The sequence below is a fragment of the Parapedobacter sp. SGR-10 genome, assembly GCF_011030405.1.
Classification (GTDB): Bacteria; Bacteroidota; Bacteroidia; order Sphingobacteriales; family Sphingobacteriaceae; genus Sphingobacterium.
In genome coordinates this window covers 1-57,671 of sequence record NZ_JAAJTJ010000014.1, presented here as the reverse complement: position 1 = coordinate 57,671, position 57,671 = coordinate 1, and the positions used below count along the sequence as shown (strand labels likewise).

The window sequence follows — 57,671 nt, the reverse complement described above, 5'->3', positions numbered from 1 at the left end:
ACTGAAAACCAGTCAGCAGGCGCAATTTCACCCACTGGTACAGGAACTGTTCCGTCCCGCACTACGCCACATCAACACCTTGCGCTCTTTAAGAGCTGTCGCTTATAGTTTATTAGGACTGATGTATTATGCAACATCGTATCCAAAGGACGAAGAAGTGCAGGAGATCATCGAGCAGATGGCACACTATATGCTGGATGAATATCAAAAAGCCTCCTCTCCTAACTGGCCCTGGTATGAAAAAATAGTATCTTATGATAATGCTATACTTCCGCTTAGCATACTACGAGCCGCATGTACCCTTCAAGACAACACATTGCTTGATGTGGGTAGGCAAAGTGCTTATTTTCTAGATTCACTGTACTTCGAACGCGAGCATCTCTCGGTAATAGGCAATGAAAGCTGGTTTATACAGGGCAGCACACGAAGTAGATTTGGCCAGCAACCTATCGAACTCCCGTCGACTATTCTACTATACAAACAACTCTATGAAATCACAGGTGAGGAGAAGTATCTGGATAAGATGTTAACCTCCTTCCGTTGGTTCTTTGGCGCAAATGAACTCGGCCTTAGCTTATACGACCCACAATCGAAAGGGTGTTGCGATGGACTGGATAGCCACGGTATAAACCGGAACCAGGGAGCGGAAAGCACAATCAGCTTTTGGTTATCTTATCTGTACAGTTGCTACGGGTTTTGCTAGTCCGCACCACCTTCCATCAATGCTGCCAACAATTCATTCATATTGACCGTAGCATACGTAGAAGCATAGTCCGACATAGCGTACGGTATAATCAAATGTTCATTGTGTACCATCTGCCCACAGGAATATACTACATTAGGTACATACCCTTCACGCTCTTCTCTATTTGGAGATAGCAAAGGCTCCCTAAGTTTACCGATCACTTTGGTGGGATCATCTATATCCAGTAGGATCGCACCTATCGTATACTCACGCATCGCACCTACACCATGTGTCAGGACCAACCACCCCTTGTCGGTTTCGATTGGCGATCCACAGTTACCCAACTGTACAAACTCCCAGGGATACTCGGGTTCTTTTAATAATGTAATATCCTGTTGCCAATTATTGATATCCTCAGAAAAGGCTATATAGTTGTTTTCACCGTCAACCCGGCACAACATCGCATACTTTCCATTTATCTTTCGAGGAAAAAGAGCCGCACCCTTATTGGCAATCTTACCATTGATGGGCTGTATTTTGAAATGTACAAAATCTCTCGTTGACAATAATTTCGGCAGAATGGTAAAACCATCATAAGCTGTATACGTCGCATAATAGATCACCTTATCTTTTTCTGTTGTAAAACGCACAAAACGCGCATCTTCGATTCCATTTTTCTCCGTATCTACAATTGGGAATATAACCCTTTCGGAAATAGCCGTATCTAACGAATAGGTAATATCATAATGCGAAGAGGCCAACCACATGATCTGCGTCATCAAGGTCAAGCTATCTGGATTCAATACATTTTCTTGGATGATCTCATTGACATAACGGCGAAGTTCTTCATACGTAAAGGTATCTGTCAGTTTGGCCTGAATGATACCCATCATTTCCTTGTCCATTTCATGCAGTTGAGCCAATTTTTCGATAAAATCACTCTTCCGGTATCGATAGCTTTTGAACACCCTGGGTTTTTCCAAATGGTGACCTACCTCCTCAACATGCATATCCAGGTTGCTATCCAAGACTGCTGAACGGAAAACAATAGAGGACACATGCCCTTCACCGATAGCCCTAAAGCTCAACACTACTCTTTTTTCGTCATCTTTCAACTGCGTTTGATCAGGCGATTCGACGATAGAAGGATTAAAAAAAGCAGCTGCCTCGATAGAGTATTCCATGGTAAAATGTGCACCGATCAGTAGCTTGTCCTTATGTGAAATATCACCCTCCTTCGCATCGGTCATCTGCAGAATATGGGCGATTCGCTTGTGGTTTCGTTCCCAAATACCGATCACACTGCGATGACGCTTAGAAAAGTTGCGCAAAAGTTTATTAAGGGTATCTATTTTCTGCTGTTTGTCCATACCCAGGATACGATTTACAATCTTGATAGCACGTTGTTCGCTCACGCTAAAAAAACGTGCCAGCACCCTTTTGGAGTCGGGCATGAAATAGATATTTTTTCTTACTACATGCAAAGTCATAAAAAACTGTTTCCCTTATAACTGTGCAGATGCTTTTTTGTTTCCGATAAATCAAATTTTTGGATCAATCATATAAGTAAGTGTTCCAAAATAGTTTATAACAAATTTCTCACTAAAGATGAAACCACATAGAAATTTTATGCGCTTGCACTTTAAAAGCGGAAGTTTATATAGGAAAACAAGTTTTCAAACATAGCCTATCCGCCAGTAGGCGGACAAGTTATGACACTATCACAATGCCCTTGGGCGTCTATGCCATGTTTTAGACGATTTAAAGACTATGTTCCTATGTGGTTTTATAAAAAATATCGGAGACTAAAATAATATCAATTAATTACGAACAGATACTTAACTATACGTTGGGCAAGACATCCGGTAAAATAGGTCATAAACAATACATTAATTCATATTTTATGAATATAACATAAGAAATTTGTATTTCTTTACCTATATTTATAAGATTAAGGTATCGGCATGAAAAAGTCTTTATTCAAACTTCTGAACACGATCAATAAGATTGTACTACCCAAATACAGTCGAAAAGACCCTGCCACGCTCAGCAAGCTCCAACAGGGAATTGTCGCTTATCGTTACTATGTATTGATCCATTCGCTAGGATAGGGTACCCTAATCTTCATGGGGCAGCACCTTGATGCTCGCTTGTGGGAACACAACATTTTTTCCATCCAATTTTTCTTGGATGCGTTCAGCAATTTCATACTTTGTGGCCCAAAAATTCTCTCGAGCAGCCCAAGCTCTGACGGTCATGACGACACCGCCATCTTTAAGATCCCCTACATGAACTGTTGCCTTGGGGGTATCCAATATCCGTTTGTCATCAGACAGTATGGATAGAATAGTCTCCCTAGCTAGTTTCATATTGACATCATAGGATACCAAAAATGAGAATTGCATACGTCGGGAGGATATCTTGGTAAAATTTTTGATCACCGAATTGGCCAACGTGCCATTAGGGCTAAAGATACGGATACCATCGTCATTGATCATTGTGGTGTATAGGATGTCTATACGTTCTACCGCACCCGTCGAACCATTGGCACTCTCCACATAATCCCCGACTTCAAATGGCCGGAACAATAAGATCAATACACCTCCGGCAAAATTGGACAGACTTCCCTGCAAGGCCATTCCAACGGCTAAGCCAAAGGCAGACATAGCAGCTATAAAAGAGGTGGTCTGTATCCCCATCGTGTTGGCCGCCGTAAGGAGCAGCAGGGCATACAGCGCAAATCTGATCAGACTGGAGACAAACGAACGAACGGAAGGGTCTATATGCCTTCTGTCAAAGCGACGCTCTACCAGTTTCAATGCAAAACGGACAAGGTAACGACCGACAAAGATAATAAGAAGTCCCACGGCAATGCTCGGCACCTTCATCATGAACAAGTCGATCCATTTTTCAATACTCTGCTCAAGTTTTTCCATAAGTACTAACCTTAAGACACAAATGTATAATATTATTGCTGTAATCGTCTTTCCATTAACCCAATTTTTTAAATAACTTTATCCTATGATTTACTTGGACAATAATGCAACTACCCGATTGAGCGAAGAGGTACTGGAAACTATGCTCCCCTATCTAAGGGACGAGTACGGCAATGCCTCTAGTATACAGCACAAATTGGGCAGGAATGCCAAGCAAGCCATCGAAAAGGCCCGTTATCAAGTGGCACAGCTGTTGCAAGTACAAGACAACGAAATCATCTTCACAAGTGGATCTACGGAAGCCATCAATATGGTCATCAAAGGTATCTATGAGCGATACCGGATCAAAGGCAAACACATCATTACCTGCCAGACCGAACACAAAGCCGTATTGAATACCTGCGAATACCTGGAACGTCAAGGAGCAGACATCACCTACCTTCCCGTAGGTGACAATGGGCAAATAAACCCGAATGAGCTGTCTCTAGCTATCCGACCGGACACCATATTGGTCACATTGATGGCCGCAAACAACGAAACGGGCGTATTATTCCCGATCGAGCAAATCGCTCATATCTGTCAGGAAAAAGACGTCCTTTTCTTTTGCGATGCTACACAATATGTAGGCAAAGCCTCCCTGGACCTCTCCCTTTGCCCGATCGACATCCTCTGTCTGAGCGCCCACAAATTTCACGGTCCCAAAGGAATAGGCGCGCTCTATGTCCGCCGAAAAAGCAAACCCATACAGATCAGTCCACTATTGCACGGCGGAAAACAGGAGCATGGGCTGCGTGGCGGAACCTATCCTGTCGCCAATATAGTCGGATTGGGCAAAGCCGCAGCCTCTGCTTCAGGTGAAAATGAGAGAATACGATCGTTGAGAGATTTCTTTGAGCAGTCTATCCTTCGGGATATCGAAGAGGTACATATCCATGCAACCACCTCTCCACGCTTGTACAACACAAGCAATGTATTGTTCAGACATGTCCGCTCCGCAGAGCTGATGACCAAACTGTCCCATGTTGCTATATCTTCAGGTTCGGCCTGCGTGTCTGGTGACCGCGATCCTTCACACGTACTGAAAGCCATGGGCCTATCGGACGAAGATGCCTTTTGTAGCCTACGTTTTAGCTTTTCAAAATACAATACCCAAGAAGAAATAGAGCAGGTCATAAATGACGTAAAGGAAACGGTACTCAAGATCAGATCGCAATCTCCCATCTGGCAAATGTACAAAGCAGGGTTACTAGAGTAAAGCCTTTTTAGGTATTGCAGAATCGGGATGTCATATGTTTTTCATATGTAAATAATTTGTTCTTTAAAGGCCATATGGAATGTCCAGATTATTTTCATTCGTGTTTGTGTTTTGCAATCATGGACATTTCATAACAAGTATTCGGTACCAAAGGTTATGCGAAAACAAAATTTAGTACAGATCATGTTTCTCATCTCGTACAAAGTCAAAAGATTTATTACATACGGCTTACACTACTTTCAAAGTATTATTCCGAAATTTGTATAATAATTGTTAAGGTATAAAGTATGGTAACCATCACAGATAAAGCAAAGGAACGTATCCTACAGATCATGCAAAATGAGCAATATGACAATACTTACTTCGTAAGGGTTGCCGTAGAAAGCGGTGGTTGCTCCGGTCTGTCCTATAGGTTGCAGTTCGACAACGAAGAAAAGAAAGGAGATCAGTTCTCTGAGGACAAGGGTATCAAGATATGTCTTGACATCAAATCATACTTGTATCTGGCCGGTACAGAGCTGGACTATTCGGACGGACTGAACGGTAAAGGTTTTGAATTCCACAATCCCAATGCCTCCCGTACCTGTGCCTGTGGGGAGAGTTTTTCGGTATAAAAATACCTCGCCTGATAGCGGGTAGATTTATGAAATCTGCATGCTATCAGGCCATTCCATTTTATTTTTCAAATATCCCGTCAATAATTCGTTTTCATTGTCATTTTGACTACATTTGCAGAAATATTTTACAAATTTTACAGCAGCGCCAATCAATAAAGTATATAAGCTTAATTTGAGGAAATTACATGGGACGCAACTTATTGAAACGAGAACAAGCCATTACGTTTGTTAAGGACACTTTTTCGACTAAACTGAAACAAGCCCTCAACCTGATACCTGTATCCTCTCCACTCGTCGTATTGGACGGAACGGGAATAAACGATGATCTAAACGGAATAGAACGTCCTGTAGCTTTCCCTATCAAGTCATTGGACGAACAGCGAGCCGTGGTCGTACATTCATTGGCTAAATGGAAACGTGTACGGCTCAAAGAATTGGAACTCGAAGAAGGAGAAGGTATCGTGACCGATATGAGGGCATTGAGACCTGATGAAGATTACTCTCCCATTCACTCCATCTACGTTGATCAGTGGGATTGGGAAAAAGTCATCGCCCCTGCACAAAGATCATTAAGCTATCTGAAAGAAACAGTAAACCATATATATAATGTATTGGTCGAAACTGAGAAAGAAGTAGAACAGCAGTATCCGGATAGAAAAGCCGTATTGCCATCTCAGATTACTTTTATTTCTTCGGAAGAATTGTTGCAGAGATACCCTAACAGCACACCCAAGGAACGTGAAAATGCCATAGCCAAAGCGTATGGTGCTGTATTCCTGTACGGCATTGGAGGTGAGCTTTCCAATGGTTTTATCCATGATGGTCGTGCAGCAGACTACGACGATTGGAGCACAGAAAACGAAGCTGGATACAAGGGGCTTAATGGAGATATATTGGTCTGGAATCCGGTATTGAATGCTGCCTTTGAACTGTCCTCTATGGGGATACGCGTCGACAAGGAAGCTCTCCTAAGACAATTGGACATCCGCCATTGCCCTGAACGCACTCAGTTGGCTTTTCATCAGATGTTGCTAAGCAATGAACTCCCACAATCTATTGGGGGCGGCATCGGACAATCCCGCGTATGTATGTTTATGTTGAAATTGGCCCATATAGGTGAGGTACAGGTCAGCATTTGGGACGAAAGCAAAAAGACCAACCTACAAAAAGAGAATATTTATTTGTTGTAAGGGCAAAAGATTTTTTGCCCTTACAATAGATAACCTACGCTTCTCCTGTTGGCCCACCAAAATTCAATGGAAAGGGAATATCCTTGGAGGTCACGATAGACCCGTGCTGATTTTCAAACCGGCTGATATTGTCCTGCAAAGCACCTAATAAGCGCTTGGCATGTTCAGGTGTCAAGACAATCCTAGATTTAACCTTTGCTTTTGGAACGCCTGGCATAATACGGATAAAATCCAGGACAAACTCCGTATTGGAGTGGGTGATGATAGCCAAGTTGGAATAAATACCTTCGGCGATATCTTCACTCAACTCTATGCTCAATTCTTGATTTTCGGGGTTATTTTGATTATTGTTCATTGTTTTTTAGTTATCAGTGATAAGTGGTCAGAAATTTTAAACATCTTCAAATTCCTACATCCTCACATTTTCAAATTATCCTATTTACTAAACGTCCTAAAGTCCTGCCCATCCTGTATAGATAATATCATCTCATAAATCAATCGGATGACATTGTCTACATCCTCTTTGTGGATCATCTCCACAGTGGTATGCATATAGCGTAACGGTAGAGAGATCAATGCCGATGGTACACCTCCATTGGAATACGCAAAAGCATCCGTATCTGTCCCCGTAAAGCGCGAACAGGCCTGCCGTTGTATCGGAATATTGTTTTTCTCAGCAACCGCTATCAGTTGTCTATTGAGGTTAATCTGTACGGCAGGTGCATAAGAGACAACCGGGCCTTTGCCACAGGCTAGGTCACCTTGCGTTACTTTGTTGATCATCGGAGTTTGCGTATCGTGCGTTACATCGGTCACAATAGCCACATTAGGTTTGATGTGATTGGCAATCATTTCCGCACCACGCAGACCGATCTCTTCCTGCACCGAATTGACGATGTAAAGCCCAAAAGGTATTTTTTTCTTATTCTCCTTCAACAGTCGAGCCACCTCAGCGATCATAAACCCTCCTGCCCTGTTGTCCAATGCACGACCCACATAATAACGATCGTTCAATACCATAAACTCGTCCTCATACGTCACCACCGATCCGACGTGTATACCCAATTCCTCTACTTCTTCCTTTGAAGTGCAACCACAATCCAGAAATATGTTTTTTAAGGTAGGAACCTCTTCCTTTTCGCCCGATCGGGTGTGGATAGCAGGCCATCCGAACACAGCCTTGACAATTCCTTTGTCCGTATGGATATTCACACGCTTGGAAGGTGCAATCTGATGATCCGAACCTCCATTGCGTACGACATAGATCAAGCCATCTTTGGTAATGTAATTGACAAACCAAGAGATCTCGTCTGCATGTGCTTCGATCACGACCTTGTACGCTGCCTTGGGGTTGACGATTCCGACAGCTGTACCATACGTATCGATGTAGGTATCGTCTACATAAGGTTGCAGATAGTCCAGCCATAGACGCTGCCCTTGCCACTCAAAACCTGTAGGTGAAGGATTGTTGATATATTTTTCAAAAAAAGTTAATGATTTTGCGGTCACTACCGGTTTAATTATTTTTTCCTTACTGCTCTTTTTTGCCATATTCTTGTACTTTTTGACAAATTAAAAATAATTGTTCTATTCCAAAAATTATTCTGCTATCGTGAGAGATTTTTGGTCCACAGGCGGACATGGCATGGCGCACGAGCCGAGCGGAGCGAGCTCATCATAGATAATCCTTTCGTGTGCCCAAAAAGTCACAAGCGGACGCTTGCGCCAGCCTAAGATTTACATTTTTTAATTTTTACTTTTTAATTATAACCTTATATTTCCTCTATAAAACAAGCTTTCAAAGGCAGAGGAGAGATCGATAACTTCTTTTTATATACAACGTAATTATATTGCATATAAAAAGGAATTTATCTAAGTTTACACCTCAAAACAAATTCTATGGATTTTATACTTCAAGCAATTCATTGGGACGGTAAGGAAGAGCTTTTTTCCATCGGTTCCTTTGCTGTAAGATATTACTCACTCTGTTGGCTCATCGCCTTTGCCGTATCGTATTATTTGATGCTGAAAGTATTCATACGGGAAGGCAAGACACAAGAAGACCTTGACAAATTCAGCATCTATATGTTTCTGGGGACATTGATCGGTGCACGTTTGGGACATTGTCTTTTTTATGAGTTTGATTATTACATCAAACATCCCTTAGAAATGATCTTGCCTTTTCGACAGGTCAACGGTGAATGGAAATTAACCGGATTTATGGGATTGGCCTCTCATGGCGCAGCAATAGGTCTGCTAGTCGGCCTCTATTTGTATTCCAAAAAGACGAAAACAAACTTTTTATGGATCACGGACAGGCTGATCCTGGTCGTTCCCCTTGCCGGAGCCTTTGTGCGCCTAGGGAACTTTTTCAATTCGGAAATTATCGGAAAAGTAGCGGATCCCAATCTACCTTGGGCAGTCGTCTTTACAAAAGAAGATCAGCTTCCTCGTCACCCAGGCCAGCTTTACGAAGCTGTGGGATATGTGATCTTGTTTGTTATCCTGTGGATACTGTACCGCAAAAATCAAAACCCAAAACCGGGCCTGTTGTTCGGCATCTTCCTAATAGGTTTGTTCGGTATCCGTTTTATCGTTGAGTTTTTCAAAGAAAACCAAGAAGCTTTCGAAGACAACATGCTCATCAATATGGGGCAGCTGCTAAGTGTACCCTTTATTTTAGCCGGTATCTATTTGGTGTTTCGAAAACCGAAAAATACAGCAACCGCTCCAGTCAAAAAATAAGGTAGAGACGTTGCATGCAACGTCTCTACTTTTTTATATATCTTCCATGAAAGCCAACAAAAACATTACATTGCTGATTCTAGGGTTACTTTCCGCTATAGGACCTTTTTCTATAGATATGTACCTCCCCGCATTCGATACCATCGCGACAGATTTCAATACTTCGGTCGACAAGGTACAATTGTCGCTCACGAGTTATTTTGTAGGTATTGCTATTGGCCAGATGATCTACGGGCCTCTATTGGACAAATTCGGGCGCAAGAAGCCTTTGATGATCGGCCTGATCATTTATGCATTGGCCTCTATCCTATGCGTATTTGCCCATCATGTGGATCACTTGATTTACCTTCGCTTTCTGCAAGCCTTGGGTAGTTGCGCAGGTATGGTAGCGGCGCGGGCAATGGTGCAGGATTATTACGAGAGCCGTGAAGCAGCCAGGGTATTCAGTCTGCTGATGCTTGTCATTGCCATTTCGCCTATTCTTGCCCCTAGTGCGGGAGCTTTCCTATTAAGACATGCCGATTGGCACTACATTTTTATCATATTATTTGCCATATCCGTCGTGATATTACTGTGTACCAAGTTTTTTCTACCTGAATCCTATGCCGGAGACCGATCCTTATCCCTCGCTCCCAAACAAGTTGTAAACAAGTTCAGGGAAGTATTGACCAACAAAATATTTATATCCTACTGCCTGGTTGGTTCGATCGCTTCCGCAGGATTATATGCTTATCTGGCCGGTTCTTCCTTCGTCATGCAGCAGTATTATGGATTGAGCCAAAGTGAATATGGTCTGGCATTTGCTTTTGTCGCGTCGGCCATGATTGTCGCTACCCAAATCAACCGTTGGCTGCTCAAAAGATGGAACAGTGTACAAATCAGCCGAATCGCTAATATAGGGCAATCTTTTATCGGTCTCCTCATGATCGTATCTCTGGTCACGAATACCTTATCTTTTACAGTATTGTTGACTTTAATATTCTTTTATCTGATGGCGCATGGATTTATCTTTCCCAATACATCAGCCTTAGCTTTATCACCATTTAAAGCTCTGGCCGGAAGTGCCTCTGCCTTGCTAGGCTGTATACAGATGGGAATGGGAGCTTTGACATCGGCATTGGTCAGCTATCTGCACAACAATACAGCCATGCCTATGGCTGCTGTCATGGCAGGCTGTGCTGTGGTCGCATTGGTATTGCACATCTTTGTAGCTTTCACAGTGAAGGTATCGAACTAGCTTTTATTTATTGCTAAGCCAACAAACCCTCTATCCCTAATCGATAACCATCCAAACCAAACCCAAGGATCACACCCTTACAGTTTTTGGACAGGTACGAATGATGCCTAAAATTCTCCCGCTGATGTACATTGGAAATATGCACTTCCACTACAGGTGTTTTGATCGCGGCTATGGCATCTGCAATAGCGATAGACGTATGTGTGTAAGCACCTGCATTCAAAACGATCCCATCGTAGTCAAAGCCCACTTCATGCAACTTGTCTATGATAGCTCCCTCACTATTGCTTTGGAAATAGTATAATTCTACAATGGCATATCTCGCTTTGAGATCTTCAAAATATTGTTCGAAAGATTGATCTCCGTAGATACTCTTCTCTCTCACACCCAAGAGATTGAGATTCGGCCCGTTTAATATTAATATTTTTTTCATCCTAAAAAAACGCAAGATAACCTTTTCTCCGCTAATCTTAAAAATCCCCGTAAAAATTTCTAAAAGTAGACCGCAACCCGAAAGTAATCAGTCCTGATTTTTGGGCAGGTTGTTCCTCTATACGCTGATAACGTTGGGTATAGCCGAGTTCAAGCCGCAGATTATACTGGGGGTTAAGCACATAAGCCGCCCGGGCATCCGCATAGTACATCGTATTTCTGATGCCCTGCCCTATTTTGTTACCGTACGTTTCGGGGGCTGTGCGATAGGACTTAAAAATATTTCCTCCCATATTCATATCCACTCCTACTGGATCAGTTCCGAATCTGCTCAATGTCCCTTGTATAGAAAAGTCGAACCGATTCCAGGAGTAGTTAGCGATACCCAGCATTTCTCTGAAATTAGCTCCTAGGGGATGCGCCAATGGTTCGCCATAGTTGCTGTAGTTTGAAATAGAGGTAAAATGTTGGTAGGTATAAGGCCGCACCAAGTTGTACTCGCCCAAGAAGTTTAGGTTCTTGACCCCAAAGGCGTCATAACCTTTCAGCCCCAGCTGTGCCCCCCATTTGTTGTGCACATACCCTCTGTTGGCAAAAAATTCCTTTGCTGTAAATTCACCCAGCAAAAACTGTCCATAAGCCGTTACATTGCGCAGGGCCTTATATTTTGCATTCAAACCTAAAAACATCTTGTCGGGAGAAGACGAATTGTTAGACTCCACCGGACGCAAAAATATAGCCGGATTACTGTAATTGAAATCAAAGTTCCGGTAGCCCGCTTGGTTCTTATTTGCCCATATTACGGCTTGAAAAAAGCCTATGGACAATCTGTTCGTCGCATTGTAGTCCAGGTATTGAAAAGCTCCCCATTTGATCCCGTCGCCGTATCGCCCGCTCTCCAGATTCTCGTCCACCCTAGGATTCTTCTGATCCAGCATATATGCCCATATCGAAGTGTACTGCACATTACCGATATTGCCCGTGATTTTCAGATGCGTATAATTGGATGATAGATCCGACAACAGAACCGAGCGATAACCATCCCCGATATGGTTTTTGTCATAGGCCAAGGTGGCTTGAAAATAATCACTAAAACTATACGTTAGACTTGCCGTAGCATACATCCAGTCTTTTTTTCCTCCTGCCAGATTCTCTACCGTACCTTGCCCCGGCACGACCTTATTCTCTGTGATGTATGCATCAAGATAACGCGGAAAAACAGCCTGATTTTCAAAAAAATTGGTGTAAAATGTAAATTTATCCTTGATGGTCAGACCTGCCTGTACACCTCTGGTATTGAGCCATGTACTCTTTCTTTCCGAATCGATCAGATCAGCACCAATAACAAAGTCGGGCAAAAAATCCAGATAAAACGTATGATCCTCTTTTTCCACCTCTACCAAATGCTCATTGAAGATCTTGCGCATAAACCAATTTCGGGAGTCTACCGCATTTGTCGTATGCAAGGAATCAAAGCGCGACAAAAGTTCTCCTTTGAATAAAAATGGTTTTGAAGAAGTATGAAAGCGGGTATCCGGGCTATATAGCAGATCGTTGTATTTCTGGTAATGCTGATAAGAATACGTCTGATTCTTTATCTGTCCAAACAGGGGAATGCCCACAGATAGTGTAATAATAAGGCTAAAAGTTGCTTTGTGAAGCATAAGCTATAAGGAAATATGTTGCAATGTAATTATTTTCACAAACTTCTACACTTTTTGTGCCAAAGATAAAAACATCCATAAAAAAGACCTGGCAGGCATTAATGCCTGTCAGGTCTGTGAATAGCAATTTTGAAATTATTTCGCTTCCTCCGGAAGAAGAATAAATTTAAACAATCGATCCGATTTCAGATATTTGTTGGCCACTTCCTTGACCGAATCTACGGTCAATTTTCCCAGCTCATCCACGTAACGCAGGATATAGGTCGGATCTTCGTCGTTTTGATACGCCCCAGCTATCTGTCCCATCCAAAAACCATTCTCTCTTATCTGTACTTCCAGTTGACGTTTCTGCTCAATGATAAATTTGTCCAGATCCAACTGTTCAGGTCCGTTTTTCTTTATCTTTTCGACCTCTTCCAATGCAGATTGTATCAAGGACTGGTATTTTTCGGGACTTGTACCAAAGCCGATCATAAAGCTATACCGTCCTTTGGGAAATTTGCTCGAACTTCCTCTGGCCCCTACACCATACACACCACTTTCCTCTTCACGCAATCTTTCCAAAAGCTTAAGACTCAATACACTTTCCAAGGCATCAAATTTTAGATTTTCCGCTTCCGAATAATCGTAATCTCCATAATATCGGAGTTGTACAGTAACCTTAGCTTCTTTGCCTTTGTGCACGACTTTCTCAAATCCCTTTGCAGGCTCGACAATACCCAGATCCTTTGCCTGATCTTTTCGGTTCAATGTCGGCAAGGCTGCCAGGTACTCTTCCAGATAAGGTTTGATTTCTTCCTCGGTAAACGATCCGACAATGGTAAATGTAAAATCAGAAGCATCCGCAAACCGCTCCTTGTAAATCTCCAATGCACGGTCCCTGTCAATGCTTTTGACCGCATCCACCGTCGCCGGCACACGTCTGATGTTATCCTTATATAGACTACGTGCGACCTGATCACCAAAAACAAACTGTGGATCATTGTCCCGGTTTTCCATAGAGGACACGACACGAGAGATTGTATTCTTGAAGATATCTTCGTCCAATCTCGGCTCCGTAAAATACCCATAAATCATTTCAAAGGCTGTTTTCAACCCATCTTTGTCACTACTTCCGGACAGTCCCTCCGAACGTTCGGAAATATAGGGTGATATATTGACTTGTTTACCCGTCAAATATTTACGTATCTCGACGGCATTAAGCTGTCCTAATCCGCTACTATTGACCAATGAAGCTGCGTTCGAAGCCGACATATAATCCGCATCTGGATACAAGGATGTTCCTCCGGGACTACTTGCACTGATCAAGACCTGATCATTCTTGAATGTCGTAGGCTTGAGCAATACCTTTACTCCGTTGCTCAACATGAGTTCTTTGGTATCGATACCATTTATTTCCTTACTTGATTTTATACTGCCTTTTTGGGGTTGACCAGCCAATAGCGGTAATTCGGAAACTTTGTCTTCGTAAGCCGAAAGCTGTTCGTTATCTACTTCTTGCAGCCATGCGTTTACCTTAGCCTCTGTCGGTAAGGTATCCTTATCTTTTTCCGGCCCCAATATGATGATATCCCGGTTGTTGTCCACATAATATCTGCGAATGATTGCATTGACTTCGCTTAGGGTCAATGTGGGCAAAAGCTGCTTTACCAACCTATAACGATCCTCATTGCCCAATACAGGTGCCTCCTCGAGGAAATTGTTCAAGTAAGTTTGTACATAGCTATCCGACTTTCGCTTGTCACGTTCTATATAAGAAGTTTCGTTTCTTTTTTGTAACGTAGCAATAGCACGATCAAACTCCGTCTGGGTCACACCAAATTTTTGGATTCGATCCAACTCTCGGAAAAGAGCTTTAAAACCTTCTTCAACCTGTCCCGGCTTAGCGGCAAAGTAAGCTGTCAGATTATCCAACCCACCAAACAGCGAGCTAAAACCGACGGAAGATTGCAGAAAAGGAGCTTCTGGTGTTTGGGCGAGCTCACTGAGTCGCCCATTGATGATTTGTGTAAACACGCTCTTTAGCTGGCTATGTCTATAGTCCTTTACAGTTTTGATATTCTCTTCGGGATACTTGATGATAATCTGCCCTACGGTCGATGGCATTTCGGGATCTGTCACGACCAAATATTGGTTCTTGTTGGTCAGATTCACCTTAAACTCTTCTCTTTTGACCGGATTAGCAGGTACATTCATGTCGGAAAACAAACGCACTACTTCTTTTTCCATTTCTTGCGGATCAATATCCCCTACGATAATGAGAGATTGCAGATCTGGTCTATACCATTTTTCGTGAAATTTGCGGATCACATCCGGATGGAAATTCGTAATATTCTCCTCTGTTCCGATCGGCAGTCTCTTAGCGTACAAGGACTGATTGAGAAGCACAGGCAAAAATTTGTCCTGCATACGTTGCCTTGCTCCTCTTCCCCCACGCATTTCCTCCAGGATCACGCCTCTTTCTTTGTCGATCTCTTCAGTGGTCAAGAGTGCATCCTGCGCCCAATCCCGCATGACCTGTAATCCATTTCTCAACAATTCAGGGTCGTCGGATGGAATGGGCAATTGATACACGGTCTGGTCAAACCCCGTATAAGCATTGAGGTCGGATCCAAATCGCACACCGGCCTTTTGTAGATAGTTGATCAGTTCATTCTTGGGAAAATGTTTCAATCCGTTGAAGTTCATGTGCTCCATAAAATGGGCCAGACCGACTTCTTCTTCTGTCTCCAGGATCGAACCCACTTTCATGCCCAAATACATGGTCACCCTTTTCTCCGGCTCATTGTTTTTACGAATATAATACCTAAACCCGTTTTTCAGTTCTCCTACGACAACATCTTGGTCAAAAGGTAACGGTACATCCCATTTTAATGTATCTTGCATTAAAATTTCTCGGACTTGCGGCAATATAGTAGCTTTGTTTAGATTTTTTGCATCGGATGGTGCAAAGGTCGCCGGCAATAGAAAGGCGGCCATCAAAGGTTTCAATACATTCATATCAAACTGATAATAGTTATTTGGACAAAGTAATATATTAATATTCGATTTTTCTGTATAATGATAAAAAAATTACAATTCATACACTAAAAACCGCATGTGGCCTAATTTTATTCTATATTTCAAGCGATATTTAGAATTGGAGAGAAACCTATCCCCCAACTCTGTCCAAGCTTATCTCAACGATGTACGCAAGTTGCAAACCTATAGTGAAGAACGTAATCTGACCATCGAAGAACTGACTTCGGAACATATCCGGGACTTTTTGATGTGGATGAATGGCTTTGGCATCTCCCCTTTTACGCAGGCCAGATTGCTGTCCGGCATTAAGGTATTTTTCAGTTTCATGCAACTGGAACATGGTCTCTCTCACAACCCAGCCGAACTCATCGAGGCTCCGCGGCTCCCCCGCAACCTTCCTGATGTGCTCAGTGTCCATGAGATCGACAGCCTGATACAGTCCATAGATCTGTCCTCTCCGGAAGGGATGCGCAACAAAGCTATGCTGGAGGTATTGTACGGGTGCGGCCTGCGGGTATCCGAACTGACCAACTTAAAACTTTCCAATCTTTTTCTTGAAATAGATTTCATCAAGGTCGAAGGCAAAGGAAGCAAAGAACGGCTGATCCCCATAGGTGGCGAAGCCGCCAAATACCTCAAAATATACATACATGAAGTCCGCATACATCAGACAATCAAGCCTGGCCAGGAGGATTTTGTGTTTCTCAATAGACGGGGTTCCTCCCTCTCCCGCGTGATGGTCTTCATCATCATCAAGGATCTGGCCAAAAAAATCAACCTCAACAAAAGCGTAAGTCCCCATACTTTTAGACATAGCTTCGCCTCCCATCTGGTCGAAGGCGGAGCAGATCTGCGCGCCGTACAGGAAATGCTCGGCCACGAAAGCATTACGACTACCGAAATATACACACACATTGACAATGACTACCTTCAATCAGTGATTACGCAGTATCATCCGAGGTCGTAGAATAAGGAGATTGTCTCCCAAACCGTCGCCTCAAAATGCAACAAAGTTCAGTTTTATTTGCTACTCTGTTGCATTTATAATAACTTTGCAGGAATGAAAGCTGTACAGTGTCATTTGGTTCGACTGCTCGCTATCCTGTATCTATGGACGAGTGGTGCTGTGCTATGGCATACGCACGATCATGCAGCAGATGACAGCTGTACCATACATATCCACGATTCGCACCACGATGAGGAACATTGTTCGATTTGTTTCTTCCTACAAAACGGCATAGCTGACATACCATTTGCGCAGACTCATATCAACGTATTCGAAAAACCTTTTTTCATCCCTTGGAATGAAAAAATAGATTTACAATACGATTACCTATATATACATTTCCCTTCCAACAAAGATCCTCCCCACATGGTTTGATATCAGATCCAACACATGTCACATATATTGATATTTTATGAAGAAACCCGGAGCGATCCTACTCTTTCTTCTGTTGTCAATCTGGTCATGGGGACAAAGTCGCTCTTGCAATATTGCGTTTTCCTGTCATATTGTCGATGAGGAAAAGGGTATTCGATTGGAAAATGCCCGTATTGAGATCGGTTCTTCGACCTGGTTTTCGAACCATCGGGGCATCGTGACGATCTCCAATCTTTGCAGGGGCACGTATCGCATCCTCGTGACACACAGCGGATACAGCACAATGGAAACGGAAGTCAACCTAATTCAAGATACCACAATCACCCTCAAGGTGCTACCTGTCCTACGTCATATCGACAGCGTGGAGGTGGTGGGCAACAGCCAGTTGCGACATAGCAGCAGTACACATCTGTTGACTGCACAGCAACGCCTCGAAAGTCAAGGCAAAAACCTGGCAGAAGTACTGACGGACATTGCCGGTGTCAGCATACTAAAGACAGGTAGCAACATCGCCAAACCTGTACTGAATGGGCTTTACGGCACCCGTGTGCTATTAGTCAATCATCAGATAAGGCATGAAAGTCAACAATGGGGATTGGACCACGCGCCCGAAATAGATCCTTTCTCGGGAGACGAAATCACAGTCATCAAAAATGCAGATGCCGTACGCTATGGCCCCGATGCACTGGCTGGGGTAGTATCGATCAACCCATCTTCTATCAACTCCGAAAAATTGTTGAGCGGAAACATCAATATGGTGGGGCAATCCAATGGCAAATCGCTGTTGGTCAACACACGGTTGGAAGGCGGGATAGGTAAATTTGCTTATCGCTTGGGTGCGACAAAAAAACAGGGTGGCAATACAAAATCAGCTTTGTACTATCTAGGGAATACAGGTGTAGAAGAACTGAACTTCAACACCTTGTTACAATACCAAAGCGGCAAAAACCAATGGGAAATGTATCTCAGCCATTTTGGTACAGAGCTCGGCGTATTTGCAGGTTCACATATCGGTTCGAAGGAAGATATCCTGGCCCGTATCGCACATGGGAGGCCATTCGAAGAATATGATTTTTCATATCGTATCGAATCACCCAGACAGAAAACTACCCATGACCTGGCCAAAATCAGTTGGAAACAAACATGGAAGCCGGGAGTTGACATAGAAGCAACATATAGCCTGCAACAAAACCATCGTAAGGAGTATGACTTGCGGCGTGTACAAAGTGACGATGTACCTATGGCAGATATGGTATTGACCACGCAAGCACTAGAAGTTCTGTGGAATACGCAACAAACTACAGTCGGGTTAGCAGGTTCTCTACAGGTCAATAACAACACCCCAGGAACCGGCACAACACCTATTATCCCTAATTTTGATAATCATACGATTGCGCTTTTTGGTTTGCAGAAATATTTCTTTGCAACAAAAGTCCTGGAAGTGGGGTTAAGGTACGACTACAAATATTTTGATGTGGCAGGGTATCGTTATGACTATGCACATCCGAATGCTGATGGATCCGTGCAACAATATCTATTGGAAGGTCAAAAACATTTTCACAATCTCTCCGGAATCGCTGGTCTGACAGTTCCATTCAGTACAAATTGGTATTGGAAGAGCAATTTCGGACTAGCCTGGCGTGCCCCCTCAGCAAACGAGCTGTACAGCGATGGTCTGCATCACGGCACAGCCACTTACGAAGTCGGTGATCCTAATCTCAAAAGCGAAAAGGGATTGAAATGGATCAATACACTCAACTTTGGCAACACATGGCTCAAAGCAAATGCGGATATCTATGTACAACCGATCCGGGACTACATCTATGCACAACCCAACCCGGACTCTGTAAGACAAACCATCAGAGGCACATTCCCGCTCTTCCAATACAAACAGGCAGACGCATTCCTATCCGGCGCAGATCTACAGGTGAGTATGTCGTGGAACAAAAATTGGGGGTACCAAGTCAATTATTCTACCGTACGAGGCGTTCATAGTACCGATCGCACCTATCTGCCTTATATGCCTTCAGATCGTGTTCAACAGTCCTTACAATACCGTTTCAACGGGAAAGCTTATGTAAAAGTCAACCATCTGTTTGTTGCTAAGCAGGATCGATACGAAGAGGGATCGGACTATGTCTCTCCACCCCCATCCTATCACCTGCTCGGCGTACTAGGTTCTTATGGTTTCACGCTACAACGACATGGGTTGATATGTCAGCTTGGTGTGGAGAACCTCCTAAATACACCTTACAAGGACTACATGGATCGGTTCAGATATTATGCACATGCACCCGGAAGAAACATTTCATTCAAAATCAACTACAGTTTTTAAAAAAATATACAATTTATTCTCATGAAAAATACATTTTATTTTACCATAGCCTTATTATTCGTCTTCAACATCACTTCATGTACAAAAGATGATCCGACCCCAGAACTGGACCAAGAGGAAGTAGGCGGCGCAAAGATCACCTTTACCGAAGTGGAGCGTGAAGCGCACGATGATCATTACCATTACAAAGATATAGACGATCCCGAAACGGAAACCATCGAATTTTCGGGCACACAAATGCTTCCCCCTGTAGGAGCCCATGTTCACCTCGATAAGGGGAAAACATATCGTTTTCAGCTTGTCGCAACCGACTTTGCCGCTCGTGAGACACAACAAACTTTTGTAGAAAAAGCAGATAATCACTTTGTTTTTATACTAGGTATTCCCGAAGGCGCGGCAGAAATCGTGTATAAGGATAAAAAAGAAGACGGCACCAATGTATCTGTAGGCGTAACGGGATATCTCACCGTCACAAAGGAGACGGAATCGTTTACCTTAAGGTATATCATGCGCCATCTCAACAATGGTGTCAAGGCTAACATCGACCCTGCAACAGATTGGTCCAATACCGACTTCACCAAGTTTACAGGATCTAATGATCTGGACTTGAAGTTCGAAGCACATTTTGTCGATGGAGATCACGGGCATTAAGAAAAAAAGTAGTTTGAGTTTCGCGTAAAAGTTATATTTTTGCGGAACTGTTCCCGTAGTTCAATGGATAGAATTTCAGATTCCGGTTCTGACGATGTGGGTTCGACCCCCGCCGGGAACACAAGGAAAGCCGCTATTAACATAATAGCGGCTTTTCTACTTTAGGAATAACACCAATTACCGCAAGCCAATCTCCTCCGGTCAAAAACTTGCCGCAAATCAGAAAATAACCAAATAAATCCTTAAATTCGCCCTTGTATGGAAACAGTTGTTAGTGGTATCAGAAGTACCGGAAAATTACATTTAGGAAATTATTATGGAGCGTTAAGCAATTTTGTAAAGATGCAAAATGAATACAACTGCTTCTTTTTTATAGCAGACCTGCATTCGTTGACCACACACCCCACACCACAAGATCTACAATCCACAGTACGTAATGTCGTGGTCGAATACCTCGCGGCAGGCATAGACCCCGAAAAGTCAACGATCTATATCCAATCGGATGTTCCCGAAGTCGCTGAACTATACCTGTACATGAACATGAACGCTTATCTCGGTGAATTGGAGAGGTCTACGTCGTTCAAAGACAAAATACGAGCCAATCCCAATAATGTCAATGCAGGATTGCTGACCTACCCCGTGCTGATGGCCTGTGATATCTTGATCCATCACGGTACCAAAGTCCCCGTAGGCAAAGACCAGGAGCAGCACCTCGAAATGACCCGTACCTTCGGCAATCGCTTCAACCATTTGTACCAGGTAGATTATTTCAAAGAAGCCTTTGCCTTCACCTATTCGGACAAGCTAGTCAAAGTGCCGGGACTCTCCGGACAAGGAAAGATGGGAAAATCGAATGGAGAGGCCGACTGTATTTACCTCTCGGACACACCGGAAGTGATCCGCAAGAAGATCATGCGTGCCGTATCCGATTCTGGACCTACAGAACGCAATCAGACTAAGCCCGAAGCGATCCAAAACCTGTTTGATCTCATGAAAGTCGTTTCTACGGCAGATACATTAGCACATTTTGAAGATCTGTACAACAGGTGTGAGATACGGTATGGTGATTTTAAAAAACAATTGGCCGAAGATATGGTACTCGCTACAGATCCGGTACGTTCACGTATCGAAGATATCTCGAAAGATGATGCCTATATCCAAAAAGTAGTCCGCATGGGGGCAGAAAAAGCACAGGCCAGTGCACAAAAAACCATTCGTGAAGTAAGAGAGATCATCGGACTGAAAAAATTGTATTAAGCAATGGACAATTGACAATGGAGAGTGGACAGAGGACAATGAACTGAACACTGACGACTGATAACTGATAACTTTTAAATTTAGGAAATGCATATAGCTATAGTAGGAAATATCGGAGCCGGCAAAACGACCTTGACACAACTATTGGCACAACATCTAGGTTACGAACCTCAATTTGAAGCTGTAGAAAACAATCCGTATCTGGAGGATTTCTACAGTGATATGAAACGATGGGCTTTCAATCTGCAAATCTTCTTTTTGAACAGTCGTTTCAAGCATATCATAGAACTGCAAAACAAAGAGATCAACATGATTCAGGACAGGACGATATACGAGGACGCCTACATCTTTGCGGAAAACCTGTACGACATGGGATTGATGAGTGCACGGGATTTTGAAAATTACAGCGGTATCTTTCAAAGCATTATCCACTATATCAAACCACCGGATCTCTTGATATACCTCCGTGCTTCTGTCCCTACATTGGTCCATAATATACAAGTACGGGGCAGGGATTATGAGGCCGCCATTCGTTTGGACTACCTGTCCAAACTGAACGAAAAATACGAAAAGTGGATCAGCAATTACAAAGATGGTAAATTGTTGGTATTGGACAAGGACAACCTAGATTTTGCCAATAATCCCGAAGATCTGGGAACTATTATCCAGAAAATAGAGTCGGAAATGTTTGGATTGTTTTAAATTGTTAAAAAACGTTAAAAATTCCTTACAAATATACTATCTCCGGATAGGCGGCGTTTTAAAGGTAATAATTTCATAATTATAGGTTAATAATTGGTTTGGTTAAAAAGTCCTGAGACTCCCCGTTTCAGGACTTTTTTCGTACCTTATCTCCTAATCTTACGATTTCCCCTGTTTTTACTGCTGTATCACAAGCCAAAGCAATCTCCAAGCTATTCAACGCATCCTGCATTGATTTTGCCAAATCCAAATCTTGACGGATTGCTTGCAGAAAAAACTCCTGCTCTCTCTTACAAAGCTCGTTGTGGTCCGGTTCATCCTGCAGATCGATCCACTCGTCGGATTGGATAAACTGATTGTCCCCATCGATGTCCGCATGGTGTATACGTATGGCTTCCGTCTTCGTATGTGCTTCCACATCATCCGAATTTCCGATCCTTGAAGCTTCTTTTGCCACAATAGAAACCGCTCCCTTCGGTCCAAATACATCTTTTATGAAAAAGGCTGTCTCACTCACCATAGGTCCCCATCCGGCTTCGTACCATCCTACACTCCCATCGGCAAAGCGTATCTGCAATTGCCCATAATTATAATTGTTCGAAGGAATAGCATCTGTCAATCGGGCCCCAATGGCCGATACACTAACGGGCTTGGCATCCGTCATCTGACACATGACATCGATATAATGCACACCACAGTCCACTATAGGACTACAACTCTCCATCAAACTACGATGTACCTCCCACATCCTTCCCCGGCTCTGTTGGTTTAAGTTCATTCTGAATACCAGAGGTGTACCCATTTTTCTACCCTCTTCGATAAATCGGATCCAAGATGGATGATGGCGAAGGATATAACCTACCACAAGTTTCTTGTTTGCCCGCATGGCCGCATCCACGACACGCTGCGCTCCCGATACCGTATCGGCCAAAGGTTTTTCGATAAAAACATGTGCCCCATGTTCAAATGCCGCAATGGCGTAGTCCTCGTGTGTATCCGGATAGGTCGAAATACAAACCGCATCCGGTCGGGTCTGTAGCAGTGCTTCATGATAATCACCAAACAAGGGATAAGCCGCTCCCAACTTCTGTTGGAGAGCCTCCTTGCTCGATCCGCGGGAAACCAATCCCACGATTTCGAAATCTTCCAGATGGTGATAGGCATAAGCATGGGATGCCCCCATATTGCCACAACCCACAACCAGAATCTTGATTTTAGACATATTTGTTTTAAAAGTTATGTGAGTTATGGAAGTGAAGAAGGTTATGAAAGTGATATTTGTTCATAGCTTCATCACCATCATAACCTACATAACTATTATCACTCTATTTTATACAAAACTCTTCAATCCCGGTCTCACAATCGGCAAAGTATCCGGCTCCATTTCCCAATGGTAGCTATCCGAATCTGGCCCCAACTCTTCTTCGGACGCCATGACCTGTTCCAGCGTAAGCCGCTGTCCCGAATAGGCCGACAATTTTGCCCATATTGCCAGTAAAGTAGAATTGACCATAAAATCACCATCATTGATAACCTGCCCTTGCCGGATAGCGGCAAACAATTCATCGTGCTGGGTTTGGTACATGTTATTGATGGGATCGCTATAGGTATAAGGTTTTGCCCCTTCAATAGTATAATTTCGCATGATATTGACCTCCGAGTAACCGGATGTCCCTATGACCTCTACCGAGTTCCGCGGTTCGGTTCCACTCTGTTGACGGCAAAAATGGACACCTTTCAGACCATTACCATAATCAAACTCAACAGCAAAATGATCATAAGCATTGCCCAGACGATCCCAAGGCCTACTTTGCCGACCACCGGTGGCACTGACAGAAACGGGTAGCTTATTGCCCAATATCCAATTCATATAGTCTATAGAGTGTATGGACTGTTCGACGATCATGTCCGAAGCATACCGCTGATAATAATACCAGTTTCGCAGCTGATACTCCAACTCTGACCAGTTGGCCTGTCTTTCCTTATGGGTAGGTTCACCACCATAGCGAAAAGTGGTAATAGATTTAACCTCGCCTATGTCCCCCTGATGGATACGAGAAACAATCTCTCGGTTCGGCTTGGAATAACGAAAGCAAAAACCCGACACCACGTTAATGGACTTTGTCTTGGACAAGGCGATACTCTCCATAATTTTCTTTAATCCGGGAATATCCACTGCGACAGGTTTTTCACAAAAAACATGTTTGCCAGCACGTACAGCATAGTCCAGATGTTCGGGTCTAAAATTTGGCGGGGCACACAGCAAGACCACATCTACACCCGAATCGATCACTTTCCTGTACGAGTCAAAACCTACAAACTGTCGATTTTCCGGGACATCTACCCTATTAGCATCTTTTCTGCTCAACAAACTTAGGCCTTGCTGTAACTTATCTTCAAAAATGTCTCCTAAAGCTGTGATCTTGACATGAGGATCCGCTGTCAATGCCTGCACCGCTGCTCCATTGCCCCGGCCACCGCAACCGACCAGACCTACACGTATAGTCTTGTCCTCGAAAATACCGCGTTCAAACGACAGTAAAGGGAGACTGCCCAACAACACACTACTTGATTTTATAAAATCCCGTCTAGAATGATTCATAAGTATAAAAATGCAATATTCTTGCGTATTTTTCAATACGGGAAGTATAATTAACTATATTTTTACACAGAGTGTGTCCGAAAAGTCAGATAAAGCCGCCAAATTTTTCCCGAATGCGTTCGGGCCAGATTGTCGGAAGGACCAAAAGGATAATACCATACTTTCTTTCCGAGACACCCGATGTCCTTTCATTTTTAAGGTACAAATTTTGCTGTATCAGGGTATGATCAGATTTCGTACCGAAGGTATCTACTGCGAAGCAGGCAACTTCTACATCGACCCGTGGAAACCGGTGGATATGGCACTAATTACCCATGGGCATGCAGATCATGCCCGTTGGGGAATGAAGAGATACCTATGCCATGAATACACCGTCCCTATTCTCCAAAGCCGTATTTCGCCAGACATCAAGGTACAGGGGCTCACCTACAATAATCCCATTACGATCAACGGTGTCAAAGTATCCTTTCATCCGGCAGGACATATCATTGGGTCGGCGCAGATACGCTTGGAGTACAAAGGAAAGGTCGTGGTCATCTCGGGAGATTACAAAGTACAGGACGACGGCCTGTCCACCTCATTTGAGCCTATCCGTTGCCACGAATTTGTATCCGAAAGTACGTTTGGCCTACCGATCTACAACTGGTTGTCCGTGGAGGAGTACAACCGACAATTGCAAGACTGGGTATTGAAAAATCAATCGATAGGCAAGACTTCGGTATTCATCGGATACTCTCTAGGCAAAGCACAACGCATTATGAAGGCTTTGGAAGGAGTGGATAAACTGCATGTACACTATGCCATAGGAAAACTGAACCAAGCCTATGAAAGTGTCGGTATAAAATTACCGGAATATCACACGATAGACCTGAGGGAAGATGTCAAATATCTTGATAAGGGCATCGTCATCCTTCCCCCTTCGCTGGCTGACACAAACGTCATTAACAAGATACCTAACCGTGCGACAGCCATTTGTTCAGGTTGGATGCAGGTACGTGGGGCCCGTCGATGGCGAAGCGCCGATGCCGGCTTTGCTATCAGCGACCATGCAGATTGGAACGGTCTCCTGCAAGCCGTCAGAGCTACACAGGCCGAACAAGTCTACATTACGCATGGTCAGACCGCTGTTTTTACCAAATATCTCAATGAAAATGGCATAGCCGCACAGGAGGTAGAAACAGCATTTGGTACGGAAGACGAAGAAGAGGATACAAACAACAAACTAAGTACAGAAGAATAATATACCTACATACCATATGATGCATTATAGAATAAATTGACATCATTTTTTCAATAAATCTCCGTATCTTCTGTATGCTTTAGAAAAATACCAAAGCAATGAAAACATTCGCCCGATTAGTCAATGCACTGGACAGCACCAACAAAACCAATCAAAAATTGGAAGCTATAGACCGTTTTCTAACCGAGGCCAACGCAAAGGACAAGCTATGGTTGTTGGCATTGTTTACCGGCAAACGTCCCAAACGCAATATCAACTCAACGTTGATGAAACAATGGGCTATGGAAGTATCGGGCATTCCCGAATGGCTGTTTTTGGAATGTTATTCATCCGTCGGCGATCTGAGCGAAACCATCGCCTTGATCTTGCCAGTACCCACACATACCATCGAACGCCCCTTATACGAATGGATGGACTTGATCATAGCTCTACACGATAAAAGCGAGACAGAAAAGAAAGATTTTGTATTGCGCGCCTGGTCTGGATTGTCCATCACCGAACGTTTTATATTTAATAAATTGCTGGGCGGCAGCTTCCGTCTCGGTATTTCCTCCAAATCCCTTATCAATGCCTTGGCCAAACATTATGACCTCGATGCCAATAGTGTCACGCACAGCGTCATGGGAGACTGGAAAATGGAAGAAGTCACTTTTGAAGGATTGGTACGCGGAAATTATACAGACACACAGCTTTCCAAGCCCTACCCCTTCTGCCTGGCCTATGCTTTGGAAAAAGAAGCAGAAGAGTTAGGTGTTCTCGAAGATTGGCAGGTCGAATATAAATGGGATGGCATTCGCGGGCAATTTATCAAAAGAAACGGCGAAATTTTCATTTGGTCAAGAGGAGAAGAACTGATTACCGATCAATTTCCCGAAATCAGGGATACTTTGGTGCAATGGGCGGGCGACTTTGTGATAGACGGAGAGATACTTGTGGTAAAAGACAACACAGTGCTTAACTTTTCAGAATTACAAAAACGTTTGAATCGAAAAACAGTCTCCAAGAAAATGATGGAAGAATTGCCTATAGGTGTTTTTGTCTATGATTTGATCGAATGGCAAGGCGAGGACTGGCGTGAAAAAACCTTACAGTATAGACGGGCAAAACTCGAAGAATCGCTCCGGCAGAACCCATCGCCTTACATACGACTCTCTGAAATCGTTTCAGTAAAGGAGTGGGAAGCATTAAAAGCCGTTAGAGAACATGCACGAGCCATCAACAGCGAAGGTCTGATGTTGAAGCACAAGCAATCCCCTTACCATACAGGCCGCAAAAAAGGCGATTGGTGGAAATGGAAGATCGATCCGTTGACCATCGATGCCGTCTTGATCTACGCACAAAAAGGAAGCGGACGCCGAAGCGCGTATTATACCGACTATACCTTTGCCGTAAAAAACGGGGAACAGCTCGTGACCATCGCCAAGGCCTATTCAGGACTGACCGACAAAGAAATACAGGAAGTCAGTCGTTTCGTCCGTCAACACGCCATCGAAAAATTTGGGCCTGTCCGCACCGTGAAGCCGGAATTGGTATTCGAACTCGCTTTTGAAGGGATCGGTTTCAGCTCACGCCACAAATCTGGCGTAGCCCTGCGCTTTCCGAGAATATTACGTTGGCGCAAAGACAAAACCGTAGCAGAGATCGATGATATCGAAGAAGTGAAAAAATTGATTAGATAAGACACAACTTGAACAAAACATTCGAACATACAGAAGGTTATACGCGCATTACCCAATGGATGCAGTCCAGAGGCAATACACCTTTTGGTTTTCAGGAAAACACCTGGAAAAAGTATACCCATGGTTATAGCGGAATGGTCATTGCCCCTACAGGTTTTGGAAAGACCTTTTCCATATTCCTAGCCGTGCTGATCGATTTCATGAACCAACCCGAGCAACATAAAAACGGTTTGAAACTGCTTTGGATCACACCCCTCCGTTCACTGGCCAAAGATCTGGCCAGAGCAATGCAGGAAGCTATAGATGAAATCGGATTGGACTGGATCGTAGAGGTACGCAACGGCGATACTGATGCTAAGATGAAGCAACGCCAAAGCAGGTCCATGCCGGATGTCTTGTTGGTGACACCCGAAAGTCTTCATCTGCTGTTAGCGCAAAAAGGGCGTGCAACATTTTTCAAGAATCTAACGTGCATTGCAGTGGATGAGTGGCATGAACTGTTGGGAACAAAGCGTGGTGTCATGGTAGAACTGGCATTGGCATATTTGAAAAGTCAATACAACCAACTCCGCGTTTGGGGGATTACCGCTACCATCGGCAATCTCGATCAAGCCATAGATGTACTATTGCCCACAGAAAAGAAAAGAGCCAAAATCGTGGCACGGGAGAAAAAACGAATAGAGATCATACCTGTTTATCCAGACGAAGTAGAAGTACTTCCCTGGGCAGGACACCTGGGCAGCAAACTAGCCGATAAGGTCGCTCCTATCATATTAGCAAGCAAATCCACTATCGTATTTACGAATACCCGCAATCAGAGCGAGATGTGGTACCAATTGTTGCTGGAAGCACATCCAGACTTTGCAGGACAGCTCGCACTACACCACAGTTCTATAGCAGGTCCTATCCGCCAATGGATAGAGGACGCCTTAAGCGAAGGCAAGCTGAAAGCCGTGGTCTCTACTTCTTCTCTGGATCTCGGAGTAGATTTCAAACCCGTGGACACCGTCATCCAGATCGGATCGAGCAAAGGTGTAGCCCGGTTCATGCAGCGTGCGGGACGAAGTGGTCACTCCCCTTTCGAAGTCTCCAAAATATATTTCGTACCCACACATTCGTTAGAGTTGATCGAAGTGTCGGCCTTGAAAGAAGCCGTAAAAACACAGACCATAGAAGCCCGTGAGCCCATGGTGCTTACCTTTGACGTCTTGGTACAATTTTTAGTCACCATAGCGCTAGGCGGAGGATTCAAGCCGGAGGACATGTTACCCATTATCAAAAGCACCTTTGCATTTTCCGAAATAAACGAAGAGGAATGGCAATGGTGTATCGTTTTCATCACACAAGGGGGAAGCATCGGTCGAAACTATGAAGACTTCCATAAAGTCGCCCAACAGAAAGACGGGCTAATGGTCGTCGAAAAACGTCGTATCGCCATGTTGCACCGTATGAATATCGGTGTGATCGTCAGCGAAGCTATGATGCGCGTAAAATTTATCTCTGGTGGCTATGTGGGCATGGTGGAAGAATATTTTATCTCCAAATTGAAAAAAGGTGACAAGTTTGTCCTCTCCGGAAGAATCTTGGAGTTGGTAACCGTCAAGGAAATGACCGTACAGGTCAGGAGTGCTTCGGGAAGAGCAATCACACCGAGCTGGCTGGGCGGCAGGCTGCCCCTATCTTCCAATCTTTCCCATTTTCTCCGACAGAAACTAGCCTTGTCCACACACCCCGGCACAACAGAAAAGGAACTCCGTTTTCTTCATCCATTGGTAGCTCGACAAAATGAGCATTCCCATATACCGTCAACAGATGAATTTTTAGTCGAATACATCCAAACACGGGAAGGATATCATTTGTTTATGTATCCTTTTGAAGGACGATTGGTGCACGAAGTTATGTCGGCATTGATCGCCTATCGCATCAGCTGCCTGTTTCCGATCAGCTTTTCGATGGCTATGAATGATTATGGATTTGAATTATTCTCCGATTCGGAAATCAAATTGACCGAAGCAGAACTCAAAGATATCCTTAGCCGAGACAATCTGATGCAAGATGTGGTTAGCAGTATCAACTCCACCGAAATGGCCAAACGAAAGTTTAGGGACATAGCCGTCATATCCGGTATGGTCATACAGAACATGTACGGAAAGCAACAGAACAATAAATCCTTGCAATCTTCATCGGGCATTATTTTCCAGGTGTTGGAAGAACACGATCCCCACAATCTGTTACTGAGACAGGCCTATACTGAGGTATTCAACCAACAGCTGGAAGAACAACGGTTGGTAGCAGTCTTTGACCGTATCCATCAGAGCCGGATTATCTTTAAATTTGCAACCGGATTCACGCCATTGAGCTTCCCGATAAAAGTGGACAGCCTCCGGCAGTCCCTATCCAGCGAAGACCTAGCCGCAAGGATTGCAAAATTACAGGAGCGGACATTGTATAAAGGAAAAAGTGAAAAGGAAAAAAGAAAATGAAATTATCGGAACATCTTATCTCATTTGCCGGACAGGATCTGTTGCTGACCAACCAAAGAGCTGTTTATTGGCCTCAGGAACATGCATTGGTATTATCCGATTTACATCTGGGTAAAGCAGCACATTTCCGGAAAAACGGTATCCCTTTACCAACTACGGTGAGTGAGCAGGATTTGTTTCGTTTGCAAAACCTGGTATTACATTATACCCCTCAACAGGTCATTATCGTCGGTGATCTCATGCACGCAGGCGCAAACACGGAAGTGGCTTTGCTTAGAGATCTTACCACACAGTTTCCGAATACACGGTTTATATTGATCAAAGGAAACCACGACAGACATTCCTTACAACAGTTGCAGGGTTGGGGAATTTTTGCCTTCTTTGATGAGTTGCAATTATCCCCTATCCGCTTCTCACATCATCCACGCCATAATGGCCATCCGACAATCAGCGGGCACATCCATCCAGGTATCCGTATACAGATGCCTCACAAACGGTATGCGAGACTTCCCTGCTATGTTGTGACCAAAGATCAACTGATCCTTCCCGCTTTCAGCCTTTTCACAGGGCTGGATACACGTTCGATATCCGACAATGCTGTGTATTATGCAATTTATGGAGATCGGGTATTTGAGGTTTCTCCTTAAAAGGAGAAGGCGTCTAAAAAAATGTAGGAAACCTTCTCTAATAATTGAAGTATCCAAGAGCAGATTGGCTGCGTCCCTCTGTCCCGCACTCAGTATCCGCAGCCATCTGTAGAGGGTGGGGCTACAACGGCAAAAGGCCCGGACACTTCGTATCCATGTTTTTACATTTAGAGGGGACGCTCAAGCAAGCTTGGCGTCCCCTCTAAATGTAAAAGCCTTTGCTTTCGCAAAGGCCTTTTTCGTTGTGCCCAGGAGCAGATTCGAACTGCCACGCCCATACGAGCGCCACCCCCTCAAGATGGTGCGTCTACCAATTTCGCCACCTGGGCTTGTGTCCGACAAAAATAGGGCTTTTTTCCAAACCTACAATTGATTTTGCAATTATTTCTGAAAGTTTTTGTCGATTAATGTTTGTATAATCCCGTCGACCAATCCCACTCGCGGAGCCACGATATTGGCCAAATGGCCTGCTTTCATGATGGCCAGGAAAATTTCTGATGCCGGAATGATGACATCGGCCCTATCCGAACGTAATCCCAGTTCCTGAATACGGTCTTTGAGCGAGTAGGTATTCAAGTAATCATACAAAGCTTTTAGCTTGGCATATGTCATCGGTTTGTCCACTTTTTCATTGGCTAGTTTAGACAGCTTATTGATGTTTCCTCCCGTACCTATGCCATAGATATGTTTATATCCTTTTGTCTTTTCTTTTACCCAACGTCTCATCTCATCCCAAGTCTCCGGTTGATCCTGATTGTCCAAAATACGGATAGTACCCAGATTGAACGATTTTGACGCCACCAAATTAGCCTTGGCAAAGAGAGAAATCTCTGTACTTCCCCCCCCTACGTCTATATAGAGATAAACTTTGTTTTTGTCCATCTTCCCATTGAGATAGGAATTGTAAATAATCTGCGCTTCAACCCCACCATCTACAATCTGTATATCCACCCCCGCAGTCTTTCTGCATGCTTCTACCACTGTTGTTCCATTCTTCGCGTCACGCATAGCCGAGGTAGCACAAGCCATGTAATCACTTACTTTATATACGTCCATGAGATTGCGAAATGCCGACATGGTCTTGACCATATCCTGAAACTTACTCTCGGAAATATGCTTATCGATAAAAGCATCATCACCCAATCGCAAAGGAACCCGTAGAAGTGTGTTTTTTGAATAAATGATCGTATTATCGTTTTTTTCTAAAATATCTGCGATCAGCAGACGTACGGCATTGGAGCCTATATCTATTGCAGCGTATCTCACCGATTGTTGATTATTTTATGTAATGATATGTATGACTTTAAAAACAGTAAAGATACTCTTTCTATATTACCTTTTTGTTAAGTTAATTTTAGCATTAACTTATTTAGAACCCGAAAGTATCGTTAACTGCATTATGATCTGCTCTTCCGTCACAAAATAGGATTTTCCCAAGCGAACTGTCTTATACACTTCATCAAAAAGGCACATATAGTCCCCCTTGAAGGATGGCACAGATACATCTTCTCGCTGTCCATCTTCCATAATAGTCAATAATCCCTCCATAGCGGGGTCTTCCAGGCCATAAAGTGGGTCGGTAGGTTTTAGCCCTTCCAACAATTGTCTCTCCTGCACATCACAACGATCCTTGATATAGCTACCTAATGTACCATGCAATACAAAACTCTTTTGCGGATGGGCGACCAAGAGACTAGCCGTGATAAATACATTTAATCCCTGCTCATAGTTCAAAATCAAAGATGCATAGTCATCCACCTGAGAATGTGCCCTATGACGGGACTGTATCTTGGTCATGGTTTTTGGTTTTCCAAACAACGAAATGACCTGGTCCAACAAGTGAGAGCCTAAATCATACAAAATTCCACTACCTTCACGCTTGCTGGTCTCCTTGAACACTTTGGGACTCAGATCCGGTTTGTACCGATCGAAACGCAAATGCAGTTCGATAGGTTTACCGACAAAACCTTTTTCCAAAACATACTTCAAGGATAAAAAATCCGAGTCAAATCTCCTGTTGTGATACGGAAGGACCTGTTTACCCACTTGCCTGCTCAACTTAAACAATTCCCTGGCTTCGGCAACCGTAGGCGTAAATGGTTTTTCAACCAAAACATGCTTTCCTGCCAGCAAAGCCTGCTTAGTAAAAGAAAAATGGGTATCGTTTGGCGTATTGACAATAATCAATTCTATATCATCATCCGCAAGAATGGCCTCTACGCTATCGTAACTGACGATCTGCGGATAATCTGTATGAGCCACCTTCTGCGTTCTTTCGACCACAGCCCTAAGCTCAAAAAAATTACTTTGGTCTATAAACGGCGTATGGAACACCCTCCCGGACATTCCATACGACAAAATACCTGTTATGATAGGTTCGACAGCCATCCGCTCTTAATGGTGATGTGCATGCGCGTCTTCCTTACCACCGATCTGTGTGTACAATTCGCTCACGGAAGGCAATACGTTTTTGGCAAAATTTTGCAAATCCTTATTTGTATTACGTGCTAGACGAGTCAATTGCTCTTTGATCACCGCCAATTCATGCTGTGCCTGGTGTACATAATCTACATGATGCTCCTGTCCGTGGGCTTGGGCTTCCTGCTCCAACACAAATTCTGTCGTGTCAGCTTGTTCTTTGGTTTCTTCAACCGCCGGAATACCCTTAATAGGGAAATCAACATGAAAAGCTGTGGCCACGCTATCCAGAGATGGTGTCAATTGAGTATAGAAAGCCTTCACTTTTGAGGCAACCTCTTTTGATTGGGCATCCCCTGAAGCTTCCGCATTCTCCGCAAGGGTTGTACCCGTTAGGATGGTCTCACCTACTTTTTGAATAATAGCGAAAGCATCTCCGTCTACCAATGACGTATGCGTATATTTCAACTGCCTCTCCTGTGCTGTTTTGTGTACACAAGAGCTCAACAAAGTACCGGCACAAACAACTGCCACAAATAATGTATTAAATTTCATCTTGGTTCTTTTTTTGAACAAACTTAGATAAATTCATTTTTATTTGCAATATAATTACGTTGTATATAAAAAGAATTATTCATGAATGTTTACTTTTTATGGAATGAATAAGACCGCTTCGCTAAGTTTATGAGCACTCCGTGGTTTATCGATCTCTCCTCTGCTTTTGAAAGCTTATTCTATAGAGGAAAAATATAAAATAACGCCCGTATAGGGTAAAAAAAAGGGAAAAACATTTCAATAAAAAACCTATAAGGTTTTCGAGCCCTCATAGGTTTATAAGGAAAAGATACGGCAACAAAAATTTAATCCATCTCCACCAGACTAATATCATCCAGGTATACGATGGTCTCTAAAGTTTTGAGATTGACAGTATCCCAACCTGTCTGCAAAGCGATAAAGATCGCAGAGGTATCAAAACTTTTTCCCGCATTAGCTGCCAACGAAAGTATCGCCGGCAAATCCAGGGTCACCGTGATTTCATTCCAGTCTTCATTCTGGGGAATAGATACTTCCGTAGAATAAGTAGAATTCGTCGCTGCAACGGCTCCTGTAGACGATATAACGCCTACATACAGCTTGTTGACCAAATTATCAGCATTTCTATATCGAAAATCCCGCTGTGCGTAAAACGAAAGTTTGTATTTCTTAGTATCATTCAATGATATTCGTTGTGCCAGATTATGATAAAACCACGAATTCGCTGTAGCGTTCGATGTATTCCCCCCTACATTATGAAGTGCGATAGACTTAGTTCCTGAATGTCCCTTTGCATCGTAAACATACGTTCGGCAGTTGGTTTGGGTCGTACCTCTTTCGAACCACACATATTTCCCGATGGCCGTAGCAGGAGCAGTAGGTGCTGTCGTTCCGGACATTGCGTCAAAAAAGCCCGCACAATGCAATAAGGCCGGATAGGTCGTCCCATAGACTGCTTCTGTAAGTGCCGAGGGAACTACGGGATCTTCAAAGCTTCCATTTTGGAGAATGTTGCCCTCCACGTGCCATCCGTCCCCTCCCGGATTAGTCGGTTCCTCGATCACTTCCGGAAAAACGATATTGCCTTTATATTTTTCAATAAATTTTTTAGTCGCCTGCCAAAAACCATGGCTATCACTCCATGCTGAGCTACCGACACTGCTCATCACCACGCCATCACACATTTTGAATGCAGCCTCCAACATAGCTTCCCAAGTAGCTTCTTTGATGGGATTGTAGGAATCTACAAAATTTGCAGCTTGATTAAAATAATCGGTATAGAAATGAGCATAAACAGGCTTACCGGGATTATTGCGTTTCGCCTCCTTTATCGTCAGATAAAATTCCTTTTTCCACAAAGCAATATCATCATCCACAATGTGAGAAGCCGGCACTAAATAGTCCGCATACTCACGCACAGGACGGGTCGGGATCACAGCACTTTGCATCCAGCCCGCTGTATTCACATAAAAATTGCCATTTGATACGCGCAAACCGCTCAAACTTGTTGGGGCAATAGCCGCAAACCCCAGTTCATTCTGTGTATTTTTGCCCTTAAAGGCATTTTTGACCGCTTCGTATCGGGCGATCATGGCATCTTGGTCTCTTGTCCGATCGCCGATCCAGGTTCCCCCTGTGAAACATACAGGAATATGCGGCGTTTGCAACAAACCCTGCGCCAAGGTTTCTATTTTTCCGAGATCGGGCACTTGTATACCGCTTGAAACTCCAGAGCTGACATCGGCCTCTTTTACCAATCGGATAGGGTGCAAGCCATACGCGTTAAGGCTCGGCGTACCCGTATAGGTTATAGAAGAAAATATCTTAAACGGTTTGTTGGGATTGTCCATCACAATACGATCAGGTTCCGGTTGAGGCTGCACCAGATCCGCCTGATGTCTTTGCAGAAAGCTCTTAGTCTCATTCCATATCGCCTGAATGCCGGCATTATTCCAATGAAGCGTATTTCCTTCTCCATCCGTTTGCCCAGACCAGATAACTGCTCCCTCACATCGCTCATAAATAGCCTCCAGCATTTGTTTCCAGATCTCCGGATCAATAATTTGCCGCAGATAAGGGCTGTCCGGCTTATCGTAGTATTGCGGCCAGATATATACGACTATTTTTTTATCGGCCTCATGCTTTCTGATCTCTTCTATCGTGATATCCAAGTCGCGTATCCAGGCATCAATATCGGGTTCTGCTATATATACGACCGGCATGATGACATCTGAAGCTCCTACTGACTTCCAACGTCTTGCATTGTTATCCTTCCAGTTTTGTATGATTGTTTCGTCGTCCCATTTATCACGGTTATAATACCGATACACACAAAGTGCAGAGGGAGCAATACCATAGTTGCCAATGATAACATTAGAATTTTTCTCCCTAAACACGTCAAACATGGTTTTGAAACGATCATGCATTTCATCTTCGTCGATACTTCCGTCATTAAACCAGTCTTCAATGTCTGTGGATACTATCACATGAGGAAACTCTGCTGCTAATTCGGCCTGTATATTGACTTTATCCATATCTAGGATGGCCCGGTTGGGATTAGCGGGATTAGCTTTCGTCAGCGAGGCCTCATACATGAGGTATACGGGCAATAATCCCTCGGACGTCAGATCCGGTTTTCCGGGATAGGCTATGGCATCATACAAGGCAAACTGTTTAGCCGGAGGGGTTTCATCCACCGGTTCTTCGGTTGGTTCCCGGTCATTATCCGGTAAATCTTTTTTGCACGACAAGCAAAAAAGACCTACAAGAAAAAATAAATTAAGAAATAGGATTAGTTTGGTTTTCATAACTTTAAAGTTTAATGTGTTAATACAATTTTTTGGTCAAGTTATTCCCGGACTTCTCTCCTGATGGGTGCTGTCCTTATTTCATACATAGGTATGCTCCCTTACTTCATGGGTTCACTGCGTCTTCGAAAATCCAGAAAATCATAATAATAGACATTGTCCTGCTCGTAGAGTGGATAATGTTGTGTCACCCTGTCTTTGAAAGAAGAAAAATCTTTATTGTCCGACATTGTCCATGCTGTCTCCGCCAGAGAGGCTATTCTCGGAAACAGCATATAGTCGAGTCTGTTTTCGGACTGGATCCGTTCTGTCCATAAGTTCCCCTGTACCCCAAGGATATATGGCATATCCTCCGTCTTCACCCCATATATCTCCGGTGAGAAATTGTATATTTTTTCGACAGAATTGACACCAAACTTTTTATAATCAGGCCCATAGACTTGACTGGAATCTTGCATATAGTCAAAATAAAATGGAGATCTCGGACACATGACCACATTCACCTTTTTGTCCAAAGCCTGTCTTAACTGTTCCAACCTGTTGTGTCTCCACCAAAAGACAATATGGTTTTTGCCAATATTATTGCCCACCACTTCATCCCATGCCAAGATCTTATTGTTTAGATTTTGTAGACTGTCAGACATTCTTTTGAAAAAGTACAGTTCCACTTCTTTCAGATCGGAGAGATTGTTCTTTTTCATCAGATCGGCTACTTCCGGAAGCTGATTCCATTTTTCATTTCCATAATGGACCTCATCCCCACCGATATGAATCATCTGTGATGGAAACAGCACATCCACTTCTCTTAAAATATTGGTCAAAAAACTGTAGGTTTCTTCCTTGCCTGGGTTGAATGTAAAATCCGGATGCGCTGCCGAACCACCCCCACTAAACTCGGGGTAAGCCTTGACCGCTGCTGCTGCGTGGCCCGGCATATCCACTTCGGGAATAACTTCGATAAACCGTTGGCTTGCGTATTCGACAATCTCCGTAATATCCTTTTGTGTATAAAACCGAGCTTGGTAAAATGGATCCGAAAAATTTCCTATACCTCCAATAGCAGTTAGCTTGGGATATTGCTTAATCTGCATACGCCAACCCTGCGAGTCGGTCAGGTGCCAATGGAATTTGTTCAACTTATAAAAAGCCATCCAGTCTAAAATCTGTTTGATTTTTTCCTTACCAAAGAAATGTCTCGCTTCATCGATCATCACTCCCCTCCATTTAAAACGAGGTTGATCGACTATTTTTACACCATCGAGACGAAATCCCTGTTTTTGGCCTGCACTGCTAATCTGAAGAAAAGTAGAAATTCCATTAAACAGACCATTTTTGTGATCACTACGGATGACAACCTGTTGCCCGGTAATTTCCAGACTATAACCACCTTCAGCAAAAGAAGGTCTACTGTCCAAAACCAACCTGATCGTATTTGCATTGGCCGTATTCTTCCCTACCTTGACAGGTATTTGGGTGTACCGAAACAGAGCAGATTGCAAATAACTGCTCAGCTCATCGTCTACACCGACAATAACGACATTTCTATCCAATGTAAAGAAATCTCCGTTTGACACGCATTGCTTAGGTATAGGGATGACGGGACAAGACTTTGCTGCTATGCCCAACATGCACAAAGTCAAAATAAGTATAGTTATTCTTTTCATTCTTTATTGGATTTTAATTTAAAAACACCACTACCAATCGATGGCAATTGCAAAGTCAGCACATCGCTATTTACCTGCGCTGTAATCTGCCCTTGGCTATAGATATCGATTTTCCAATCCTCATCCATTTTTATACGGATTTCCTTCGAAGTATAAAATGGATTGGCAATAAGCAGAAAAACGTCACCTTGATACGTCAAACACGAAATCTCTACCTTATCATTCTCTACGATAGTAACAGATTGATTTTTTCCATTCAGCAGAACAGGAAATAGAGCATTGACCTCAGTAGACATACGTACCACATCTGGCCATATCTTATTGAAATTGTCGTAGTCCAATGTATTTTTTCGGGGATACCTCTCCTGAAAAAGGTCATAGTAGGTATAAAACAAAATTCCTTTTGCTCCATGGATCAAAGCCTGATAACATTGGTTTCGCAATTCATCCAGATTAGGAGGGTTCGGTTTTTTTTCTTTCTGATATACTGCCCAATCCATAGATTGCAGTACTGCCCAATGTCCTTTGGTGTGATGTGTGGCTTGCAGTCCGGCCTTCACACGCGTAGAGGTCAACGACAGATCAGGCCGGCCTACGGGATAGGGATCCGTAGCAATGATATCTGCATTGTAATAATATTTCTCAAGCATCCTATATCCATCATAGTAGTGTACCTGCAAGGTAGGATGATGGGGATCTATCTTCGTGATAGTCTGGTACAGCTCATCGATTTTGGGTATCCAATTCGGTAGCAATTCATCCACAGTGTACCAAGCCAACAGTGAGGGTTTGTACTTAATCTGATTGACATAGTCTTTTGCAACGTCCAAAGGTTTTCTATTTCCCAGCTTCAAAGCACCTCCTTCATAAAAATCCTTCAGTGAATAGATCACGTGGAGATCATATCTTTCGGCTTTATCCAGGTATTCTTCAAAATTCGCATTGTGTCCATAGCCATAGGATAGTACGGTATTGAACCCTGCCTGCTTAATGCGTTCCAGATGTTCGTCATCCGGATGCCCTATATACAATCCAAATGGAAAAATTCGCTCTCCATTTTTGACCGTATATCCTTCCTCGTCAATATACACCATTGGCCAGTTTCGGACCACCTCTACCTTGTGAATTCGCGAAAAACTGCTGTTCGAAAGATTACTTTTGTACTCACCGACAAGGGTGTAATCACCTTCCTGTAGTTTTGTCTTCGGCGAAAATGCAAGAATGGTATCGGTAGTGGATCCCGGTAGCTTCACTTCAAACTTGTCAATGGTTTTATTGACCACATTTTTCAAGACATACCTAACCAGAATATCCTCTTTACTGTTTTCATAATAACCCCGATTGATGATGATATGCTCGCTAAAAACCTGTTCTCCTTTCTCCTGTATCATTCCCCGGTAATGAGGTTTCATCAGAAATGCCTCTATGAATGGAGGTTTTTCCGTTTGTATCGTAACATCATCAAACCAGGCCTCTCCCGTCACACCATTATACAACCCTACGGCGATAGAGACATAGGCGGCATCAATAGGCACGGTATAATCTCCAGAAAGTTCCTTCCAATCAAATGTTCCTAAACCCGACAATTTCGGATAACGGCCACTGATTACTTTTCCAAATTCATCATAGGCCTGTATATAGACACGCGCACCATCCGACTTCGGCTTTTCACTTTTTGACGACAGGTTGCCTTTTACCTTAGCTTTAAAATAAATGGTTGAACCCGGAGCTATATCCAATCTTTGTGAGGTGCCGGAAAATTTTTTCTCAGGATCGTCATTCTTAACAAGCAATGACGATCCTGAATTGTAGCCCGCAGCATGATCTACAGAGGCATTCTGAGCCAGCTTCCACGGCTCTCCCCCCTTTTCAAAACCACTGTTTTGCACCAGATTAGCACCCAAAAGGGCGCCCGAATCCGATTGTGCGTAGACCATAAAAACTTGGGAGATAAAAAATATAACGGATAAAAATCGTAATCCCATCTCTAGTCTGTTATGGATAAATGTATTTCTCTAACAACTTCCTGTTCTCCATAAATACTTTGGTTCTTGGCGATAAACGTAACCACATAGTCGCCTGCCTCTGTATACACATGAGACAAGGGCTCCGCCGTACTGGTCAATGTCTTGATCGCCACACCATTGTCGGGATTGATAGAAGCCAGATTTAAGGCTTTGGTAATTACCCAATCCTCATTGGAAGGTTCATTGGCATTGGCACCTAACCATAAGTCTGCAGCTGTAATTCTCCATACCCGTGTATCCCCCTCCACACTGTGCTGCAACCACCCTCCTTCTGAAAGACTACGGACAATAGGGTAAGTATTGTCATCTACATCATACGTGTTCAATACAAAGTCTGTGATCGTCCATGTCTTTTGTGCCTGAGCTGTATTTCCAATACCGACATACTTAAAAGCCAAATGTATCTGTGGAAAACTGACGAAATCGGACAAATCGATATCTCCTGAAGGGACGACCGTTCCCGTCGAAAAATTTACTCTGTCAGAAATATCCTGCCAATTTGCCTTTTGGATATTTTCCGTATTCATCGTCCCGGTAAAATCGGTGGCGATCAAGAGACTTAAGTTTCTTTCGGGAGGACCGTAACGGCCGTTACTATTGAAATTCAATATGGGCTTCGCATCGGCCACTTGGGTCCTAAATCGATGTTTGTATTCTGCTCCTTTATCTCCGGCATAAAAAGTGATATATTCGGCATCCCCCGAAAAAATAAAACGAACAGTATCTTCTTTTTTATAAGATAGTTTCTCCGTTTTCACATCGAATGTAGGGGCCGTCACTTCGATACCATTATCACAGGAAGTCATCCACATAAAGGATGCTATCACAAATAGAAATATATTTTTTTTCATCATATCTTATTTTAATATCCTGGATTTTGTGTCAGTAGTCCGTTCAACGATATATCGTTTTGAGGAATTGGTAAGAGTGTATGTCTGGATTTGTCGAAATTGTCAAAGCTCAGCGACACATATTTATAACTCGCATTTTCATTAGCTGTTATCCATGATCCTACTTCCTTCAATTTTATTTCCAATAACCCCCACCGTATCAGGTCATACTTACGGAATCCCTCAAAACACAACTCTCTCGACCGTTCCTCTTGTATAGCGGAAATGAACTCCGCAGAATTTAGGTCCTTTAAATCCGCATCATCCGGCAAGCTCAATACCGGTGTCAATACCGCACCGCTACCTCCACCACCTGTCACCGTGATCGTGGGCAATGAAATAAATTTTCTACCCGGATTGGTGATGGTCACCGAGATGATCTCCCCTCCCTCTACAGTAGCTGTCGCGGTCGCGCCTTCACCACCGCCACCAGTGATACTGATCACAGGAGCAGCGGTATATCCCGTGCCTCCATCGTTAATCGTGATAGACTTGAGCGTTTCGGAGATCTGTCCCGGGCCATTGAGTTTTTTTCCATACCCTCTCCGCCTCACCTCATTTAGTGCAGTATAGGCTGCAGCGGTCGGAGTCTGATTATTGACCTGATAATCCGCTTCGGCAAACATCAACAGGACGTCCGAATACCTCAGCAAAGGATAGTTTTGCGGTGTATTCTGGTTCAATTTGGGCAAAGCAGTTTCTTCTTCTCTTCTCCATTTGCCGGGGAAGCGTCTGGAAGTCTGTGTCTCCGCAAAAAGAACCTGAGTAGCGCCGTCATAATAGAAAGGAGATATAGCTCTGTCTCTTCTCAAATCTCCTACTTTGTACCGATCAAACAGTGTATGCGTAGTCCCTATAAAGCCATACGCGGTACCGATACTCTCATTTGTAGAACGTATTCCAATCCACGAACCTACTTGCCCGTGCTCGTAGATACCCGTCACGGCAAATTCGACTTCCCAGATACTTTCTTTATTGTCATATTTGTCCTTGGCATAGTTGATAAAAACTTCATCATAGGAAGGATTCAATCGATGTCCGGCTTCGGTATCATCTATCACTTTTTTTGCCCAAAATCTGGCATCTTGATACTTTTCTATTTTCATCAAAGGGTAGCCGGCCCAATACAGATATACTCTGGCCAGAACACCTCTAACAGCCGATTTGGTCACACGACCAGCCCCATCATACCCCTGTATCGGACGCACCAACTCTTCGGCCTGTATCATATCCTGCGTAATTTGCTCATATACGAGATCGGATGGTGTACGCTCGATAGTATTACCTTCCACCGATTCGGCTGTATGAAGCAGCAAGGGGACATCTCCCCAATTGCTTACCAACAAAAAGTAATAGTAGGCTCTTAAAAATAAGGCTTCACCTTTGATATAATTTCTTCTGGTTTCATCCATGACAGGTCTATCCACATTCTCCAGTACAAGATTGGCACGAGAAATCCCTTGATATAAGGTTGTCCAGGTACTCAACACTTCGGGGTCCGAAGAGGATAAATCATAAAACTGTGGACCAGTGGTTCTACTACTACTATAGAAGAAACCCTCATCCGATTCTGTCGCCAATCGGGTCTGAATCGTATAGGCGTAGAGCGCACCTCTTCCCAATGGATCATAAGCTGCTACTAAAGCAGCATCCAATTGAGACTCTTTATCGAATATCGCGTCTGGATCCATCTTGTCCAAGGGTGTGGTATCCAGAAATTTGCTGCAAGAAGCCAATAAACCGACAATGGCAATTGCAACTATATAGATTTTAACTTTTTCCATTTTCTTAAAATTTAGCAGTGATACCAAAAACAAATGTCCGCGCAATAGGATAAGCCGAGTAATCAAAACCCGGTGTCAAAGCGGAATGCCTCGTAGACACTTCGGGATCCATACCGGAATAATTCGTCCATGTAATTAGGTTTTGTCCAGAGAAAGTAAGGGCTAAATCTGAGGCGCGCACTTTCGACAAAATTGCCTCTGGCAATCTGTAGGATAGGGAAAGTGTTTTCAGCCGAATATAAGACCCATCCTCGATCACTCTGGAAGAATATGCTCCAAAGGGCCCATGTCCGCCGGATCTGAACAATTCATTGTTTTGATTCTCCGGTGTCCATCTGTTCTCATAGGTCGCATATTGATTCAATAATGGTCTAAACAATCCATTTCCTTCAAAAATCAAACGGTTAGCGTTCAAAAGCTCATTTCCATAAGACCATTGGAAAAACATGCTGAGCGAGAATGATTTGTAATGGAAGATATTATTGATACCGCCGCTGTGTAAGGGCTGGGGATTACCGATAACAGCCAAATCCTGGCTATCGACTACTTTATCACCATTGATATCTCTGTATTTTATATCTCCAGGCTGTATGCTACTTGCCGTATTTCCATTGGTAGTGACAGTAGACTTCAACACATAGTTCCCGGGAGAGACTTCGTCAAAATCGCTGTATTGGTAGTTTCCATCCCAAATATAGCCATAGTACAAAGCTGCTGGACGGTCGACCATCGCAATATAAGGCGACGAAGAACTAAAGTTACTATCAAAAGTCACCGAACTCAGAAAATTGGTTTCATTTTCAACCAATGAAATGATCTTATTACGATTGAAAGCTATGTTAAAGTTGGTTTCCCAAGAAAAATTATTTTTCTTGACATTAACCGTATTAAGCGTAATCTCCAGTCCTTTGTTTTCAACCTCTCCTATATTTCTATATTCTCGTATGAAACCTGTCGTCCTGGGAAGATTAGCCAAAAGCAAAAGATCTTTTGTATTCTTTTTGTACAGATCCAACGTCAATTGGACTCTGTCATCAACCAATCCCAGATCCAAACCTATATTGGATTGGAAGGTAGATTCCCACCTGAGGGAACTGTTTCCCATAGAATTCATAATCAAACCTTTGAATGGAATACCATTTTCAAAAGAATAGCCTGCCTCCCAATCTGTATATATCAATCCCCTTGCCCTGTCAAAATCACCTACCCTATTATTTCCGGTAACACCGTAACCTAATCGCAGCTTGGCATCCGAAATCATGTCTACATTCTTTAAAAAGTTTTCATTTTTCATACGCCAAGCAAAAGCTCCTGCTGGAAAATATCCCCAACGATTTTGAGCGACAAATTTTGACGAACCATCGGCCCTAAAGGATGCTGTAAACATATATTTGGTCAATAAGGTATAATTTGCTCGTCCTAAAAAAGAGGCTAAGGTATGATAGGTCTGCGTAGATGTATTCCGATAGGGTGTACCTCCTCCTAGAGAACTGAATAACATTTCTTCATTTGGGATATTGTCTGCTTCATACCCAAAACTGTCACTATCTCTTCTCTGTAGTGTAAATCCTCCCATGACATCAAACACATGATCTTTATTAATGTACTTTTTATAGGTCAGTGTATTTTCATTGACCCAACCCTTCATCGATCGATTGACAACGCCACCGTATTGTCCTCTGAAATTACTGGGGTTTAAGGGTGTACCTCTATACGTATCAGAATTATAGAAATACTTATATTGGTTCGTACGGCTATTGGTCCCACCCGACACCTTTAATGTCAAACCTTTGAGGATCTCATACGATAAAAAGGCATTTAGGTTCAAGTCGGAATAAGTGTTTAGGTACACTTCATTTTCCAAACTAATGACAGGATTGATCATCAGATTGAGACCTTCCGACTCGGGATCGACCAAAAGATCACCTAGATCAATGCCTGTGCCTGTTACGGGGCGAAATCCCCAAGTCCTGTACAGAGTATAGCTTGTTGCCGAAGATGTCGGACCAGAGTTCACCGGCGTTCCATCCACCGTATTTTTAGCCATCCCCACTACAAAGCCTGCCTTAAGCTTGTCTGAGATTGACTGATCCAGAGACAATCGTCCTTGATAGCGTTTATTGGATGAATTGACAATAATACCTTGTTGATCGAATAGACTTCCCGAAACAGCGTAACGTGTACTCGTATTACCTCCCCGAAGTGCTATATTGTAGATATTGATCGGTGCATTTCTGAAAAGCCTATCCTGCAAGTCCAGTTCTTTTACGCCTTGATAATCTTCTAATTGCTTTCCAACATTACCCAAATAATAGCGTTCTGCCAATGTAGGATAAATTTCATTTTGATACTTCACAAATTCATAACCCGACATCATATCCATTTTCTTAATGGCTCCCTGCGAACCGAAAGAGGCCGAAAAATCAATTGTCGGCTTTCCTGTCTGTCCCTTTTTCGTTTCGATCACGATGACACCATTTGCGCCCCTAGAGCCATAGATAGCTGTAGCGGAGGCGTCTTTCAACACAGAGATCGAGGCAATATCAAAATTACTCAAAGCCGAACTGCTAAAATCTTCCATCGGAAAACCGTCCACGACATATAATGGAGCCGTACTTTGGGTCAAAGAGTTTCCACCACGGATCACAATATTGGCATTTTGTCCAGGCTGTCCGTCATTATTAGAGACCTGTACACCTGCCACACGCCCTGCTAGTGCTTGGTCAAAATTGGCAACGGGAGCTTTTTCCATTTCTTTCACATCAGCTGTACCGACTGACCCCGTCAGGTCTTTTTTAGCTACGGTACCGTACCCGATAACAACCACTTGATCCAGTCCTTTTTCATCAACAGCCATTTTCACATCGATGGTCTTCTGGTTTCCCACTTTTATCTCCTGGTTCTGAAAACCGATAAAAGAATAGACTAATACATCCTCAGTACCCGACACCGTGATCATGTAGCTTCCACCCACCTCACTTACTGTCTTAGTGCTTTCTCCTTTCACTTGAATAAGTGTCCCTGGAAGGGGGTTACCCTTTTCATCGGTGACCTTGCCCGTAACTGTCCTTCTTTGTATGGACGATGAAGAACTACTTTCTGTCCTTGGCACTCGACGTCTTATGGTCACGATCCTATCCGTAATACTGTAGTCCAGAGCTTTGCCCTGCAAAATCTGTTTGAGGGTCGCATCTAGGCCAAGTTTTTGAATATTCAGATTGACCGGTTCTATTGTCTTGATCAGGGCTTCGTCATAAACAAAGTCATAACTTGTCTGCTTTTTGATCTCACCAAAAGCTTGTTCCAACGAAATATTATTCGCTTTGATAGATATTTGCTGAGCAAAGCTCACAGCATACGACTGCATGAAGCCAACTGTCAATAGAAATAGGGTTAGTTTCATAATGAGTAGTATCTTTGCTATAGGATAATGGGAATATCGTCCCGTATTTTTTGCAATAAAAAATTTATACATTTGAATGGGATAATTAGTTTATAAATTGTGTCGTGCAATTATTTTCTATGTATTCCAATATTGAACCGGAAGTGTTACCAGCACTTCTGGTTTATTTGGAACTTTTCACGATCAAGGTCCTCTCTGTTTTTTCATCATCTATAGGTTTTTAGTTATTTACGGGTTTCACCAATATTGTTTTTCCATCGAAGTCAAATTGAACACTATTCGTTGAAGCCATAGCCTTGAGTACACTGGACAATCGATTATTGCGGGAGACCAAACCTCCTATTTTCAAATGCAAGGGGGCGTTGGGCGCATAACGGACTTCTACATCATACCAACGTGCGAGTTGTCGCATTGTCGTACGCAGATCCTGACCTTTGAAGATAAAATCATTATCCTTCCAACCGATCGAAGTACTTACATCTACTTGATCAATTTCAAAGACATTCTTTGTAAGTACAGATTGTTGACCGGGGAACAATTGTGCTATTTCCTTGCTCTCCAGAGAAGCGACACGTACTCTTCCCTCTACTAAAGTAGTTTTCACATGTGGTTCGTCGGTGTAGGCATTTATATTAAATTGTGTGCCCAATACCTCTACTTCCTGTCCTCTACAGACTACCTTGAATTTTTGTTTTGCATTTTTTACTACCTCAAAATAACCTTCTCCATCAAGCTCTACCCTTCTCTCTTTACCGACAAATTGTCCGGGATAACGGAGAGATGAAGCCGCATTCAGCCATACTTTTGTCCCATCGGGCAACACAATGCGATACTGTCCTCCCCGGGGAGTCTGGATGACATTTAACCTTTCCCCGACATCGGCAGAAAGTCCCACAACAATCGTCCCATCTGTATACGTCACCCCATCTGAACCCATAACTATACTTCCCTGGTCTTCATTCAGCACCACTGTACGGCCATCGGCCAATGTCAGCGTTGCACGATTGCCTCCTGGATCCAGGTCATGCAAGACAGGGGATACCTGTTCGGCATCCGGTATCTCTACACGATGCATGTAGAAATAATAGCCTCCCCAGGTGCAAACCAAAAAAATAGCGGCTACAGCAATCCAGCGATAAATAGATTGCTGTCTTATCAAACGGCTGCTGCCTCCTTCATCTTGAACAGAGCTTCTGGCGACATGGGCATGGACCTGTTGGTCGATTCGGTTCAATGCCTGCTTTTCGGATGGAGTAATAGCATGATCATCATCTGGAGTTTCCAATTCTTCCCTGATCATCTGCCTCATCTCCTGCTCTGAGCTTTCACCAAAATACCGCAATAGATCGTCCAGTTCCTTGGGCGAATGCCTTCCTTTGATGAATTTGCTAAATATAGAGCGAATATAATTTTTCTCTTCCATTGTAATGTACTTTTATAAGAGGAGACGCTCCATCCAATCTCCACCATTTGTTATTAGTACGTTTACAATAAGAAGAATCACTACATCAATGTAAAATATTTTTTTCGAAGCTCGCAGCAAGGATGGTTGCGATCCAAATCAAGTGTTGATTTCTAAGCATAAACGCCTGTATATTTTTCGATGCCCTCGTCATATGGGTACTGATCGTATGAACCGAGATTCCCAATATTTCGCTCACTTCCCGATAGCTTTTTCCTTCGATCCGACAAAGGGTAAAAATCTGTCTTTGTTGATCAGACAAACTGGCGATAGCTTGATCAAGGATATTTTGGGTCTCTTTCAGAAATACCTCTTCACTGACCGGATCATGGGTAGTGATGTGGAGTAGACTTATTTCCCGTTGCAGACGTTCGTCACGTGCCACTTTTCGGTAAAAATCATACAAAATATGTTGAGCAATACGATATAGATAGGACTTAAAGGATTGTGCGGGATCGATCAACATCCTTTTGTCCCATATCCGTACAAATACATCCTGGGTAAGTTCTTCGGCAACAGTCTCTATACGGACCATCTTCAGCAATTTCCGGTAGATCGGTAATTTGAATGTATCATAAAAATAGGTAAACGCTTGCTGATCTCCCTCTATCAGTTGATGAAGATATTCTGTTTCCGTATGGTCAGTCAGCAAGTGCATATATTGTTAAGTTTTATAAACAAACCGATGGGTATCGGAATCTTAATAAGGATCTAATCCTGATAAAACAAATATAGCACCTGTTTTAGTAATATCAAAAAGCCTTTTATCCTGCTTAGTCCAATATTCAAGATCATGTTAATGTAAGAGCAAATCATAGTTTGCTACAAAACAAAAACTATAAGGCTATCAAAATCTTATATTTTAAAATTATGTAAGTTATGGATGTGAAATAGGTTATGAAGGTATGCGTTTTGCCTTCATAACTACATCACTATCATCACCTCCGTCACTTTATTTTAAATAAGACCTTTCGAAGTTTTCGAAACTTCGAAAGGTGGCTTAAGCCAGATTTCTTCCTGCATTGACTACACCATATACCGTACGACCGATCAATTTACGATAGACTTCCTCTTTTTCGGCTTTCAACTTGCCACTCTGCAACCTGCGGATGGCATAATGCTGGATGATAAGCAAGGGTAAAACAATTTTTTCACGTTCCAACACCGAGCACCGCTCCACGGGATAATTCTCCATCAGATATTTTGCCCCGCTTAGCTTCAACAGATATTTGTTGGTTTTCACAAATTCCTCATGTAATATATTCCAGAACGTGCCAAAAGTCTCATCATCTTTCATATAGGAAGTGATATCAAAATTGGACTTGGTCATAGACATCATACAGTTGTCGATGAGGGTATTGAAAAAACCAGAAGTCTGGTACAGGTTTCGTACATAAGACCATAGATTGTTCTCCTCAGCCCATTGCAAAGCTGTTCCTACCCCAAAGAAACCCGGTATATTCTGTTTCAACTGACTCCAAGCCGTCACGAATGATATAGCTCGCAGATCTTCCAAACGCAACTCTTTATCCGAATTTCGTTTTACAGGACGGCTACTGATATTGATAGAAGCCAATGATTTCAATGGACTCAACGTTTCCAAATATTTCAAAAACTGCGGATGATGACGGAGCGCTAAAAACTTGCGATGGCTCTCAGTTGCCAAATCATCAATGACCTGTTTTTGTTTGCTCGTCAAGGTATCTCCACCATTTTGCCTGATCTCCGAAACCAAACCCGCATGCAGCAACTGTTCTATATTATATTGTGCTGTATCCAACGAGCCGTACTGACTACTTATGGTCTGTCCTTGTATAGTCAACTGGATATGGTTGTTTTCGATCTCACTACCCATAGAAGCATAGAAACGTTGGGTTTTGCCCCCTCCCCGTGCAGGGGGGCCACCACGCCCATCAAAGAAAATCAGATCTACATCATATTCTCTCGCTAGCGCTGTCAATTCTATCTTGGCTTTATAGATAGACCAATTGGCCATCAAATATCCACCATCCTTGGTACTATCGGAAAAACCTAACATGATAGTCTGCTTATTTCCCCTTATTTTGAGATGTTCTGCATACGCCTTGTTGGTGTACAGTGTACGCATGACATCAGAAGCACGTGAAAGATCATCCACTGTTTCAAATAAAGGCACAAAATCGATGGTCAATTCCTTTTTCTTCCATCCTTGCCACAAAAACAATTGCATAAGACCTAAAATGTCGGACGCTTGTTGACAGTTCGAAATGATAAAGCGTTGTGCCGCCCGCTCACTACCTGATCTCTGTATGTTTTTCAACAAACGGATCACATCAATAATATCTTTGATCAACGGATCCGCATCTTTTCGATAATCCAAGGTATGCTCATCAAAATATAAGGAAGCTTGTTTACTTTCTTCCGATTTCGTAAGCTCATCGACCGTCGACTTCACGGTACCTGCATACACTTCTGCCAAATAGTTGGTAGCCTTACGCAATACACTACTGTCCTGGCGAATATCAAGGGTAGTGAAGTAACATCCGAAAGTATTGACCTTACGGATCAAATCTTCCACCAACTCCACAAACAGACCATTATGCTTTTCATGCAGCACTTGTGTGATGGCCTGTAGATTTTCCAATATTTTAGCCGTATCATCCTCCGGATTCTCGATAGGGTTGAAACTATTGTCATAGAACAGCTTCTGCAGATTATCCAGATACTGTTCTACACCGCGGAATGTGATTCTGCGTTTTACGATACGAAAATCACGATAATAACATCTAAATAGGATCGTACGCAACATAGAAGCCACCTTCTTCGTACTCTCAGCGGTCACATTCGGGTTTCCATCCCGATCACCTCCCGGCCAGAACCCCAATTCAATCAATTGTTTTACATCCTCGGCCGGAACTTCTAGCACATCATCGATCTTGGATTGGATGCCTGAAGCTACTTTATAAAACACATTTTCCAGATACCAAGCCAAACTGACCGCTTCATCTACCGGAGTAGGTTTCTGTTTGTTGATGAATGGGGTTTTCCCCAATTGTTGCAACAACAGATGTACATTAGAAATATCATTGGCTTTGATGGCTTCAGTCAAATCATTGATGATACCTAAGACCGGTCCCGGATAAAATTGTGTAGGGTGCGCCGTCAGGACCAAACGTACCGAAAAGTCCTTCAACTTCTCGATAATCTGATTTTTTAGCTCCGGATTACTCTGCGCCAACCTAAACAGCGCGTCCAATCCACCTGTTTCATCGGTCTTGCCTACAGCCTGGAAAGCCGAGTCCTCAATAGCATCAAACAAAACAACCTGACGTTCAATATATTGCACGATACGAAACAAGAGGTCAATTCTATCTTCTTCTTGTACATACTGCTCATACTGACCAAAAAAGCTATCTATAATGTCTTCTGGAGCCAAATGTTCGGCCACACCGTTTTCACAATGGGTAGAAAAGAATGGAAGAATAGTACCTGTATGTTTTACTCTCTGAAAAGGAAGGGTTAAAAATAAACTTTTAAAAAGTTCAAACCGTGTAAGAACCTCGTTTTCAAAGACAGCTTGTTTCTGACTTAATTTCATTATTCGTTAATTTACATGAACTAAGAAATCAACCGGAGTTGATATTCCCACAAATATACAATATTTATATTATAAACAGTTGTTTTTTATTAAAATCATATTTTTAAATCCAAAATAGTCAAAAATATTAAAAAAATAAAAATAAATAATAACTAACCTATAAGATTTCGGAAACCAAATTATGGCGCAAAAATTAACAAAGTGATCCTTGTGACTTAATAAAAAGGACACAAGCAAACGCCTACCTATCAGACAAGCAAACTTGCGCCAGACCTTTTTAAGACACCTCTTTTTAGCAAAAAAAAACCTCCATCTCACCCAAGGTTGAAATGAAGGCTAAAATACGATTTATATACAACTCTATATAGACGGCTTATTTTGCCAACTCTTCAGCAATTGCCTTTCCGATTTCTGCAGGAGATTCTACCACACGGATACCACACTCACGCATGATTTTCATTTTGGCAGCCGCAGTGTCGTCCGCACCACCTACAATAGCTCCAGCGTGTCCCATACGACGTCCCGGAGGCGCTGTTTGCCCAGCAATAAATCCAACAACAGGTTTTGTACCGTGTTCTTTGATCCAACGTGCCGCTTCGGCTTCCATACCACCACCGATCTCACCAATCATAATGATACCTTCAGTCTCTGGATCATTCATCAACAACTCCACAGCTTCTTTTGTTGTTGTACCGATAATAGGGTCTCCACCGATACCGATAGCTGTCGTGATACCCAACCCTGCTTTCACGGTTTGATCCACAGCTTCATAAGTCAACGTACCAGATTTGGAAACGACACCTACATTGCCTTTCTTGAAAATAAATCCAGGCATGATACCGATTTTAGCTTCCTCTGCCGTAATGATACCTGGGCAGTTAGGACCGATCAAACGAGCGTTTTTGTCACTTAAGTAAGATTTTACCTGGATCATATCTTTGGTAGGGATACCTTCTGTGATACACACGATCAAAGCGATGCCTGCTGCTGCAGCTTCCATGATCGCATCGGCCGCAAATGCAGGAGGTACAAAAATAATGGAAACATTCGCCCCTGTCTTGTCTACGGCGTCTTGTACTGTGTTGAATACCGGACGATCCAAGTGGGTTTGTCCACCTTTACCTGGTGTGACACCACCAACGACATTGGTTCCGTACTCAATCATTTGTGAAGCATGGTAAGTACCTTCAGTTCCTGTAAATCCTTGAACGATTACTTTTGAATCTCTATTTACTAATACACTCATTTGTTCTATTTTTTTGCAGAGCAAATCTACTGTTTTGCATTGACTTCTGGAAATAGAGTGTGCAAAATCCCTCTTTTTTTGTTAAAAATTTAGTTTTCGGACAAACTCCCACAGCACAATCCCGATCGTGACCGATACATTAAAAGAATGTTTAGTACCAAATTGTGGAATTTCTATACAGCCATCAACCAACTGCATGATGTTCTCATCTACCCCATATACCTCATTCCCAAATACAAGAGCATATTTTCCACCATCTGCTATAGCGACCTCCTGCAAGTCCACACTTCCGGTAGCCTGCTCCACGGCATATACTTTATACCCTTGTGCCCTCAATTGTCTTACAGCCTCAACATTATCTTTGTGATAGTGCCATTCTACAGACTGTGTCGCTCCCAATGCAGTTTTTTCGATTTCCCGATGGGGTGGTGTACCCGTGATGCCCAAAAGTAACACTTTTTCTATAGCAAAACCATCCGCCGTACGGAAAGCTGAACCCACATTATGCATGCTCCTGACATTGTCCAGTACGATGACGACAGGTATTTTTTCTTGACGCTTGAAAGAATCGATATCTGCCCGGTTCAATTGTTCCATCGATAGTTTTTGCATGAAGCAAAAGTAAAAATTAAAAAACCAAAAGTCAAAAACATCCTTCCCTCCCACCAATCCTTATCCTTCTAGCCCCTCAACTAAAAAAACTAAAAATAGATTTTGAATATTGGTTTTATCTCATTACTTTTGCATTCCGAATTGAGTAAAAAAAATAAAAATATAGCTAAGTAAAAATGGCAAATCATAAATCAGCGCTTAAAAGAATTAGAGCCAACGCTGCGAGGCGTTTAAGAAACCGTTACCAAGCAAAAACAACACGTAACGCAGTCAAAAAATTACGTAACACAACCAACCCTGAAGAAGCTAAAGCCTTGTTGCCTCGCGTATCTTCTATGTTGGATCGTTTGGCGAAGAACAATGTCATCCACAAGAACAAAGCTGCTAACAACAAATCCAAGTTGACCAAATTGGTAAATAAACTAGTCGGTTAATTCAAGATTTGCGTTAAAATATTTGATGAGGGATGTATATGATGCATCCCTTTTCTCGTTTAGGCTGTTTTTCTTCAAACAAAAAAGGCTTGCACCATACTACACAAGCCCTCATCATCATCTATCTTATTTCTATAGTCTGGTTTTAAGCAAAAGTAACTGCTTCTTTCTTCATCGAACCCGTTTCGGCCAATCGCAGATGCCAACTAAAAGCCTCTTCCAACAAATGCGGAGTATGTCCACCCCGTTGGCAGGCCCGGTCAAAGTAGGACTGCAATTCTTCACGATAATCCGGATGCACACAGTTATTGATGATCTGCTGTGCCCGTTCGCGTGGAGCTAGTCCCCTCAAATCTGCCAATCCAATATCCGTAACCAAAATATCCACATCGTGCTCCGTATGATCTACATGGGAAACCATCGGCAACACGTGAGAAATAGCATTTTCTTTAGAAGCCGCTTGAGTCACAAAAATACTGAGGTAGGCATTACGTGCAAAATCGCCAGATCCTCCGATACCATTCATAATCTTGGTACCAGAGATATGTGTCGAGTTCACATTACCATAGATATCAAACTCAATAGCTGTATTAATAGCTATGATCCCTAACCGTCTTATGAGTCCGGGAGTATTCGATATATTCTGTGGACGTAACACGAATTTCTCTTTATATCGCTGTAGATTGTTAAATACCCTATCGTAACATTCCTCCGAAACCGTCACCGAAGATGCCGAGGCAAAACTCAGCTTTCCCGAGTCGATCAAATCAAACGTACTATCCTGCAGCACTTCCGAAAACATCGTAAGGTCGTAGAAATTACTATTCTTAAACCCTGTCAATACAGCATTGGCTACTTTACCTATGCCTGCCTGTATAGGCAGCAATCGATCCGTCAAATGCCCCAAACGGACTTCGTTTTCAAAAAAGTCCAATATATACTTAGCTATAGACATCGTCTTCGCATCTGGGGGAGAGATATCTGCCGGACTATCCTTTTTGTCCGTAAAGACGATGCCAATCACCTTATTGGGGTCCAAAGCGATAGTCTTGCGCCCGATCTTGTTCCACGGTGCCACAATCGGGATCACATTACGGTATGGATAGTTTTCTGCTTGATAGATATCATGTATACCGTACACATCTTCGGACACGGCAGTATTGATTTCCAATATGACATGTTTTGCCAATGCTGCAAATGTTACAGAGTTTCCGACCGAAGTAGTCGGTACAATACTACCGTCTCTATCTATAAAAGCAACTTCCAACACAGCGATATCAACATCTGGAAGGTTTTTATTATGCAACAATTCGGCACTTTCACTCAAGTGTTGGTCGATAAACAACACTTCGCCACTATTGATTTTATTCCGTAACGTACGGTCCACCTGAAATGGCATACGTTTGCTCAACGCACCAGCTTCTGCCAATTTGCCGTCTGTATCATGGCCTAGTGAAGCTCCGGTCATCAAGGTAATCTTTATCTTCTCTGATTTGGCCCTTTCGGCCAAGGCTGGCAGTACAGCCTTACTATCCCCTGCTTTGGTAAAGCCACTAGAGCCAACCACCATGCCATCTTTGATAAAAAGTGTAGCCTCTTCGGCACTCATCACTTTATCCCGTAAACTTTCCAGTCTGATTCTGTTTAATGACATCTTATTTTCTTTGAATAAATTATAAATGAATAATACTATTGTATTTAAATAACGATGGACAAAGGTTCTTAATTAATTTTGATTTCCCATTGTCTGACATCACAAAAATTATTGTTCAATATCACAAAAGTACAAACTATCCATTCTTCTAGAGAAACCCTACATATACTTTTGGTATTTCAAGAATATTTAAGCAAATTTACGTTTGCGTAAACGATGACGGCCCATGGAAAAAGAGTATGTAGACAAGTATTATATGACCGAGATCGATGTCTTCAAAGACAGCATATACTGTCATCATGCACTTATGGGAGACAGTTACATCGTCGAACATAATCATATCAAAGGTCAGTTTCTGTATACGGAAGGGGGAGTGGTCTTTCTCAAAACAGCTGACAAATCTTATTTTTTACCGGCACGTCATTACATATGGATTCCTTCAGGAGTAAGGCATAGCATACACCCTAGCTCTCCACATGTCATTATGCGCAATCTTTATTTCCCTAGATTTGAAACCGACACGGCATTTTTTGACAAGATAAACATTTACCCTGTCAATGATCTGTTGATAGAGCTCATCATGTTTACAAATCGCTGGAACGGCAACATTTTTCCTTCCAACGAACCGAATTATTCTATTGCAAAAGCATTTAAGCTTTTACTTCCCGAATTGTCACAATCGGAGCTTCCTTTGGCCTTACCCTACCCACAGCACCCTAAATTAAAAAATATAGTCGATTATCTTGAAAAAAACATCAAGGAAAACATAGGATCTAAACTTTTGGCAGACAAATTTGACATCAGCGAACGAAGCCTAGCTCGTCTCTTCCAGAAAGAACTCAACATGTCATTCATCCAGTATTACACGATACTCCGGATGCTCACGGCTCTAAAACTCTTGTTGGACGAACAGCTAAGCGTCAATGAGGTAGCATTACAAGTCGGCTACAGCAGTTTACCGACTTTCAGCAATACTTTTTATAAAATAGTTGGCGTTAGACCCAGCGATTATGTCAAAAAACACAACACCCTCTTATAAGTAAATTATAATAATTATGAAGAAAATACTATTTGCATTTTATTTGATCACCACGACCATTTTTATAGCCAACTGCCAGTCGACCAAGAATAAAAGTAACGATACTCCACAAGCCATCCAACTTTTTAATGGAAAAAATCTGGAAGGATGGATCCCCAAAATTCGTTATTATGACGTAAATGAAAATTTCGGCAATACATTCCGTGTAGAAGATGGGTTACTAAAAGTTCGTTACGATCAATACGACGATTTTTCTTTTAAATATGGTCATCTTGCCTACCACGAACCCTACAGCTACTATCTGCTTCGAATCGAATACCGTTTTGTAGACGAACAAGCCAAAGGAGGCGAAGGGTGGGCTTGGCGCAATAGTGGTGCCATGCTCCATGGTCAATCTCCTGGATCCATGCTGAAAGATCAGGATTTTCCCATATCCATAGAAGGGCAATTTCTAGGAGGAGACGGATCTGCCGAACGCACAACTTCCAATCTCTGTACACCAGGCACGAATGTCGTTATAGCTGATAGCCTATTTACACCACATTGCAAAAGCTCTACTTCAAAGACATATCACGGCAATCGGTGGGTCACGGCAGATTTTCTGGTCTTAGGTGATTCGGTCATCAAACATATCCTAGATGGAGAGGTGGTCCTTGAATACACAAAACCTCAATATGGTGGCGGTAATGTAAGTGGACATGACCCTAAAGTCAAAAAAGACGGAGAACTGATAAAATCCGGCTACATTTATCTACAGAGTGAAAGTCATCCCTTGGATTTCAGAAAAGTAGAACTATACAATCTCGAACAATATAAATCGGATTCTGTACACTTAGATGCTATTGTAGATAAGCTATTAGCTACAAAGTCCCGATAATACATTTTCGCATAGACATGAAGAATTTCAAAAAATATTTTATTATTCCTGCGACACCGCAAGAAATATATCTAGCTTTGACCACCAAAACCACCTTACAGTTATGGACAAGCGATGAAGTGGACATCAATCCAAATGTCGGTGGAGAATTCTCTTTATGGGACGGAGCTATCACCGGTAAATTTCTAGAACTGGATCCCCCTAAAAAAATTGTACAGGAATGGTATTTTGGTGATCAGAAAGAACAATCTATCGTGACGATCAAACTACATGAACATAAAAAAGGGACTTCATTCGAAGTTAATCACACGAATATTCCTGACGAGGATTATGACGATATCGTAGAAGGATGGGAAAATGAGTATGTAGGTGGTCTACAGGAATTTTATGAAGAGTGATACTCCTCTTTCCCAATTGCGCGGTGACATCGGATTGACTTTCTCTCCCCCCATTCATCATTAGTCTATAAATAAAAAACGGCCCT

The 57,671-nt window shown here is 42.8% G+C and carries 45 protein-coding genes and 2 tRNA genes (1 of these 47 running past the window's edge); 22 read left to right on the top strand and 25 right to left on the bottom strand.

From position 1 onward, the window contains the following. Window positions 1-703, top strand: partial view of a hypothetical protein gene (locus G5B00_RS11250; protein WP_163875098.1) — the 3' portion only. The gene continues 413 nt to the left of window position 1, outside the view; the window shows 703 of its 1,116 coding nt (coding positions 414-1,116); its start codon lies off the left edge, out of view; it ends in the stop codon at window positions 701-703. Here the strand turns inward: G5B00_RS11250 and G5B00_RS11245 are convergent. Then, complete coding sequence (locus G5B00_RS11245) at window positions 700-2,139, bottom strand: glycoside hydrolase family 130 protein (RefSeq protein ID WP_240894465.1); 1,440 nt, start codon at window positions 2,137-2,139, stop codon at window positions 700-702. The genes G5B00_RS11250 and G5B00_RS11245 overlap by 4 nt on opposite strands. Before the next feature lie 510 nt (window positions 2,140-2,649). Here G5B00_RS11245 and G5B00_RS11240 point away from each other — a divergent pair. Further along, the gene (locus tag G5B00_RS11240) at window positions 2,650-2,796 is read left to right on the top strand and encodes a hypothetical protein (RefSeq protein ID WP_163875092.1); all 147 of its coding nucleotides are present in this window, start codon (window positions 2,650-2,652) and stop codon (window positions 2,794-2,796) included. A 6-nt stretch (window positions 2,797-2,802) separates the two neighbouring features. On the opposite strand, the gene G5B00_RS11235 is transcribed toward G5B00_RS11240, so the two are convergent. Next, complete coding sequence (locus G5B00_RS11235; RefSeq protein ID WP_163875090.1) at window positions 2,803-3,621, bottom strand: mechanosensitive ion channel family protein; 819 nt, start codon at window positions 3,619-3,621, stop codon at window positions 2,803-2,805. 85 nt (window positions 3,622-3,706) lie between these two features. On the opposite strand from G5B00_RS11235, the gene G5B00_RS11230 reads away from it, so the two are divergent. The 3 genes from G5B00_RS11230 (at window position 3,707) to asnA (ending at window position 6,683) form a co-directional block, all read left to right on the top strand. Next, a complete protein-coding gene (locus G5B00_RS11230; protein ID WP_163875087.1) occupies window positions 3,707-4,876 on the top strand; it encodes a cysteine desulfurase family protein in 1,170 nt (389 codons plus the stop codon). Between the two features lie 287 nt (window positions 4,877-5,163). Next, window positions 5,164-5,490, top strand: coding sequence for a HesB/IscA family protein (locus G5B00_RS11225; RefSeq protein WP_163875084.1), 327 nt, complete (start codon window positions 5,164-5,166; stop codon window positions 5,488-5,490). A gap of 188 nt (window positions 5,491-5,678) precedes the next feature. Next, window positions 5,679-6,683, top strand: a complete 1,005-nt coding sequence (gene asnA, locus G5B00_RS11220) for an aspartate--ammonia ligase (RefSeq protein ID WP_163875081.1) — start codon at window positions 5,679-5,681, stop codon at window positions 6,681-6,683. A gap of 34 nt (window positions 6,684-6,717) precedes the next feature. Here asnA and G5B00_RS11215 read toward each other — a convergent pair whose 3' ends face one another. Together G5B00_RS11215 and G5B00_RS11210 are read right to left on the bottom strand one after the other, a co-directional pair. Next, window positions 6,718-7,038: a DUF3467 domain-containing protein gene (locus G5B00_RS11215; protein ID WP_163875078.1), complete on the bottom strand. Its 321-nt coding sequence runs from the start codon at window positions 7,036-7,038 to the stop codon at window positions 6,718-6,720. A gap of 80 nt (window positions 7,039-7,118) precedes the next feature. Next, a complete protein-coding gene (locus tag G5B00_RS11210) occupies window positions 7,119-8,234 on the bottom strand; it encodes a M42 family metallopeptidase (RefSeq protein WP_163875075.1) in 1,116 nt (371 codons plus the stop codon). Window positions 8,235-8,582: 348 nt separating this feature from the next. Here G5B00_RS11210 and lgt point away from each other — a divergent pair, with 348 nt between their 5' ends. Together lgt and G5B00_RS11200 are read left to right on the top strand one after the other, a co-directional pair. Then, window positions 8,583-9,428, top strand: coding sequence for a prolipoprotein diacylglyceryl transferase (lgt, locus tag G5B00_RS11205; protein WP_163875072.1), 846 nt, complete (start codon window positions 8,583-8,585; stop codon window positions 9,426-9,428). Between the two features lie 46 nt (window positions 9,429-9,474). Beyond that, window positions 9,475-10,665 carry a multidrug effflux MFS transporter gene (locus tag G5B00_RS11200; protein ID WP_163875069.1) on the top strand — a complete coding sequence of 397 codons (1,191 nt, stop codon included), beginning with the start codon at window positions 9,475-9,477 and terminating at the stop codon, window positions 10,663-10,665. 13 nt (window positions 10,666-10,678) lie between these two features. Here G5B00_RS11200 and aroQ read toward each other — a convergent pair whose 3' ends face one another. From aroQ to G5B00_RS11185, 3 genes are all read right to left on the bottom strand, one after another. After that, window positions 10,679-11,098, bottom strand: coding sequence for a type II 3-dehydroquinate dehydratase (gene aroQ / locus G5B00_RS11195; RefSeq protein WP_163875066.1), 420 nt, complete (start codon window positions 11,096-11,098; stop codon window positions 10,679-10,681). 37 nt (window positions 11,099-11,135) lie between these two features. Then, the gene (locus G5B00_RS11190) at window positions 11,136-12,761 is read right to left on the bottom strand and encodes a gliding motility protein RemB (RefSeq protein WP_163875065.1); all 1,626 of its coding nucleotides are present in this window, start codon (window positions 12,759-12,761) and stop codon (window positions 11,136-11,138) included. A gap of 135 nt (window positions 12,762-12,896) precedes the next feature. Further along, the gene (locus G5B00_RS11185) at window positions 12,897-15,761 is read right to left on the bottom strand and encodes a M16 family metallopeptidase (RefSeq protein ID WP_163875062.1); all 2,865 of its coding nucleotides are present in this window, start codon (window positions 15,759-15,761) and stop codon (window positions 12,897-12,899) included. Between the two features lie 97 nt (window positions 15,762-15,858). Between G5B00_RS11185 and xerD the strand changes: the two genes are divergently transcribed. The 7 genes from xerD (at window position 15,859) to G5B00_RS11150 (ending at window position 22,108) form a co-directional block, all read left to right on the top strand. Continuing rightward, window positions 15,859-16,749, top strand: coding sequence for a site-specific tyrosine recombinase XerD (gene xerD, locus G5B00_RS11180; RefSeq protein ID WP_163875059.1), 891 nt, complete (start codon window positions 15,859-15,861; stop codon window positions 16,747-16,749). 93 nt (window positions 16,750-16,842) lie between these two features. Continuing rightward, window positions 16,843-17,163 (top strand): hypothetical protein, encoded by a 321-nt coding sequence (locus tag G5B00_RS11175; RefSeq protein WP_163875056.1) that lies wholly within the window; start codon window positions 16,843-16,845, stop codon window positions 17,161-17,163. A gap of 37 nt (window positions 17,164-17,200) precedes the next feature. Then, on the top strand, window positions 17,201-19,498 hold the full coding sequence (locus tag G5B00_RS11170; protein WP_163875053.1) for a TonB-dependent receptor domain-containing protein: 2,298 nt from the start codon (window positions 17,201-17,203) through the stop codon (window positions 19,496-19,498). Between the two features lie 21 nt (window positions 19,499-19,519). Continuing rightward, entirely contained in the window at window positions 19,520-20,149 is a 630-nt protein-coding gene (locus G5B00_RS11165) for a hypothetical protein (RefSeq protein WP_163875050.1), read from the top strand. Between the two features lie 49 nt (window positions 20,150-20,198). Continuing rightward, a tRNA-Arg gene (locus G5B00_RS11160) sits at window positions 20,199-20,270 on the top strand. A gap of 137 nt (window positions 20,271-20,407) precedes the next feature. Further along, window positions 20,408-21,406, top strand: a complete 999-nt coding sequence (trpS, locus tag G5B00_RS11155) for a tryptophan--tRNA ligase (RefSeq protein ID WP_163875047.1) — start codon at window positions 20,408-20,410, stop codon at window positions 21,404-21,406. Between the two features lie 87 nt (window positions 21,407-21,493). Further along, entirely contained in the window at window positions 21,494-22,108 is a 615-nt protein-coding gene (locus tag G5B00_RS11150) for a deoxynucleoside kinase (RefSeq protein WP_163875044.1), read from the top strand. A 127-nt stretch (window positions 22,109-22,235) separates the two neighbouring features. Here the strand turns inward: G5B00_RS11150 and G5B00_RS11145 are convergent, their stop codons facing one another. After that, window positions 22,236-23,330, bottom strand: coding sequence for a Gfo/Idh/MocA family protein (locus G5B00_RS11145; RefSeq protein ID WP_163875041.1), 1,095 nt, complete (start codon window positions 23,328-23,330; stop codon window positions 22,236-22,238). Between the two features lie 108 nt (window positions 23,331-23,438). Beyond that, window positions 23,439-24,710, bottom strand: coding sequence for a Gfo/Idh/MocA family protein (locus G5B00_RS11140; protein ID WP_163875039.1), 1,272 nt, complete (start codon window positions 24,708-24,710; stop codon window positions 23,439-23,441). Between the two features lie 223 nt (window positions 24,711-24,933). Between G5B00_RS11140 and G5B00_RS11135 the strand changes: the two genes are divergently transcribed. From G5B00_RS11135 to pdeM, 4 genes are all read left to right on the top strand, one after another. Continuing rightward, window positions 24,934-25,950: a ligase-associated DNA damage response exonuclease gene (locus tag G5B00_RS11135; protein WP_163875036.1), complete on the top strand. Its 1,017-nt coding sequence runs from the start codon at window positions 24,934-24,936 to the stop codon at window positions 25,948-25,950. 98 nt (window positions 25,951-26,048) lie between these two features. Beyond that, a complete protein-coding gene (locus tag G5B00_RS11130) occupies window positions 26,049-27,629 on the top strand; it encodes an ATP-dependent DNA ligase (RefSeq protein ID WP_163875033.1) in 1,581 nt (526 codons plus the stop codon). 8 nt (window positions 27,630-27,637) lie between these two features. Continuing rightward, window positions 27,638-30,112: a ligase-associated DNA damage response DEXH box helicase gene (locus G5B00_RS11125; RefSeq protein ID WP_240894464.1), complete on the top strand. Its 2,475-nt coding sequence runs from the start codon at window positions 27,638-27,640 to the stop codon at window positions 30,110-30,112. Then, window positions 30,109-30,759, top strand: coding sequence for a ligase-associated DNA damage response endonuclease PdeM (gene pdeM, locus G5B00_RS11120; RefSeq protein ID WP_163875031.1), 651 nt, complete (start codon window positions 30,109-30,111; stop codon window positions 30,757-30,759). Before G5B00_RS11125 ends, pdeM begins: the two co-directional genes overlap by 4 nt. 245 nt (window positions 30,760-31,004) lie before the next feature. On the opposite strand, the gene G5B00_RS11115 is transcribed toward pdeM, so the two are convergent. The 15 genes from G5B00_RS11115 to G5B00_RS11045 all read right to left on the bottom strand — a co-directional run bounded on the left by G5B00_RS11115 (window position 31,005) and on the right by G5B00_RS11045 (window position 53,183). Beyond that, window positions 31,005-31,088: transfer RNA gene (locus G5B00_RS11115), tRNA-Leu, on the bottom strand. A 52-nt stretch (window positions 31,089-31,140) separates the two neighbouring features. Further along, window positions 31,141-32,025, bottom strand: coding sequence for an exopolyphosphatase (locus G5B00_RS11110; protein WP_163875028.1), 885 nt, complete (start codon window positions 32,023-32,025; stop codon window positions 31,141-31,143). A gap of 99 nt (window positions 32,026-32,124) precedes the next feature. Further along, complete coding sequence (locus G5B00_RS11105) at window positions 32,125-33,147, bottom strand: Gfo/Idh/MocA family oxidoreductase (RefSeq protein ID WP_163875025.1); 1,023 nt, start codon at window positions 33,145-33,147, stop codon at window positions 32,125-32,127. Between the two features lie 6 nt (window positions 33,148-33,153). Continuing rightward, window positions 33,154-33,732 carry a hypothetical protein gene (locus tag G5B00_RS11100; RefSeq protein ID WP_163875022.1) on the bottom strand — a complete coding sequence of 193 codons (579 nt, stop codon included), beginning with the start codon at window positions 33,730-33,732 and terminating at the stop codon, window positions 33,154-33,156. Between the two features lie 305 nt (window positions 33,733-34,037). Continuing rightward, entirely contained in the window at window positions 34,038-36,518 is a 2,481-nt protein-coding gene (locus G5B00_RS11095) for a hypothetical protein (RefSeq protein WP_163875019.1), read from the bottom strand. A 101-nt stretch (window positions 36,519-36,619) separates the two neighbouring features. After that, window positions 36,620-38,182 (bottom strand): beta-N-acetylhexosaminidase, encoded by a 1,563-nt coding sequence (locus G5B00_RS11090; protein WP_163875016.1) that lies wholly within the window; start codon window positions 38,180-38,182, stop codon window positions 36,620-36,622. Continuing rightward, on the bottom strand, window positions 38,179-40,167 hold the full coding sequence (locus tag G5B00_RS11085; RefSeq protein ID WP_163875013.1) for a carbohydrate binding domain-containing protein: 1,989 nt from the start codon (window positions 40,165-40,167) through the stop codon (window positions 38,179-38,181). The genes G5B00_RS11090 and G5B00_RS11085 overlap by 4 nt, the downstream gene beginning before the upstream one ends. Window positions 40,168-40,169: 2 nt before the next feature. Continuing rightward, entirely contained in the window at window positions 40,170-41,063 is an 894-nt protein-coding gene (locus tag G5B00_RS11080) for a DUF5017 domain-containing protein (RefSeq protein WP_163875010.1), read from the bottom strand. Window positions 41,064-41,071: 8 nt separating this feature from the next. After that, entirely contained in the window at window positions 41,072-42,883 is a 1,812-nt protein-coding gene (locus G5B00_RS11075; protein WP_163875007.1) for a RagB/SusD family nutrient uptake outer membrane protein, read from the bottom strand. A gap of 4 nt (window positions 42,884-42,887) precedes the next feature. Then, the gene (locus G5B00_RS11070; protein ID WP_163875005.1) at window positions 42,888-46,286 is read right to left on the bottom strand and encodes a TonB-dependent receptor; all 3,399 of its coding nucleotides are present in this window, start codon (window positions 46,284-46,286) and stop codon (window positions 42,888-42,890) included. A 220-nt stretch (window positions 46,287-46,506) separates the two neighbouring features. Continuing rightward, on the bottom strand, window positions 46,507-47,709 hold the full coding sequence (locus G5B00_RS11065; RefSeq protein WP_163875002.1) for a FecR family protein: 1,203 nt from the start codon (window positions 47,707-47,709) through the stop codon (window positions 46,507-46,509). A gap of 85 nt (window positions 47,710-47,794) precedes the next feature. Next, on the bottom strand, window positions 47,795-48,406 hold the full coding sequence (locus G5B00_RS11060) for an RNA polymerase sigma factor (RefSeq protein ID WP_163874998.1): 612 nt from the start codon (window positions 48,404-48,406) through the stop codon (window positions 47,795-47,797). Window positions 48,407-48,748: 342 nt separating this feature from the next. After that, complete coding sequence (locus G5B00_RS11055; RefSeq protein WP_163874995.1) at window positions 48,749-51,325, bottom strand: phosphoenolpyruvate carboxylase; 2,577 nt, start codon at window positions 51,323-51,325, stop codon at window positions 48,749-48,751. Between the two features lie 373 nt (window positions 51,326-51,698). Then, complete coding sequence (sucD, locus tag G5B00_RS11050) at window positions 51,699-52,571, bottom strand: succinate--CoA ligase subunit alpha (RefSeq protein ID WP_163874992.1); 873 nt, start codon at window positions 52,569-52,571, stop codon at window positions 51,699-51,701. 81 nt (window positions 52,572-52,652) lie between these two features. Then, window positions 52,653-53,183, bottom strand: coding sequence for an RNA methyltransferase (locus G5B00_RS11045; RefSeq protein WP_163874989.1), 531 nt, complete (start codon window positions 53,181-53,183; stop codon window positions 52,653-52,655). 176 nt (window positions 53,184-53,359) lie between these two features. Between G5B00_RS11045 and rpsT the strand changes: the two genes are divergently transcribed. Further along, complete coding sequence (gene rpsT / locus G5B00_RS11040) at window positions 53,360-53,617, top strand: 30S ribosomal protein S20 (RefSeq protein ID WP_163874986.1); 258 nt, start codon at window positions 53,360-53,362, stop codon at window positions 53,615-53,617. 145 nt (window positions 53,618-53,762) lie between these two features. Here the strand turns inward: rpsT and G5B00_RS11035 are convergent, their stop codons facing one another. Further along, window positions 53,763-55,271 carry a succinate CoA transferase gene (locus tag G5B00_RS11035; protein WP_163874984.1) on the bottom strand — a complete coding sequence of 503 codons (1,509 nt, stop codon included), beginning with the start codon at window positions 55,269-55,271 and terminating at the stop codon, window positions 53,763-53,765. Window positions 55,272-55,497: 226 nt separating this feature from the next. Here G5B00_RS11035 and G5B00_RS11030 point away from each other — a divergent pair, with 226 nt between their 5' ends. From G5B00_RS11030 to G5B00_RS11020, 3 genes are read left to right on the top strand one after another with little or no spacing between them, the layout of a single operon-like run. Further along, window positions 55,498-56,310 (top strand): helix-turn-helix transcriptional regulator, encoded by an 813-nt coding sequence (locus G5B00_RS11030; RefSeq protein WP_163874982.1) that lies wholly within the window; start codon window positions 55,498-55,500, stop codon window positions 56,308-56,310. Window positions 56,311-56,326: 16 nt separating this feature from the next. Next, complete coding sequence (locus G5B00_RS11025; protein WP_163874979.1) at window positions 56,327-57,187, top strand: DUF1080 domain-containing protein; 861 nt, start codon at window positions 56,327-56,329, stop codon at window positions 57,185-57,187. A 17-nt stretch (window positions 57,188-57,204) separates the two neighbouring features. Continuing rightward, a complete protein-coding gene (locus G5B00_RS11020) occupies window positions 57,205-57,585 on the top strand; it encodes an SRPBCC domain-containing protein (protein WP_163874976.1) in 381 nt (126 codons plus the stop codon). The last annotated feature ends 86 nt before the right edge of the window (window positions 57,586-57,671 follow it).

Bases quoted from the DNA above. Each gene is read 5' to 3' on its own strand.
- G5B00_RS11045 (WP_163874989.1), bottom strand. From the start codon at position 53,183: ATGCAAAAACTATCGATGGAACAATTGAACCGGGCAGATATCGATTCT.
- G5B00_RS11175 (WP_163875056.1), top strand. From the start codon at position 16,843: ATGAAAGCTGTACAGTGTCATTTGGTTCGACTGCTCGCTATCCTGTAT.
- G5B00_RS11030 (WP_163874982.1), top strand. From the start codon at position 55,498: ATGGAAAAAGAGTATGTAGACAAGTATTATATGACCGAGATCGATGTC.
- G5B00_RS11150 (WP_163875044.1), top strand. From the start codon at position 21,494: ATGCATATAGCTATAGTAGGAAATATCGGAGCCGGCAAAACGACCTTG.
- G5B00_RS11070 (WP_163875005.1), bottom strand. From the start codon at position 46,286: ATGAAACTAACCCTATTTCTATTGACAGTTGGCTTCATGCAGTCGTAT.
- G5B00_RS11225 (WP_163875084.1), top strand. From the start codon at position 5,164: ATGGTAACCATCACAGATAAAGCAAAGGAACGTATCCTACAGATCATG.
- G5B00_RS11240 (WP_163875092.1), top strand. From the start codon at position 2,650: ATGAAAAAGTCTTTATTCAAACTTCTGAACACGATCAATAAGATTGTA.
- G5B00_RS11020 (WP_163874976.1), top strand. From the start codon at position 57,205: ATGAAGAATTTCAAAAAATATTTTATTATTCCTGCGACACCGCAAGAA.
- xerD (WP_163875059.1), top strand. From the start codon at position 15,859: ATGTGGCCTAATTTTATTCTATATTTCAAGCGATATTTAGAATTGGAG.
- trpS (WP_163875047.1), top strand. From the start codon at position 20,408: ATGGAAACAGTTGTTAGTGGTATCAGAAGTACCGGAAAATTACATTTA.
- G5B00_RS11170 (WP_163875053.1), top strand. From the start codon at position 17,201: ATGAAGAAACCCGGAGCGATCCTACTCTTTCTTCTGTTGTCAATCTGG.
- G5B00_RS11025 (WP_163874979.1), top strand. From the start codon at position 56,327: ATGAAGAAAATACTATTTGCATTTTATTTGATCACCACGACCATTTTT.
- G5B00_RS11245 (WP_240894465.1), bottom strand. From the start codon at position 2,139: ATGCCCGACTCCAAAAGGGTGCTGGCACGTTTTTTTAGCGTGAGCGAA.
- sucD (WP_163874992.1), bottom strand. From the start codon at position 52,571: ATGAGTGTATTAGTAAATAGAGATTCAAAAGTAATCGTTCAAGGATTT.
- G5B00_RS11090 (WP_163875016.1), bottom strand. From the start codon at position 38,182: ATGAAAAGAATAACTATACTTATTTTGACTTTGTGCATGTTGGGCATA.
- G5B00_RS11200 (WP_163875069.1), top strand. From the start codon at position 9,475: ATGAAAGCCAACAAAAACATTACATTGCTGATTCTAGGGTTACTTTCC.
- G5B00_RS11075 (WP_163875007.1), bottom strand. From the start codon at position 42,883: ATGGAAAAAGTTAAAATCTATATAGTTGCAATTGCCATTGTCGGTTTA.
- G5B00_RS11060 (WP_163874998.1), bottom strand. From the start codon at position 48,406: ATGCACTTGCTGACTGACCATACGGAAACAGAATATCTTCATCAACTG.
- G5B00_RS11095 (WP_163875019.1), bottom strand. From the start codon at position 36,518: ATGAAAACCAAACTAATCCTATTTCTTAATTTATTTTTTCTTGTAGGT.
- G5B00_RS11065 (WP_163875002.1), bottom strand. From the start codon at position 47,709: ATGGAAGAGAAAAATTATATTCGCTCTATATTTAGCAAATTCATCAAA.
- G5B00_RS11130 (WP_163875033.1), top strand. From the start codon at position 26,049: ATGAAAACATTCGCCCGATTAGTCAATGCACTGGACAGCACCAACAAA.
- G5B00_RS11185 (WP_163875062.1), bottom strand. From the start codon at position 15,761: ATGAATGTATTGAAACCTTTGATGGCCGCCTTTCTATTGCCGGCGACC.
- G5B00_RS11055 (WP_163874995.1), bottom strand. From the start codon at position 51,325: ATGAAATTAAGTCAGAAACAAGCTGTCTTTGAAAACGAGGTTCTTACA.
- G5B00_RS11100 (WP_163875022.1), bottom strand. From the start codon at position 33,732: ATGAAATTTAATACATTATTTGTGGCAGTTGTTTGTGCCGGTACTTTG.
- G5B00_RS11215 (WP_163875078.1), bottom strand. From the start codon at position 7,038: ATGAACAATAATCAAAATAACCCCGAAAATCAAGAATTGAGCATAGAG.
- G5B00_RS11145 (WP_163875041.1), bottom strand. From the start codon at position 23,330: ATGTCTAAAATCAAGATTCTGGTTGTGGGTTGTGGCAATATGGGGGCA.
- G5B00_RS11105 (WP_163875025.1), bottom strand. From the start codon at position 33,147: ATGGCTGTCGAACCTATCATAACAGGTATTTTGTCGTATGGAATGTCC.
- aroQ (WP_163875066.1), bottom strand. From the start codon at position 11,098: ATGAAAAAAATATTAATATTAAACGGGCCGAATCTCAATCTCTTGGGT.
- asnA (WP_163875081.1), top strand. From the start codon at position 5,679: ATGGGACGCAACTTATTGAAACGAGAACAAGCCATTACGTTTGTTAAG.
- G5B00_RS11230 (WP_163875087.1), top strand. From the start codon at position 3,707: ATGATTTACTTGGACAATAATGCAACTACCCGATTGAGCGAAGAGGTA.
- G5B00_RS11140 (WP_163875039.1), bottom strand. From the start codon at position 24,710: ATGAATCATTCTAGACGGGATTTTATAAAATCAAGTAGTGTGTTGTTG.
- G5B00_RS11165 (WP_163875050.1), top strand. From the start codon at position 19,520: ATGAAAAATACATTTTATTTTACCATAGCCTTATTATTCGTCTTCAAC.
- G5B00_RS11135 (WP_163875036.1), top strand. From the start codon at position 24,934: ATGATCAGATTTCGTACCGAAGGTATCTACTGCGAAGCAGGCAACTTC.
- G5B00_RS11085 (WP_163875013.1), bottom strand. From the start codon at position 40,167: ATGGGATTACGATTTTTATCCGTTATATTTTTTATCTCCCAAGTTTTT.
- lgt (WP_163875072.1), top strand. From the start codon at position 8,583: ATGGATTTTATACTTCAAGCAATTCATTGGGACGGTAAGGAAGAGCTT.
- G5B00_RS11035 (WP_163874984.1), bottom strand. From the start codon at position 55,271: ATGTCATTAAACAGAATCAGACTGGAAAGTTTACGGGATAAAGTGATG.
- G5B00_RS11190 (WP_163875065.1), bottom strand. From the start codon at position 12,761: ATGCTTCACAAAGCAACTTTTAGCCTTATTATTACACTATCTGTGGGC.
- pdeM (WP_163875031.1), top strand. From the start codon at position 30,109: ATGAAATTATCGGAACATCTTATCTCATTTGCCGGACAGGATCTGTTG.
- G5B00_RS11080 (WP_163875010.1), bottom strand. From the start codon at position 41,063: ATGATGAAAAAAAATATATTTCTATTTGTGATAGCATCCTTTATGTGG.
- G5B00_RS11235 (WP_163875090.1), bottom strand. From the start codon at position 3,621: ATGGAAAAACTTGAGCAGAGTATTGAAAAATGGATCGACTTGTTCATG.
- rpsT (WP_163874986.1), top strand. From the start codon at position 53,360: ATGGCAAATCATAAATCAGCGCTTAAAAGAATTAGAGCCAACGCTGCG.
- G5B00_RS11210 (WP_163875075.1), bottom strand. From the start codon at position 8,234: ATGGCAAAAAAGAGCAGTAAGGAAAAAATAATTAAACCGGTAGTGACC.